Below are 56108 nucleotides of genomic sequence, written 5' to 3'. Positions count from 1 at the left end.
TGTGCCAATTGAATATTTCAGATAGACTTCCTCTTAGCTGATTAAAGTACTTTTTCATCTTTCGCAAATAATGAATATATAAGGCTTTAATCAGTCCTTTCAATATTTTTTATCGTGTACAGAGATAATTTCTAGTGTATTATTCTATTTACTGATCTAAAGTTGTATAATTCATCGGACTATCTATACAATAATTTTTTTCTATAAATGAGTAACTATATTTTTATAGTTTCTGCGCCTTCTGGTGCTGGCAAAAGCTCCTTATTAAAAGCTTTTTTAGAAACTGAAATTGGCAAAGAAAATTTTGCTGTTGCAACATCACATACAACTAGAGATCCTCGGATAGGTGAAACTAATGGTAAAGAATATCATTTCGTTTCAATTATAGAGTTTGAAAAGATGCTAGACGCTAATGGCTTTATTGAATATGCTAAAGTTTTCAAAAATTACTATGGGACATCTAAGTCTGAAATAGATAAATTACTTGCGCAAGGCAAAAATATAATTCTTGAGATTGATTGGCAAGGTGCCCAACAAACAAGATCTATATATGGAAACAAGGCAAAGAGTATATTTATTTTACCTCCATCTATGGATGAGTTGAGAAAGCGTCTAGAAACTAGAAATACAGACTCTAAAGACATTATAGACTATCGAATGAGTCAAGCAGAGTCTGAAATCTCTCATGCAGATGAATATGATTATCAACTCGTAAATGATGATTTTAGTCAATCATTAGAGCAACTATGTAAATATTTCGAAGAAAATATCCAAAGCTAATAACTAAGGAGACATTTGGATGTTAAATCAAAAACTTATAAAAGACAAAATATCACAAGCTAGACAAGAGTTACCTAGTTTGAAAATAAAAGATACTGAAAAGCAACAATATATGCATGAAATACAAGAGCTATTGAAGCAGAATAATGCTTGCTTGGTAGCACATTATTATGTTGATGCAGAAATACAAGAGTTAGCAGAAAAAACTGGTGGATTTGTTGGAGACTCTCTGGCTATGGCAAAGTTTGGTCTTGAAAGTGAATGCGATACTCTCGTGGTTGCGGGTGTTAGATTTATGGGCGATTCTGCTAAGATCCTCAGTCCTGAGAAAAAAATTCTTATGCCAACTTTAGAAGCTGAGTGTTCGCTAGATTTAAGCTGTAGTAATGATGAGTTTAAAAAGTTTATAGAAGCTAATCCTGATAGGGAGGTTGTTGTATATGTTAATACATCTGCGGAGATTAAAGCTCTAGCTGACTGGACCGTGACATCATCAAATGCTTTGGAAATATGTTCACATCTGCATAAGCAAGGTAAAAAATTACTTTGGGGACCTGATAGATTTCTTGGAGATTGGATTATAAAACAAACTGGAGCTGATATGCTACTATATGATGGTAGTTGTATAGTACATGAAGAGTTTAAGGCACAAGCGCTTGATGATCTGATGCTTGAATATCCAGATGCTGCGGTTTTGGTACATCCAGAGTCACCTGCTGAGATTATAAAAAGAGCCGATGCAGTAGGATCAACTTCTCAATTAATAGCTGCAAGTAAAGAGATGGACAATGATAAGTTTATCGTAGCAACTGATACAGGTGTGTTTTATAAGATGAAACAGTTATCACCGCATAAACAATTTATTCCAGCACCTACAGCAGGTCGTGGTGCAACATGTCAATCATGTGCAAAATGTCCATGGATGAAGCTAAATCAACTTAAGAATCTAAAAGATTGTTTGATTAATAAAGATAATGAGATATTCGTAGAAGAAATAGTGCGCCAAAAAGCTCTTATTCCTCTAAACAGAATGATAAATTTCTAAGGAAGTATTATGTCTGAAATAATGTTAAATACTAATCAGATTACTAGTGTTCCAGAGAATGTTATTAAAAAATTAGTAGCGGAGTCTTTAGTCGAAGATATTGCAGATGGTGATATTACTGCGCAGCTTGCCGAAAATGTAGATACGACAGCATTTTGTATTACACGTGAAGATATGGTTTTATGTGGCCAAGAGTTTGCTAATGAAGTTATAAATCAAGTGGATAAAAATATCCAGATAATATGGTTTTATGATGATGCAGACAAAATATCTGCTGGTGAGAAGATTTTTGAGCTTAGGGGTAATGCTAGGAGTATTTTAACAGCAGAGAGAGCAATGCTTAATTTTATTCAGATGCTCTCTGCTACAGCAACAGCAACAAATAATTTAGTTAAATTGATTGCTGATTATAAGACAAAGCTTCTTGATACGCGTAAAACTGTTCCATGTTTTCGTATGGCTCAAAAATATGCTGTTACATGTGGTGGAGGATTTAATCATCGCATAGGCTTATTTGACGCATATTTGATTAAAGAGAATCACATCCGCTCAGCTGGCGGCATTACAAAGGCTGTTTCAAAAGCTGCTCGTTTACAACCTACAAAAACTATAGAAGTTGAAGTGACTAACCTTGATGAGTTAAATCAAGCGATTCAAGCTGGTGCTAATATCATTATGCTAGATAATTTCTCGATCGAGGATATAAACAAAGCAGTCGAGATTGCTAAAGGTAAAGTAGCGCTTGAGGTATCAGGTAATATAGATAGTAACTCTATAGTGAAGATGGCTAAAACGGGTGTGGATTTTATATCTGTTGGGGCAATTACTAAACATATTACGGCGATAGATTTATCTATGCAGGTTCAATTATAACAATGATTACTAGAAAGCATGATGTAGTTATAGTTGGTGGAGGATTAGCTGGTATAGTAGCCACTATTGAGTTAGCTGAGCATGGATTAAATGTGGCTTTGATTTTTGATCAAAAATTAAGTCATAGCGCAAGCTCGTATGCTCAAGGTGGAATCGCAGCAATAGTTTCTGAGGAAGATACTATACAATCACATGTAAACGATACATATATAGCTAGTGGTAAGATTGCAAATCTTGAGAGTATTACACAAGTAGTGACAGAATCTAACTCCGCAATATCGTGGTTAGAAGAGCATGGCGTAGAGTTTGATAGGAAGTCAGATGGTGAATATAGCTTACATTTGGAGGGAGGACATTCCTTAGCAAGAATTTTGCATATCAAAGACTATACTGGTCGAGCTGTTATTACTAAGTTGTACGAAAATCTTGATAGATTAAAGAATATCACTATATATTCTGAACATAATGTTATTGAATTGATTAAAAAAGATAATAAATGTATAGGTTTATATACTCATAACGAAAGTCATAATGTGACTAAGTTTATTGCAAAAAAAGTGATATTAGCATCGGGTGGAGCTTCAGGACTGTACAAATATGTAACTAATGCAACAGCCGGCACTGGAAGCTCTATGATAATGGCTTATGATATTGGTTGTGAGCTTGAGAATTTAGAGTTTACACAGTTTCATCCAACGTGTTTTTTTGCTCGAAATGGAGATCCTGTATTAATATCAGAAGCTATTCGTGGTAGTGGAGCAGTTCTAGAAACTGAGAAGGGCTTACGAATAATGAAGTCAGTCCATAAAAGACAAGATCTAGCTCCTAGAGATATTGTTGCACGACAAATATATATAAATATGCAAGCTGGAAGAGATATTTACCTAAATGCTACTCATTTGAGCTCTAGTCAATGGCAAGAAAATTTTCCGTACATATATCAGAAGTTATTAGATAATAATATTGATCCTACAAATGATAGAATCCCAATATCTCCGGCAGCGCATTATAGCTGTGGGGGGATTAGTGTAGATAAATACTCCCAAACAAATATCGATGGACTTTATGCAGTTGGTGAGGTTTCTTGTACTGGTCTTCACGGAGCAAATAGGCTTGCGAGTAATTCTCTACTAGAGTGTATTGTGTATGCACTTGCAGCGAGTAAACATATTTTAATAAATACAAAAGATACTTATCTAGAGGACAATCAACAGTTAAAATTAGTTGAATCTCATTGTGATTATACAAAACAAATCACTCATATACGCCAGTTAATGTGGGATAGTGTTGGATTAGTTAGAAAGCAAAATGAGTTAATAAATGTCTATAAAGAGCTAGAAGTATTAGAAAAATCTATTGCCCATAATCATGATTTAGAAAATTACGATTTAAAATTAGAGGCTTATCGTAAAGTAATCAAGTTAGCTAAACTCTCTGTAAAACAAGCAGTAAGTAGAAAATATAGTGTAGGAAGTCACTTTCTTAGGTCTTAATTTTTAAATATTAATTGTTTTATTCTAATCACAGTTACTCCAATTAACATTGCATATATAAAATTGATGAAAATAGGAATAACATAGCCAAAAGAATACATAAACACACCATCAAGAAAGACTAAAGTTTGCTCTGGAGTTTTATCAAAATATATAGCAAACCATTGTATAAAATTTTCACTAAAGAATAACTGATTTGCTACATGAATTTTTGTAGTAAAGATAATATTGCAAAGAGCTCCAACAAATATTCCAGGATCAGTTAGTAAGTGCCTATAATCTATACTACTAATTTTTATGGTTTTTGTATGAACAATTTGTAAATGATTATATTCACATAAAACAAAAACTATCAGAAAAATAATAATGTAGATTTTAAAATTAGTGGGAGGTAGTTTGTTTAACAAATATAGCTTGATTATTAAAGTTACTAGAATGCAAAATATAAAAGAGAAAATATATATTTGTGCACTTAAGTAAGAGGCTAGTATTAAAATAAACGAACAGAATATCAACCAGTTAAATAATCTAAGTAATTTTGGTTTGATAATATTTGCATGATCTTCTATGTTATCAGAGCTTTCAGGCTCTGAAGAATCAGTAGAAATTTTACTTTTAAAAAACATAAGGCAATTAATTAATTTTTTACATATTATGGGCTTTTAAAAGTTTTTGTAAACCATTATAGTATCTTTACTATATTAGGAGTTTTATTATATATGAAAAAGTATCTATTAATGTTGGTGAGTATATCAATATTTGGTATGTCATTTGCAATGACACCAAGTAGCTTTATAGCTAAACCTACGCCAAGCAAATATGAGTCTGAAATTATGCACGCCGATGAGCAAATTATAAAGAGTATAGCTGAGCGACAGGAGTTAAGAAGTAAGATGTTGGATTTACAAAAAGAGCAAAACTTACCAGATTCAGATCCGTTCCAAGATAAGGACTTAGAAGCTACGCGTACAAATTTTGCAATAGAGTATAATGTTAATCCTAAACTTGTGGATGAGATTTTTAGTATTTTGAACTCTCCGGATCAGAATACACCAAAGTAGTTTTTAAATAATGTATATAAGAGGTGATGGAATGTCGATTTACGACTTTAAACTAACTAAAAACGATGGTTCGGAATATTATTTACCGAAAGATAAAGTCCTTTTGATAGTTAATGTTGCAAGTAAGTGTGGTTTTACTAAACAATACAGGGGACTTCAACATTTGCATAAAATACATCCGGATTTAGAGATAGTAGCTTTCCCTTGTAACTCATTCGGGGGGCAAGAACCTGGTAGTGATGAAGAGATTAAAAACTTTTGTGAAACTAACTATGATGTTACTTTCCCAATAATGAAAAAGACAAAAGTAAATGGTAAAGATGCTGAACCTATATTTGAATATCTCAAGGATAAGGCAAGAGGCGTACTAGGTACAGAACGTATAAAATGGAATTTTACAAAATTTTTAGTATCAAAAGATGGTGAGACTGTCATTAGATATGCGCCTAAAACAATTCCTGAAGATCTAATATCTGATATCGAGAATTTTCTTAAAGATTAAGTTCAAAAATCTGTATAATTTATTTATCTCTGTTTTAAATTCTAAAATATGATTTCAACTTCATTATCTTATATATCATCTTTATTACTTATCTGTAGTCTTATAGTTTTGTTATCAAGTAAATCAAAATCAAAATTATTTGAATATTTTCCAGCGATTGTAATTATTTATTTTGTCATAGTAGTACTTTCAGCTATGGGATTTTGGGATTCAAAATCTTCAGAAATTATTCAAACAAGATTACAGCTTCAAGACTTAATATTGCCTGTGATGTTATTTTTGATGCTTATTCGCTGTGATATTAGAGTAGTTATAAAGCTAGGTAGAAAATTACTTATAGCATTTTTTGGAGCTACAGTAAGTATCATGATAGCTTTTATTATAATGTACTTGACTGTCGGTAGGTACATATCATTAGATGCTTGGAAAGGGTTCTCAGCTTTATCAGCAAGTTGGATGGGTGGTACTGGTAATATGATCGCTGTTAAGCAAGCTCTAGGTACTCCTGATAATCAGATGGGCTATATACTATTGACAGATTCTATTAGTTATTCTATTTGGTTTGCTTTTCTGTTTGCGCTTATTTCTCGAGCAAATATATTTGATAAATGGACTAAAGCAGGTTGTATTGAAGAGCATATAAGTAAAGTTGATATCAATAACCCTTATGATGTCAAAGGCGATATTAACTTTGTTGGAATATTTGTACTAATTGCAATGGCATTTACTGCTACTGATATAGCAAAGATTTTATCAAGTTATTTACCAGCAACAGATTTAATATCTGCTAAGACTTGGACAATACTGCTAGTAACACTATTTGGGTTTGTAGGTGCTATGACTCCATTAGCCAAAATTAGAAGTGATAGTATTATTGCAAGTATCTTCTTATATTTTTTGGTCGCACTTATAGCATCAGGCTCAAGTTTTAAAGGGTTTTCTCAAGCATCGATATACATAGTTTGTGGACTTATGGTTCTTGTTATTCATGCTATACTTATGATAATAATTGCCAAGATATTTAGGCTAAACTTAGCAATGTGCTCTATTGCCTCTTTAGCAAATATTGGTGGAATAGCAGGAGCACCTATATTAGCAAGTGCATATACAAGAAGTTTGGTATCTATCGCAGTTGTTATGGCTTTACTTGGGTTTTTGATTGGTACCCAAGGTGGATTAATTGTAGCTAAGATACTTTCAGGATTTGCAATATGAGTAAGATAATTGATATAAAAACATCTATCATCAAAATACCTCTTAAAAGAACATTTATAACAGCTGTACGAAGTACAAACCATATTGATTCCTTAGCAGTTGAGCTAACTTTAGATAATGGAGTTAAAGGTTATGGTGTATCTCCAGCAACCACAGCGATTACTGGAGATACGTTGCAGGGTATGCAATATATTATTCGTGAGATATTTGCTCCAGTGATACTTGGCTCAGATTTATCTGATTACAAACAAACTTTAGAACTAGCTTTTAAAAAAGTGATGTTTAACTCTGCTGCCAAAATGGCTATAGATTTGGCGTATCATGATTTATTAGCCAAAGAGCAAAATATATCTGTTGCTAAATTACTTGGTGCAAAAAACAATATCATTGAAACTGATGTTTCTATAAGTTGTGGTAGCATTGCAGAAACTATACAAAATATTCAAAATGGTGTCGAAGCTAATTTTACGGCTATTAAGGTTAAAACAGGTGCTGATTTTAATAGAGATATCCAGTTGCTTAAAGCTCTTGATAATGAGTTTAGTAAAAACATTAAATTTAGGTTTGATGCTAATCAAGGTTGGAATCTAGCACAAACAAAGCAGTTTATCGAGGAGATAAACAAATATAGTTTAAATGTAGAGATAATCGAGCAACCTGTTAAATATTACGATATAAAAGCAATGGCAGAGATTACTAAATTTAGTAATATTCCTGTAGTTGCAGATGAGTCAGTATTTGATGCCAAAGATGCAGAGCGAGTTATAGATAAACAAGCGTGTAACATGATTAATATTAAACTTGCAAAAACAGGTGGTATTTTAGAAGCTCAAAAAATCAAGAAACTAGCAGACATTGCAGGTATATCATGTATGGTGGGTTGTATGATGGAGTCACCAGCAGGTATTTTAGCTATAGCTAGTTTTGCATTAGCAGAAGATATTACAGTAGCTGATCTTGATCCTTTAGACTGGGTAGCTAAAGATTTGTATAGTGATTATATTACATTTAATGAGCCTAATATTATTCTAAAAGATAATCTAAAGGGTTTTGGTTTTAATCTGTAAGTAATACATATAACGATGAATAAAGATAAAGTTGTAATTTTGGTACATGGTTTTATTAAAAATAGTAAAGACATGTCATCTTTAGCTAATTTTTTGAAAGATGGTTATGATGAGGTTATAGCAGTTGACTTACCAACAACATTTGTAAGTATTGATATAGCAGTTAATAAACTATGTCAAATTATAGAAAATATTCCATCATCAAAGTCGTTGATATTTGTAGCTCATAGTATGGGTGGGATAATATCATGTATGACTATTGATAAGTTACAGCTTACGAATGTTGAAAAGTGTGTATTTATAGCTTCGCCATTTGCTGGGTCAAGAGTCGCAAATTTCGGTGACAGGATTCCATTTTATTCCAGAGTGCTAAAACCAAATAAAGATCTCAAAGTAACTAATAAATATTTAGAAATTTGTAATCGAGTAGCAGACAAAGTATCAGTAGGTCTTATTGCTGGTAATAAGTATTCAAAACTTAATCTCTTAGCAAGATTATGTCTGAGAAGTGAGCATGATGGTTTGGTAGAGGTATCATCAGTGTTTTCTATAAACAGTATTGACAGAATTACTCTAAATAAAAATCATAGTGAAATTCATCATGATGAGGAAACTCTTACTAAAGTATCATTTTTTTTGAAGACAGGTAACTTTTATCTTAAAAGTTAAGTTTCTAGAATTAAGAACGAGGCTTGCACGCGAGATTCATTTCAGGCTCTGAGAATGAATTGTGACCCACCTCATGAGCATATCTACAATTTTTACTATTAAGCTGGGTAGCTTCAAAGAATTTGTTATCATTAGTGTGTATTGAGAATCCTTGATTAAACAAGATTATAGATGTGATCAATAGAGCTATTTTTTTCATTTTTTTTCCATCAAGTTTTAATTTTATTGGTATTATGGCAGGTAAATCATATATGTAAAACTAATGATTTTTATATTTCATATTAGTTTAGCTTATAAATGGATATTGATTTAGAGATCTTTTATCTGATCATATATCATGCTGGATACTAGATAGATAATAGATAGTCATTAATATACAATGATTTAGTCGTAAAAATACAAGGAGATGTATATGGATAAAAAGAAAGTTCTTTGTATAGGATGGGAGCCAAATTCTGTTGATTACTCCAAATATCCTGGTATGGATCCCGAAAGGCTTCGTAGTGTACTTGAAGTAGATTTACAAAAGTTAAATGATATTGGTTATGATGCTCAAATGGGATATATAACTAGTGAAGAATCTGCAGTTAAAGAGGTTGTTGATCTACTTTCCAATAGAAGGTTTGATATTGTTCTAATAGGTGCAGGTGTACGTAAAGATGATGATTGTTTTTATCTATTTGAAAAATTAGTGAACGTAGTTCATCAATATGCAACTACTGCAAAAATTTGTTTTAATACAGGACCAACGGATAGTGTACAAGCGGTTCAGCGCTGGGATTTATAACTTACTCTAAAAGGTATTTTATGATATCAAAAGTTTTATCTTTCACTTATTATATTTATAGACTTAGTAATTTTTAGGATTTTTAAAAGTGTATTTCTTAACAGAAAAACAAAACCGTGAAATTGAAGAGTATGCTATTTCTCAAGGATTAAATCTAATCGAAAATGCTTCAGATGAAATTGTTAAATTGATTAGTGCTAAGTTTGATAAACAAAGTAAAGTCTTAGTAATAGCGGGTTCTGGCAATAATGGTAGTGATGGAGTTGCAGCTGCGATCAAGCTTTTAAATAATGGCTATAGTGTTGATGTTTATAGAGTTTTTGCTAAGGGAAATCAAGACAACCGAAACTATTATCAAAAGTTTTCAAAGTTAAAGGCTCCTTTAGATAAATTGCTGGATATTAATAATTATGATGTCGTAATAGATGGAATATTTGGCATAGGGCTAGATAGAGATTTACAAGGAGATATTTTAGAACTTGTTAAAGTTATAAATCAAAATTCAAAATACACATTAGCTATAGATGTACCAAGTGGATTAGGTGCTTTTAATGCCAAAGTATATGGTGATGCTATCCAAGCTAATGAAACAATTACATTTTTAGCTGATAAGCAAGGGCTACATACTGGCGATGGTTTAGATTATGCTGGTCAGGTAACTGTCAAAGAGCTGATTGATAATCAAAATATCAAGATTACTCAATTAGAGTATCAAGTCTCTAAAAATCATATTCAAGATATAAATCTTGATAATATCCTTAGAAAAAAGAAAAATACCAATAAAGGTACTTATGGCGATCTAGCTATAATAGGTGGTAATATCGGTATGAATGGAGCTTTGCAATTAGCTGGTAGAAGCTCGCTATATAGTGGCTGTGGTAAGGTCTCGATGATATCTTTAGATAAAGACTTTCGTGCCAATATGTCTATACCTGAGCTAATGACAAAATCTCTAGAAGATATTCCTAAAAATCTAAATACTTTCTCAGCTTTGGTAGTAGGTGTTGGTTTTGACACAACAGATGACTCTCAACAAGTTTTACAGTTAATAATTGATAATTTAACTCAACCAGCAATTTTTGATGCAGATGCCCTAAATATAATCTCAACTAATCAACAAATTAGAGAAAAATTTATCCAATTAGAAAATAAAATAATAACACCACATCCTGCAGAAGCAGCAAGACTACTTGGCTGTACTACTAAAGAAGTCCAAGATGATAGATTTGTAGCAGTTAGAGCATTAGCTAAAAAGTATAACGCTACAGTAGTACTAAAAGGAGCTGGAAGCCTAATTTGTAAATCTGATGAAATCTATATAAATGCTACAGGCAATCAAGGTATGGCAGTGGCAGGGCAAGGAGATGTATTATCTGGGATTATTGGAGCGTTCTTAGCTCAAGGTTTGGATACGCTATCAGCAAGTAGATTAGCTGTATATGTTCATGGTCTAGCTGGAGATAATATCGTTAAAAAACTAGGTGGATATGTTGGAATATTTCCTAGTAGAGTAGCTGAGGAGATTAGTATTATTTTGAATAATTATTAGTTGTCAATAAGTCATTTTTAAAACTCTTATCCAAAATCGTCAATACATCATCATGAAATCTCTCTCTTTTTTGCTGTGTGGATCTACCACAGAACAACTCAGCAAATCTACTAGTTGGCGATTCAGCATCGACATGGACAGCTCCACTAACTTTGATAAGAGTATTATCTTTTAGACTTGTTATGAAGTCTTTGTAGTTATTATTTGCATTACATGCGCTTGCTGGGGCAGCTATTATATAGGTTGGGCAATTTATATTCTTGGCGGCTTGAGAGCCAAGATTACCTACATCTACAGGGTCTAATCCTATCCAAAGTTTGACCTTAGTACTCTCTGATGTCGCTATCAAAGTAGCTAATCCTCCAGCGGAGAAACCAACCAAAGCAAGATTATTATTTATAATGTCTAGGAAATTCCCCCAACCAGACATATTATCTTTTGATCTTGAGAAACCATGTACGACTATAACTACTGGTAAATTTCGATTAGATTTTTGATAAAAAATATCGTAGTTGGAACTCGCAATATTTAGAGAAATATTAGCCGTTTCTTTGATGATTTTAGATGAGTTTTTGCTATCTTGAGCATTTAACATACTAAAAGTAAAAAATATAGAAAATAAAATAAAACTAAGAGAAAACTTAGTTTTTAGCATGAGATTTAATTAAGAATCAATTTCTATATCGCTAAATTGGATATCCATAACATTATTTTGAGCATCAACTACTTCTACATAAGTTATAGTTTCACCACCTTTTAGGGTTACTTCTTTAAGAGCTTTTGATAGTAATTCAGTCTTAGGAGTTAGTATTAATGTCCAATCATCTGTAGTACTGCTGAATTTAGTATTGAAATTATCGTAGATTACTTTTGAGTCACCCTCTAATACAGACAAGAATACTTTAGAGAATGAGAATACCATTGGGCTATCTTCTTCACCAAATACAGATTTTGGACTATCTGCAGTCTTAATTGTAATAGTATCTTTTGTTGCTTTTAGAGAAGATTTAAACGGTTTCTCTTGGTTCCACTCTAAACCATCTTTCTTAGATAGCTCAAATTCACCAGATGCAAGAATAGGCTTGTCCAAACCTTGAATTTTGCGTGATTGGATGAAGTGACCAGAGTAGTTATCATTTTTAACTAGCTGTTCTTCTACTTTAGCAAAGTCTGCTGAAGGGGCAGCATAAACTAATCCACTAACTAATATACTTGTAGCAATCGCGACTTTCTTTAACATTTCATTTCTCCTGTATAATTTTCATAAATTTAGTTTTAAACTAAGTATTATTAATATTACATACATAACCTTAATATACTAGACTTATAGATAAGTAAATTATAAAAATTAACAAATATTAATAATCTTATTCATATCTGAATAGATGCTAATAGTAATTCTCAGCTTAAATTAAAAAGGTGTAATATCGTGGAAAACATCATCTACAATTTGAAAAGGAAGCTTCAATATACAGCTATTTAAACTGATGCAACAGATAGCAATTGAGCAAGCAAATAAGACTTTTTTTAATTTCATAACTTATGATTAATATATTAAATTTTCTATATATATTATAGGACTAAAAATTACTTTTCTAGAGATGTCTTTTATTTGTTATAATATTTCATAATACCTAGATAGGCAACTATAGTGAAACATCAACTTAAATGGATGGCATGGGAGACAACTAGGCGTTGTAATCTTAAATGCGTGCATTGTCGTTCATCTTCAGAATGTGAAGTAGTAGGACATCCAGATTTCTCTACTGAGGAAGGCTTTAGAATCATTGATAATATAGTCGAATTTGCTAACCCTGTCTTGGTATTATCAGGAGGCGAACCACTTTTACGAGCAGATATTTTTGAGCTAGCAGAATACGGTGCTAGTAAAGGTCTACGTATGGCTTTAGCTACTAATGGCTCATTAGTTACAGATGAGATTTGTAAGAGGATCAAAAACTCAATTATAAGTATAGTATCTTTAAGCATAGATGGTGCTACAGCTGAGACACATGATGATTTTAGAAGCCAAAAAGGCGCCTTTGAAGCAACTGTAAGAGCTGCGAAACTATTCAAAAAGCATGGTATACCATTTTTGATAAACTCATCATTTACCAAACGTAATCAACATGAGATCAAAGATGTCTATAAACTAGCAAAATCCCTTGAGGCTACAGCATGGTATCTATTTATGATAGTGCCAACAGGGCGTGGTGAAGAGCTTATGCAAGAGTTGATAGATATTGATGATTATCAAGATATTTTAAATTGGCACTATGATATGGAAGCTGATGAGCAAGATATGCTTGTGCGTCCAACTTGTGCGCCACATTATTATCGTATTCGCTTTGAGCGTAATAAAGACGATGGAGCAAAGGTTCGATCACGAGCTCTTAGTTTTGGAACTGGTGGTGGTAAAGGGTGTATTGCTGGGCAAAGTATATGTCTACTAGATGTTGATGGTAATGTCTACCCATGTAGTTATCTGCCTGTTAGCGCTGGTAATGTCAAAGAGAAATCATTTGCAGATATTTGGCAACATAGTGATGTAATGCATGATATGCGTGATTTTAGTGCTTATGAAGGTAAATGTGGTTCATGCGAATTTATCAAAATATGTGGTGGCTGTAGAGCTAGAGCTTATAATATTCACGGTAGCTATCTTGCAGAAGAGCCATTTTGCAATCACATGCCTATTAAAATGAAGCAAAAAGAAGATTAAACCCTATATTTTATTGTCTTTGTAAACCAACAATAGCTGACATCTCAACAATTTGTTTGATATCTTCTTTTGGAGTAGTTTTTTTTCCTCTACCTTGTACTTGATGTGGTATATCTATGAAATTCATAGCTTTCAGATCATAAGTGACATAACCAGTATCTATACTCATAGCATAAACTCCTACAGGACCTGTACCTTGATATACAGCATTATCTTTATATGCTACAGTTAGATTCTTAAGGTCTTTAATAGTTGTCCATAGTGTCATAGATTTCTCATAAGGTGGTACAGAAGCATTGGCAATTATTGATGCTGCATGAAATATAGCTTCTCTATTAGATTTTGGCTCAAGCATCAGTTCAGACAATATATAAGATCTAACAAATCTTGCAGCTGCACTAAAATCTCCAGGTAGTCCAACTAATTGAGCTACTTCTGGACGAGAGCTTGAAATTGTATCAGCATAATTAATAACTCTATCACTAAATTTAGGATTACTATTATTTACTGATGGTTGTAGTAGTGATTTATATTCTTCAATATTGCTTAGATGCCATTCGTAAGTAGGTGCATTAGTTAAGACATTACCAGCATTTTTATGAATGTACATTTTACCATCAATAAACTCTATTACAGCACTGTTGCCATCAGCATCTCTTAAACACATGTGAAGAGGAATATTTTTTATATATATGCCGTCTTTTAACTTTACAGCACTATTCACTATCTGATGCTCAGATATTAATTTAAGAGCATCAGCTACATCTTTTGCCATAGCTAGCAAAAAATTACCTAACTCATACACCGCTAGTGCAGGCCTATTATCATTATCATCATAACTTGGATATACCGTACCATCTAAATACAAGATACTATATGAAAAACCTTGAGTGTTTAAACCATCTGTTACATAACTCTCAAATCCTAATCTACAAAAGTAACCATATTTTGAAGTCCACTTAGCGATTTTACTTTCAGGAATTTTATCAGCATCTATTACAACATCTGTTACATTTTCAATACCGACATAACCCCAACCATTTTTAAAGGCAATATTTATTGGAAAATCCATAGATCTTGCTTCGATTTTGTATTGATTTTTATTTATAAAAACATTAGTACACATAGTAATCTTACCTTTCAAATTTCATTGCTGGTGCTATACTTACAATATTAATACTACATTATTTTGGAATATAAGAGAATGACTCAACAATTTAATAAAATAATTTTATATCGCATGGTAACACCTGAGAAAACTTGCCCGTATGGTCTAAAAGCAAAAGCGTTATTTGAAGAAAAGGGTTGGTGTTTTGAAGACCATATTTTAAAAACTAGAGCTGAAACAGATGCTTTTAAACATAAGTATAATTTAGAAACTACACCTTTAATATTTATTGATGATAAACAGATTGGTGGATATAGCGATTTGCTTAAGTTCTTAGGTCAGAAATGAATCAGCAGTTAAAATACTTTGTTTTGTCAACTAAGGTATTACCTGAACATATCGATCCAAATAATCATCTTAATAATATTGTCTATCTTCAATGGATGCAGGATGTGGCTATTGAGCATGTCAAGGCTAATAAGGTTTTTGACTTAACGGAGTCTCAAGGACTTACATGGTTTGCTAAGAAGCATACTATAGAGTATCTATCGCAAGGATTTTTAGGTGATGATATCGCTGTAGTTACGTGGGTAGAGAGTATTACCAAGATTTCTACATTTAGAAAGTATCATATTTATAGAAAGTCAGATAAAGCTCTTCTGTGTAAAGCAGATACCCTTTGGGTAATGATAAATGCTCAGAAAGGCAGACCTGTAAAAATACCAGCAGAATTAGTTGAAATATTTGATAAATATAATGATTTTGAAATTGATGATGTAGCTACGTTGATTTAATTTTTATATTAATGATTTAAGGAGCCGTAGATATGAATATGGCAGATGAAATTATAGATCTTTTTTCTCAAAAGCATTATCCAAAAGTAACTAAAGTAAAAAATGGTAATCTTATAAAATATTATAATGATGGTATTGTTGCTATTTTTCCTACTGCTAAAACTTCACAAAAAGCTATGATAGTCTCAGTAGGTATACATGGTGATGAGACAGGGCCTGTGGAATTAGTTTATAAACTTTTTAATGATCTTATAAACGGCAATATTACTATTAACCGTCCATTAATGATTATAGTAGGTAACCTAGAAGCAATTAGACAAGGAAAACGTCAGATTGAAGTTAATTTAAATAGATGTTTTGATATTGATGAATTGAGCTTAAATAATTCTTTAGAGCATAAAAGAGCGTTAGATATTATTACAGTGATAGATCATTTTAAAAAAGAACTTGATGCTGAAAATAGTTCAATAGAGCTATTACTTGATTTACATAGCTATGTTTATCCAGATTATTTTTGTGAATATCAAGATGATAAAACACAGTTTGCAATTTGTGTCAAAGAACAACCGTATAATTTATCTCATGAGAAAATTTTATTTGCTTGTAATCTTGGTAAAGTTATAACTGATATTAATATGAAAGGAACTCTAGTTTCTTTTATAGTAAAGAAATATCCTTATATTACAAGTATGGTATTTGAACTTGGACATGCCCATAAGTTAGGTGATAATAATCCATTGGATTTGGAGAATATCTCTAACTATCTATATACTCAAGTATCTGAGAAGTATAACCAAAAGATACAAAGAAACTCTCAGCAAATTGAAAAATATAAATTTTGTCCACCAGTAATTAAAAATAATGAAACTTTTGAGCTAAATAATAATATTTGTCTAAAAAACTTTACTAAATATAAGAAAGGAACAGTCCTTGCTTATGAGAATGGAGAGGTTATATACAAAGTACCATCAGATAATCATACTGTACTTTTCCCATGGCCTACCAGACCAATTGGAGCGGCAGGTACATATATATTAGAGAAATTGTAAGGCTCTAATGGTTTTATAGAAGTCGGTGTTTAAAAATATTTATTAAGTTATAAAAAATCATCGTTTACAGAGGATTTTAGTTAAAGTTAAATATTTAAATTTTACTTTTTGTTGTTTTTCACTATTTCTACTGGACCATGATCATCGCAATGATCTCCATGAGGATGATGTAATCTACCATCAACAATATAGTCTATATGGTCCCCATGGGGTACTGCTTCATGTCCACAATCAGGACCATGAACATGATCACAACATTCATTCTTGATTGGTTTACACCCACCTGGATTATTAGCTGTGACATCTAGAGTATGCTCATCATAGTGACCATTGTGTTCATGATGAAGATGCCCATCGTGTATATAGTCATAGTGATCACCGTGTTTAATTTTAGTATGACCACAACCGTCCTTATGTTCATGATCGTGATTTTCGTGTACTTTACATTTACTCATAAACTTCTCCTATGTAGGTTTACACTGTTATTTTAACATTTTTTGTCTTAGACCCTCAAATAAATATATAGTGGCTGCTTGGGCTACATTAAGAGATTCAATATCACTTAATGTTGGTATCATCGTCTTTTGGCCTACTGAAAAGTCTTGGATACCATTAGCCTCTTCACCAAATACTAAGATACTATCATTTAATCTAAATTCTCTAGAATAGCAAGAAACTCCCTCATGTGGTGTTGTTAGCCAAATTTTTCGTTCTTTCAGTGCTGGATAGTTTCTTACAGCGCTTAGATTTTCAAAATATCTAAAATTAAGACTAAACTGTGCTCCCATACCAGCTCTTATAGCTTTGGGGTTAAAAGGATCTACAGTACCATTTATAAGCACTATCTCTGTTAAGCCAACTGCAATGGCTGTCCTTAATATTGTGCCAATATTTCCAGGGTCTTGTATTCTATCTAGTACTAGAATGAAATCATCCTTAAATTTAATGTCAGATGAGGTATCTCTTTTCTTAGCTAAGATTAGCACTCCTTGGGAGTTTTGTGTCTGTGTTAGTTGATGGAAATCTTTCTCTGGAAGAGTATGCTTTATATCAGTAGGGTAGTCATGACTATCGGAGCTTTCTGTTGTTAATAATGCGACTATGTCTTTCTTGGGTAGTCTTGTTAAAGCTTCATTACAGCATCTTAACCCTTCTATAACATAGTATATAGACTTTTTTCTACCTTGAGGTGAATGAAGTTTTTTGATTTCTCTGAGTAGTTTTTGACTTAGATTTTTCATTGAGTAAATATCTAAAATATTTTGGTTGATATTGTATGGGTTTTAATCATGAGATTAAATAGTTACGGTATGTATTTTTGATATAGATACATATAAATGTTATGGTAATATAAATTTTATTCAATATTGGGAATTATTATGCAACGAGAAAAAGGTGCCTATGCGCCAGTTTTTTATCCTGCAATTATTTTAGCTATCATTCTTTCTTTATCAGGGATTTTTTATCCAAATGAGTTTGCCAGTCATATTCAAAATCTACAAAATTTAATCTTGGAGAAATTCGGCTGGACATACATATTGGCAATGAGTGTATTTTTGTGTTTGTGTTTGATATTAATGTTCAGTCGCTTTGGAGATATCAAACTCGGTCAAGATCATGATTTACCAGAGTATTCAAATGTTTCATGGTTTGCTATGTTATTTGCAGCAGGTATGGGAATTGGTTTGATGTTTTATGGAGTTGCAGAGCCTTTGAAGCATTTTTTAGCGCCACCTAATATATCCTCAGACCAATTAGAGGTCGTTAAAGAAGCTATGAATACGACATTCTTTCACTGGGGAGTAGAAGCCTGGTCTGTATATGCTATTGTTGGTTTATCGCTAGCTTATTTCGCTTATAGACATGATTTACCATTATTACCTCGTTCAGTACTTTATCCAATTTTAGGTAAACATATATATGGTCCTATAGGTCACGCAATAGATGTATTTGCTGTTTTAGGGACTTTATTTGGTGTTGCTACATCTCTAGGTTTTGGTGCAATGCAAGTAAGTGCAGGGATGAGTTTTTTGACAGGTTTACCTGATACCATAAATATGCAAGTTATATATATTGTATTTATTGTAGCATTAGCGACTATATCTGTTGCATTAGGACTTGATAAAGGTATTAAAGCATTAAGTAACTTTAATATTGTATTAGCAGTAGTACTGTTGGTTTTTGTATTATTGTTAGGTAATACAGCAGGGTTGGTACGTGATTATATCCAAAATATTGGCTACTATTTGAGTACTATAGTGAATCAGACCTTCAATCTCTACGCATATAATCGAGAGAATCAAGAATGGTTACAAAACTGGACTCTATTTTATTGGGGATGGTGGATAGCTTGGTCTCCATTTGTTGGGATGTTTATTGCTAAAGTATCCAAAGGAAGAACAGTTCGTCAGTTTACTATTGGTGTACTATTTATACCTGTTGGTTTTACATTTTTGTGGATGACTGTTTTTGGAAATTCTGCTATTGAAATAGCTATGAATGGTAATGGTGAAGCTTTGATAGATGCCGCGAATAATAATATACCCGTAGCATTATTTGAATTTTTACAATACTTTCCATTTTCTACAGTATTATCAATATTAGCAGTATTTTTGATTGTAACATTCTTTGTCACATCTGCAGATAGTGGAGCCTTAGTTATAGATATCTTAGCCACAGGTAATGCCAAACAATCAATAACATTACAGCGTATTGCTTGGTCAGTACTTAGCGGCTTGCTTGCAATATCTTTAATATTAGCAGGTGGATTACAGGCTCTTCAGTCTGCAACTATAATTAGTGCGTTTCCGCTATTATTTATCTTACTCTTAATGTGTATTTCTTTAATTAAATCTTTAAGGTTGGATTATTTGAGGCTTAAAAGTATTGAGACACATTCAACTGTTGTTCAATTTGCAAAAGCAAACACATCTTGGCAAAAAAGATTAGAAGCAATTGCTCATAAGCCATCGAAAGATCAGGCCATAGAGTTTTTACAAAAAGATGTCACAACAGCTATAATCGAAGTTGCAGATGAAATGGAAAAAAATGGTATTAATACAGAAGTGACTAGAGACCATGATCATATACAATTAACAATTTCAATAGAGGGTAATGAAGATTTTATATATAGTGTTATGTTAAGAGCATATCAGTCAAAGTTGGATAATTATAATAGGGTTGAGGTGCTTTTGAGTCATGGTGGACAGTACTATGATATTATGGGATATTCAAAAGATCAGGTTATTGCAGATATAGTCAATCAATATGATAAACATTTGCATTACTTACATTTAGCTGTTGCTGATAAAGATATTCTTAATTAAGCATTGCGTAGTTGAGATTAAGTATCCACGCAAAACCTACCCATAAAAGATATGGTATAAGCAAGTACCCAGCAATTTTGTTTATATCTAGAAATACTTTTAGGTTCCATGCTATAAGCACCCATAAGATAGACATCTCAATAAGAGCTAAATCAATATTGTGCCAGCAAAAAAATATGAAGCTCCACAAAAAGTTTAAGCCTAACTGAATTGCGTAAATAATAAAATTTTTTTCTCTTAGAGCCTTTTGTTTGAGTACTATCCATCCAGATATTGCAATCATAATATATAAAACTGTCCAAACTGGCGCAAATAACCAGTTAGGTGGTGCAAAAAAAGGATGTTCAAGTTTTACAAACCATGTTGGAATGTTTGTTGATGTTAGGGTGCCGACACACATGCCTATTCCTAAAATAACTATTATAAAGAAAGTTAAAGAGATATAGTCTTTACCTTTTATATTACAAGTCAATTTGCTTTCTCCTTAATCGTGCTGAAAAATAGCTTTTAATATCATATAAATATTGTAGATTAGAATATACATTTTTTTGAGTTTATATGATAATTATTAACAATATTTAATAGCTAGAGGTCTTATAATGTTAAAAACTAAAAGTTTAACACCAGAACAATATGAAATTATAATTAATAAAGCTACGGAGCATCCTTTCACAGGAAGGTACAATGATTTAGATCTAGCAGGTACGTACATCTGTCGTAATTGTGGTACACCATTATTCAAGGCTGATAGTAAATTTATTTCAACATGTGGGTGGCCTAGTTATGATATACATATTGATAATAATGTAAAAGAGTTACCAGATGCTGATGGCAGAAGGACAGAAATTCTGTGTAATAAATGTGATGGCCACCTGGGACATATATTTCATGGAGAAGGATATACTAAACTAAATACGCGTTACTGTGTCAACTCAGCATCTGTAGATTTTGTTGCAGCAGAAAATTTAGGTGAAACTGAAGAAATTATCGTAGCAGCAGGCTGTTTTTGGGGTGTGGAATATTACATGAAAAAACTCAAAGGCGTTGTATTTGCTGAATCAGGATATTGTGGTGGAGACCAGCCAAACCCAGATTATAAAAAAGTTTGTGCAGGAAATACTGGATATTTAGAAGTTGTCAGAATAATTTTTGAGAAAGAAAAAATATCACTAGAAGAAGTTCTAAAATATTTTTTTGAAATACATGATTTTGAGCAAGCTGATGGTCAAGGTCCAGATATTGGGGAGCAATATAAATCAGCAATATTTTACTATAATGAGGAGCAGAAAGAGATAGCTGAAAGCATAAAGTCTGAGCTTATTGATAAAGGATATAAGGTTGTTACAGATGTTAGAGAAGCTAAGCCGTATTATGTGGCTGAAGAATATCATCTAGACTATTATATGAAGCAAGGTTCTCTTCCATACTGTCATGCACGCAAAAAAATATTTTAAATAAAAGATTTTTCTTCTGGAAAAAGTCTGTTTTTAATGCTCATAAAGATAATAATTGAAATTACAATAAATGCGAGTTGTTGAGCTGGGATACCAATCATTAGTTTTGATATTGATATAAAGCTTAAGAAAAACCCTGCTAAGGCAGCAACCATAAATTTTACTAGTCTAATTATCGCATTGCCGGCAGCATAACCTTCTTTAAGAATATCAAGAGCTTTTGATGTAGTAATAATATTTACTAAAGCAAAGCATCCTGTTGCTAAAGCATTTAATATGATAAATATATAGATATTATTAAATAAGTATGAGTTTAATATGTTAAGCGATATTACTGTTATGGCTAAATAATATCCAGTTACAATAAGATTTTTTTGATTATGTATTGTCTGTTTTCTCTTGATAAAGCTGCCTGCAAATATTATGCCAAACATATTTAATGCAAATAATATGCAATATTGAGTATACCCAAGGTGATAATATTCAATTATCAAATTTGATGATGTGCTAATAAAGCTAAATAATGCGCCAAAACATAAAGCTCCTGTCAGAGCTCCGACAACAAATGGTAAGTTAGCCATGTGAATGATATATACTTTAAAACTTCTAGCTAAACTCTTAGAGCGCTTATGTGTAGGGAGTGTTTCTGGCATAATCAATGTTATAACTAATAAAACAACACCATAGATAGTTAGGAAGTGGAAGATATCTTGCCATCTTCCAGTTGTATAAATGATAATACTACCTATTATAGGAGCAACTATTGGAGCAATCATAAATATCATCACCATTGTTGCTACAGTCTTGACTAGTTTTTGACCTCTATAACAGTCTTTTAATATTGCCATAGCTGCAACAGATGCTGGAGAATCTCCAAGACCTTGTAAAAATCTCATGAATATCAAAGTATCAAAACTATGTGTAAATGAGCATAAGATAGTACTTGCAATGTAGATAATCATACCGATAATAAGTATCTTCTTACGACCAAAGCTATCTGATAACGCGCCCCAGAAAAACATACCTACACCAAAACCTATAAAGTATGTAGAGATGGTAATAGCAAGTTTATTTACATCAACATTAAAGAAGTTACCTATATTACCAAAAGCTGGGATATAAGCATCTATGGCAAAGGGCGGTAGAGCCACAAAGATTACGACAAAGAAAACAAGATACTTACTACCTTTTCTAATTTTTAACATAAGAATTATTTTTACTAATTTTGATGATATATCTTATCAGATAAATTAGGCAATATTTAGTAATTAAGTGCCATGAATAATAAAGAAATGATTAGAGTAAGTATAGATACTAATTAAGCTTCAACATTATCATCTGAACTGCTAGGTTGATTGGCTGCAACAGAACTGCCTGAATCTGTAACAGGAGCTTCAGTTAGGCTTGGTTGAGTAGTATTTGTATCACTACTAGTTGTAGCCGTGCTAGGAGCCGATGTATTGTCTGTGACCGTCGCATTAGTAGTTGTTGATTTTGCTTTGTCAATCGCTGACTGAATATCGCTAGCACCTGTGTAGCCACCTATCACAGTTGTATTATCAGCATTAGCATTAGTTGCTGGAGCGATTACTAAGAATGGAGTTCCTTGAATACCAAGATCCTCAAAACCTAATTTCAAAGTATCTTTTAGATGATCTGCAATCTTATCATCTTTGATTGCTTTTTTGACTTTAGCAAGATCAGCACCTGACTGAGTAGCTACTTTGTCTACAGTAGAGTTTTTGAGTTTACCTTCATCCTCACCTGTAGCGAAGATACCGTTATGGTATTTCACATAAGCATCAGCACCATACAGTTTATATATAGCAGTACCTACTTCGGCAGCGTATTCAGAAGCTGGAGCTCTTTCACCAAATATTGGGAATTCTGCAAAAACGATTTGTACATTGCTATTATCTTGCATTATTTTTTCTATTTGTGGAGCAAGTTTCGAACAATACATACACTGATAGTCAAAGAACTCATATACAACCACTTTCGGATTTTTAACATCAGATTTCGGTGTAAGATCAGATCCATAAATACTATCTCTAACCTTTAAGAAGCTAGAAACTCTTTCTTCACTCATTTTTTGCTGTACTTTGTTACGTAGAGTTTCCATATTTTTTGCTATTTCTTCAGGAGAGATAGCAGGTTTTTTCGCATTTAGAGCATCAGAGAAGCCCTCAACAATTTTGTCATCGTTAAGGTTGTATGATTTTACATTTTTATCAGCTTCTACAGTAGCACCCATACCATATCCGATAGTATAACTAGCATTTTTAGTAATAGTGTCTGTATTCTGTGTTGCAACGTCAGCAGTCGGAGTAGCAACTGAAGATCCAGAGTTTGTAGCAGCATCAGTAGTAGACTTATCTTTACTTGAGCTATCAGAACATGCAACTAAGCTTGTTGCTATTGCAGCTACAGCTAAAGCTTTTAATAGTTTCTTTTTAGTCATTATAATTAACTCCCTTAATTATTTCTTCTGAGCAGCAACGGCTTGTTGTTGGAATTGCAACATTGCATTTTGCATTTGATCTGGAGTAAGCTTAGATTTACCTCCAGAAATACCATCTTTTAGACCACTAACAACTTCTTGGTTGTCAGTAGTAATATTGTTTTGGTCCATTTGAGTTTTCAATGCTTGGCCCATAGTGTAGCCAACTGAGTAGCTAAGATCATCCTGATTATCTGCAGCTGCAAAAGCGCCACCAATAAGTGAACCAGCAACTAATGGTGCTATAAGTAGAGTTTTAGTTAATTTCATTATTTAGTTTCTCCTGTAGTTTTGGAAATGTCTATCCTAAGTTATTCTAACAAACCGGTTGTAAATCACAATCTTTTATCTATTTTACTTAGCTTAATTTGTTTATTTAATGCCCACTCAATATGTTCTAAAATGATTTTATTGTCTATAAATTCATTTTTCTTATTTTCTAATGATAGTATATTTTCTTGCTTATATGGTGAATTTCCAATACCAACTGCTATATTCCTTATCCAAGCATCATAACCAATTCTTCTAATTGCCGAACCTTGTGTATATTTATCAAAATCTTTTTTAGACCATGAGAATAGTTCAAGAAGTGGCTTGTTTATTAAAAAATCTCGCTGTTGGAAGTCTTTTTCTGTAGTTACTGGAGCATTATTGTTAAAAGGGCAGACTAATTGGCAGTCATCGCAACCGTATATTCTTGTGCCAATTTTATCTCGAAGCTCTAGAGGTATAGGCCCTTTGTTTTCTATTGTTAGATATGAGATACACTTTCGTGAATCAATCATTTTACCATGCTGAATTGCTCCAGTTGGACATAATTTGATACATGCTTGGCATTTGCCACAAGAATCTTGATGCTTTGGTAAGTTAGGTAAGTCTGACAGATCAAGATTACTATAAATAACACCGATGAAAAAAAATGAACCTTGTAACTTATTCATGAGCATAGAACTCTTGCCTTGCCAGCCCAAACCTGCTTTTTCGGCTAGTGGGCGTTCTAAGACTGGGGCACTATCTGTAAAAACTCTAAATTGATGGCCACCTGTAAGATCGTCTATATATTCTCCGAGTTTTTGAAGTTTTTTTTTCATTACTTTATGATAATCTCTACCATGAGCATATATCGAGATTTCTGCAATGTTAGTTTGTGATCTTAGTCTTTTGACTTCATTTTTAATAGTTACGGGTCTATTGAGGTAGTTTAATGTAGCAACAATTACACTATTAGTTCCAGGGACTAGTTCATCTGGTACAAATCTTTTTGAACCATGTTTGGTCATATATTCAAGATCGGCCTGATAGTTGTTTTCTATCCATTTATTATAATGAGGAATATATTCAGATAAGTCGCAATCAGATTTAGAAATGGATGATAAACCAAGATTTGTAGTAGCAAATTTTTGTACTTGTTGCCACTGCTCTAGAGAAAGCTTTAGCTTCATTATTAGTCTTCTTTACGCTGAATATCCCAAAGCTTTTCTAGTGCATATAATTCTCTAGTTTCTTCAAGCATTACATGTACAACAATATCGCCAATATCGACCAAAACCCAGTCAGATTTATTGTCGCCTTCAACACCTAGTATTGATACTTTATTGTTTTTAAGTTCTTGTTCTAGATTTCTTGCAAGTGATTTGGCGTGAGTCGTTGATGATGCTGTAGCGATCACTATTTTATCCATCATGTCAGTAAGGTGCTCTACATCAATTGCTTGAATGTTTTGGCCTTTTAAATCATCTAGAGCATCTAGAATAATCTGTAGTCTTTGATCAGTAGTCATGAATTTGATTTAATTATTGTTTATAAATTTAGCCTAAGATTATACCATAAGTTAGTTTAAATAATGATATCATTATATAAACAAATAGTTTCAGAGGATCAAAGATGAAGAAAAAGAATTTATTTCTATTCATACTTTTAGTAATTTTGACTGTAATAGTTTTGGTTTTATTCTATAGATTTGCTCAATGGTATGAACAAAAGTTAGGAACAATATTTTCATATATTGTAATGATAGGAATTACTCTGTTTGTATTTACACCTTTTAAGTTTATTAAAGATAACAAAGCAAAAGTAAATATAATCAATTACTTTAAATATTTAGGAGTAAGTATTCTAAAAGTAGCTCAAATAGTTGTCACTATTATTAAAGAAGCTAGTTTAACCATAATGTATCTTGTTACACGATTATTTGCTAAAGACTCATCAGAAAGTAAGTAAGACTAAATTCATAAATGAAATATACAGCTGAACAACAAAAAATCATTACCCATGATTTGAATAAGCATGCCTTAGTCTCTGCAGTCGCAGGCAGTGGAAAGACTCAAACCTTAATAGCCAGGATTGAGTATCTGATTAGTAATAATGTTCCACCTAACAGGATATTGGTTCTAATGTATAACAAATCAGCTCAACTTGATTTTGCAGAGAGACTTAGAAAAGTCATTAAAGCTGATATTGCAAGATTAATTAATGTCAGAACAATGCATTCTTTGGGAAATAGTTTTTTACAAGCTTTCGCAAAAGCAGGGTATGTCAAAGTAAATAAAATCCTCAAAGAATATGAGGTTGATACAATAATTCTAAAGTTACTTAAACTGCACCAAAAAGAATTTAAAATAACTAAAGAAGTTGATAGTGAGAGAGTAGAGGTATTTAAAGAGTATATTTCATTATTGAAATCAGATTTATCTCTCAGCAATAAGAAAATCAATGATCTTAATGCTAAAGAGAAGAAACTTTTAGATAAGGTGTTCTCAGAATTTCTTAAAGAGTGTGAGATTCAGCAAGCCATAACTTATGATGATATGATATATCTTCCAGCTAAGCTGTTTGAAAAAGATAAAAATAGTGTTACTCAGGCTAGTAGTTTATACTCTCACATAATTATAGATGAGTATCAGGATATTAATCAGGCTCAACAGTTTTTTTTAAAGTGTTTGGTTGGGCAGAATACCTATATTATGGCTGTAGGAGATGTTGATCAGACTATATATCAGTGGCGAGGCTCTACTCCGTATTATATGTTAGAGGGTTTCAAAAAAGATTTTAAGGATGTAAAGCAGTATAGTCTTTCATATACGTTTAGATATGGGGATTTAGTATCTTTGATGGCAAATAATATTATAACTAATAATAAAAAACGTCATGATAATTTATGTATAACATATCCAAAACTATATAAAACAACTGATATTAGTATTCTTGATAGTAGTGATAAAGTTGTCCTTAAACTTAAAGCATTGATTGATAGTGGTGTTAAAGCTAGCGATATAGCAATTCTTGTGCGTAAATATAACTCAACAACAGTGTTTGAATTAAGTTGTCTTTATCATGATCTAGCTTACAATGTCATTGCGGATAAAAATATTTTTAGTGAAAACCTATTTAAAGCCATATATGGTTATTTGATGTTATTTAACAAAGCTAAAGGATTTGCAAAGCATAGTGTTGAGCAAAGAGTCGATTTTATTAAATCTATGCTTGACTATCCATCACTATATCTCAAAAAAGATGCTAAACAAAATTTAGCAAATAAAATAGCACAAGATATTTCAGCTAGCATGAATATAATTTCAGAACTCACCAAAACAGTTGATAAACCATTTAAAGAGAAAAATATATTAGCAGTATCAGCTAGTTGGAGAGCTATTTTTAATAATACTCGGATTAAAAAGTCTGAGAGAGCTATAAATTTTATATTAGAAACTCTAGATCTCGAAAAACAAATTTCTAAAGTTTCTGGAGAGACGCACTCAAGCAAATCTAAATTACAAATTATAGATGGAATGAGTAGTTTTGCTAAAGGTAAGAAAAGTTCATTGTCAGAATTTATTGAACTTTTATATGAGCTATACATAAAATCAAATCAGCAGGGCGAAAATGATCCGAATCAGATCCAGATCATGTCAATGCATAGAGCCAAAGGTTTAGAGTGGGATTATGTTGTTGTTCATGATGCTACAGAAGGAGGTTTTTTTGGAGAAAAGAACTCTAAAATTAGTGATGAGACAATTGAAGAAGAACGAAGATTGTTCTATGTGGCAATTACACGAGTTAAAAAACACCTCTTTATAGTATCCTCTGATGATATTAGTCGTTTGTCATCGTGGTATGAAATCAAAAAAAATACATACCCAAAGGATTTGAAATGTAAAAATAGCTTGAGATTTCTATATGAAGGTAATCTGAAAGACTGTCAATTACATTTAGAAAATATAAATGATAATGAAAGAAAGTCTTCTAACAAGATCTTCAGACGATACTATGAAAAACTATCAAAAGAGAATTAATTAGATTTATCTTGTAAAGATTCATTTGGAGTGTCAACTTTCGGTGCTAAATCATCTTTAGATTCAAAAGGTTGGTCTGAGAAATACATAGCTGGATGAGCTATGATTTTGTTGTCATCTATCTTGTTACACCACTGGCCATTCTTATCAATGCTAGCCGAAAAGCCATCAAGAATTTGAATATATTTCTTCCAACACTGTGCTTTAAACATTGCTTTTTTACCTGTGGTAACATTAGTTTTGTGCCAGGTTTTACCGTTATCAGATGACTCTAAATATGTTATCAAGCAGTAATCATGTGGTTTTGGCATTTGAGCTTCTTTTTCTGCTTCAGCAGCTTTTTCCTCTAGCTCAGACTGATAGTGAAAATAATAAGTAATACCTGAAACAGCTATTATTAGACCTACTATTATTGTGAAGATAAATAACTTCTTTTTCATTTTAAAACTTACATGAAAATAACAACTTATTTACGATTATATACTTAATTATATCCAAATGCGATTGGTAGAGTTTATTTTGTTTACCAAAATAGTTTATAATACTAGCTGTTTTGAATTTAATTTAAATATCTGTAGGCGCTATCTACTGGAAGGTAAACTATGATTTCTACTAAAGAATTACGTACTAAATTTATCAACTATTTTGAGTCTAAGAATCACTCACATCAGCCAAGCTCATCTTTAATACCATTTGGGGATGATACGTTGTTATTTACAAATGCAGGTATGGTGCAATTTAAAGATGTATTTTTGGGGTTAGAAAAGAGAGATTTTTCTCGAGCTGTAACAGTTCAGAAATGTCTCAGAGCTGGTGGTAAACATAATGATTTAGATAATGTTGGTTATACAGCTAGACATCATACTTTTTTTGAGATGCTTGGTAATTTTAGTTTTGGTGATTATTTTAAAAAAGATGCTATTAGTTTTGCTTGGGAGTTTCTAACTAAAGAAATTAAACTACCTGCGGAAAAACTATGGGTGACTATATATGTTACAGATGATGAAGCATTTGATGTGTGGCATAATCATATTGGTTTACCAAAAGAAAGAATCATACGAATAGACTCAAATGATAATTTTTGGTCTATGGGAGATACAGGCCCGTGTGGTCCTTGTACTGAAATCTTCTATGATCATGGTGAAGATGTAGCAGGAGGCTTACCTGGTACACCTGAAGAAGATGGAGATAGATATATTGAAATCTGGAATATAGTGTTTATGCAATATAATCGCCATGCTGATGGTACAGCTACTGATTTACCTAAACCATCTGTCGATACTGGTATGGGGTTAGAGAGGATCGCAGCAGTACTACAAGATGTTCATAGTAATTACGACATAGATTTATTTCAGGCGCTAATTAAAAAAGCCCAAGAAGTTACTAATGCGTGTGATACAAGTTCACCATCCTTAAAAGTGGTTGCAGATCATATACGTTCATGTGCTTTTTTAATTGCAGATGGTGTTTTACCATCAAATGAAGGTAGAGGATATGTTTTAAGAAGAATTATTCGTAGAGCAATTCGTCATGGTAATAAGCTTGGCGCTAAGGATATATTCTTTTACAAGTTAGTGGCAGAGCTTATTAATCAAATGGGTGAGGCATATCCTCAGCTAATAGATAAGAGAGAGCTTATTGAAAAGACTCTTATCAAAGAAGAAGAACTATTTTTAAAAACAATTGAAAATGGTATTAAAATTTTTGATGCAGAAGTATCTGGATTAAAAGGGGATATTATTTCTGGTGAAATAGCATTTAAGCTCTATGATACTTATGGTTTCCCTTTTGACTTGACTGCAGATATGGCAAGGGAAAAAGGTTTGAAAGTTGATGAAGAAGCATTTAAAAAGCAAATGCAACAACAAAAACAAAGGTCAAAAGAGGCTGGTAAATTTAATATTGATTATAATAATACTATTAATTCACAAGTAAAATCAGAGTTTAAAGGTTATTCAACGTTATTTGAAGATGCTAAAGTGCTAGAGATATTCCAAGATGGACAACAGGTAAATACTATTAGTAATGGATCTTCGGCAGTTATTGTCCTTGATAAAACACCTTTTTACGCTGAAGCAGGTGGACAGGTTGGTGATAAAGGCATATTAGAGGGTGTAGGTGTTGAATTTATAGTTGATGATGTCCAAAAGTCTGGTGAAGCAGTTCTACACATCGGTAAATTGGCTAAAGGAGTTTTAAACACTAGTGATGAAGTTTCTGCAAGAGTTAATGATTTGAGACGGCTTGCAACTGCTGCTAATCATAGTGCGACACATCTGCTGCATAAGGCTTTAAAAGTTGTTCTAGGTGATCATGCTGAACAAAAAGGCTCACTTGTTGACGATGGTAAGTTAAGGTTTGATTTTACTCATGATAAGGCCATATCTCGTGCTGAAATTGAACAAATTGAAATTTTAGTTAATCAGCAAATTAGAGCGAACTATCCTGTGGCTACTATTGAGACATCACAAGAAAAAGCTAAATCACTAGGAGCAGAGGCTCTGTTTGGTGAGAAATATGGAGATATAGTAAGAGTAATTTCAATGGGAGATTTTTCTATTGAGCTTTGTGGAGGAACTCATGTTGCATATACTGGAGATATTGGATTATTCAAAATAGTGTCAGAAAGTGGTATTGCATCTGGTATTAGAAGAATAGAGGCTATTACCGCAGATAAGGCTATAAAACATACATTTACTTATGAAAATAAGTTGACAGCTGTGAAAGAAGCTATCAAATCAAATGATGCTAACTTATTAGAAAAGCTACAATCATTGTTAGAGCAGTTAAAAAAACAAGAAAAAGAAATCACAAAGCTTAAAAAAGACCTACTATCTGGAACAAGTAATGATATTAAAGAATCTATAATTGGTGACATTAAAGTTGTAGTAGCTAATTTGAAAGAAGTAGATATTAAGACTTTGAGAGAAAAGATTGATGATTATAAATCTAAAAATGATAAGATAGTTTCAGTGTTGAGTACTATAAATGCTGATAAAGTGCAATTTGTGATCGGAGTGAGTAAATCTATTACATCATTAATCAAGGCTGGAGATATAGCTAAGGAGTTTAGTGGGTATATAGATGGTAAAGGCGGTGGTCGTCCAGATATGGCTCAAGGTGGAGGGAACAACTCTGCTAACATTGATGAGGCTCTAAGTAACTTAGAACAATATATCATAAATAATATAAGACAGTAGAGTTTGGTTTTGAAAAGGCTGTATAGACACTTATTAATATCTTTTGGAATATTTGGCTTTTGTGTTAGTTCTGTAGCTAATACTATTGCTGATTATACAGATACAGTAAAACAATCTATACAAAATTCACCACAATACAAGTTTATTGGCTTTCAGTTAAACTCCAGGCAGATGGATCCAGCGATTCAACTAGGTAGATTATTACCTAGGATAGATATTGGAGGATCTATTAAAGCAACAAACATTATAGATCAAGAAACTATGGCAGATGGGGATATTGCTGGTGGGCGTTTCGATTCTATCCAGGGAAATATTTCACTAACTCAGCCATTATATGATTACGGAGCTTATAAGGATCTTCAATCAGCACAAGAAACAGCACAGTTTGCTCAACAGGATTATAGAACTAATTATCAGCAGTTCTTATATGATACAAGTTATGCTTATTTTAATTTAGCCAAAACAATAAAAAATGTTGAGTATACTTCGTATAACTTAAAATCAAATAAACAAAGCTTAAATGAATTAGAAAGTAAATTTAAAGCGGGTACAGCCGATATTGCTGATTATGAAACAGTAAAAGCGAACTACTATATTGCTGAAGCTACTTATGCAGCAGCTAAACGAGAAGAAAAAGTTGCCCGAGCAGAGTTGCGTAAGTTTACTAATAATGATGATGATGTTGTTTTATATAGTAATGACTTTAAGATTAAGGATCCGTCACCTAATACTGAAGAAGGTTGGGAAGAGCTTACAATGCGAAGTAGCCCATCATATTTAGGCTCTGTACATACAAAAGAGAGTAATTACTATAACTATCAATCTGCGACAAGCTCATTTATGCCTAAAGTTAATTTTGAAGTTAAATACTCTCCGGGTTTTAATGATGTTAGTTCGCTGGGTAACCCCGTATTCGATAAATTCCTATCATCAAAAGGTACAGTAAATGCTTTTTATTTTGGGATTAATCTTACTTGGAGTATTTTTTCTGGTGGTACAGATTATGCTCTACTTAAAAAGGCTGCATATAATTATCAGTCCTCTGAGTTTGATATGATCCAGACAGGAAGGGTTGCTCAGAATGATGCGATGTATGCTTTTAGGTTTGTTCAGCTTAAAAAGAAAGAAATCGAATCTCTGCGTAAATCTGTTGCAGCTGCAAAAATAGCTTATGAAAAGTATAAAGAAAGATATAATCAAGGTACGACAACTATTACTCAGTACTTTATACTTTTAAATAATTATTATCAATTTCTTATCCAGTTAAATAATACTGAGTTTGATTATATTATGGGCTTTTTGAGCTTGTATAAAACTGCAGGTATTTTAACTTCTAATACCGTTCAGGATTTTAATAACTGGTTAATACTAAATCAAGATGTGGAGTTATGATTATGTATATTTCAACTAAACTACAGTGTTTTTTATATCAGCAAGAAAGTGACTCTAAGCCTGTTTACCTAATTAAAAAATCAAATTTCTCAGATTGGCTTTGCAAGCAAGATAGTTTAACTCAAAATTTTGTAAAACTGTTTGAAAGCAAAAAAACAGTTCTAGCTATTCCTGGTAATAACGGCAATATCGAGAAAATAGTATGTATAGTTACAAAAGATATGTACAGTTTAGCTGCACTAACTAGTGAATTACCTAGAGGTAATTATCATATAGAGTATTCTGAGGTTGGGGATTTATCCCTCTACTATATTGGCTTTGCATTGGCTAGCTATAAGTTTGAAAAATATAAATCTAAATCACAGCCGATTAATGTTAAATTATTCTTACCAGAGAATTATATTCACCTTTTAACAACAGTTGAGGCAAATTATATAGTTAGAGATATGATTACGACTCCTGCTGAAGATATGGGTCCTGAAGATATTTCTAATATTATCAAAAATGTTGCTAAAGAGTTTGGGGCTACAATTGAAGAAGTTGTTGGTGAAGAGCTTAAAGAACAAGGGTATATGGGAATTTATACTGTTGGTAAGGCTAGTCATAGACCTCCAAGATTAGTTAAATTAAATTGGGGTAATGATAATCATCCTAAAATTTCTATAGTTGGTAAAGGTGTGGCTTTTGATACAGGTGGCCTTGATGTAAAAGCAGCTCAGTTTATGTTGCTGATGCATAAAGATATGGGTGGTGCTGCAAATGCTATAGGTCTTGCTTATATGGTTATGAAACATAATCTTCCAGTAAGATTGACTTTATCAATACCGACAGTTGAAAACGCTATAGATGCGAAGTCATATCGCCCTAGTGATATCATTAAGATGAAAAATGGAACAACAGTTCAAGTTACTAATACTGATGCTGAAGGAAGATTGATTTTAGCTGAACCACTACATGAAGAGGCTACTAAAAATCCTGAATATCTAATAGACTTTTCAACTCTAACAGGAGCTGCAAGAGTCGCAGTGGGTGATAAAATTTCAGCATTTTTCTGTAATAATGATGATGTTGCAAAAGATGTTTACAATTATGGAGAAATCGAGCAAGATCAGACTTGGAGACTCCCGTTAGCTGATTGTTATAGAAAAAATCTTGATACTGAGTTTGCAGATATATCACACTGTGAGCTGTCAACTTTTGCAGGAGCTGTAAAGGCAGCTCTTTTTATCGAGCACTTTGTGGGTGTTGAGAATGCTCCTACTTGGATTCATTTTGACATAATGGCTTGGAATGTTGCTAACTCTCCAGGTAAGCCAAAAGGTGGAGAAATGATGGGTGTTAGAACAATGTTTAAAGTGTTGGAAGAAAAATACAGCAAATAAATTTTAAATAATTAATATTTACTTTATTTACTAATATTTTCGAAGTTGTATACTTTATTAATGAATTATAAAAATCTTATTATATAACTATGCAAAAATCGTTATTAGAACAGCTTAAAGAAGTAACTATGGTAGTCGCTGATACAGGTGATTTTGAGTTAATTGAAAAATTCAAACCAGTTGATGCTACTACAAATCCTAGTTTGATTTTAAAAGCTGTTAAAGATCCAAAATATTCTAAGTTAGTTACAGATACTATAGATAAATTTAAGCAAAATAATCCTGAGCTGAAAAAAGATGATCTTCTTAAAGAAGTTGCTATTGAGATATTAGTATCTTTTGGAATAAAAATATTGGATGTAATTGATGGGAAGGTGTCTAGTGAAGTAGATGCAAGAGTATCTTTTAACTCTGCAGAAACAATTGATTATGCTAGAAAAATAATTAAAAAATATGAGTCTTACGGAGTTTCAAAAGATCGGGTTTTGATAAAAATAGCAGCTACCTGGGAAGGTATAAAGGCTGCTAAATTATTACAAAAAGAAGGTATTAATTGTAATTTAACACTTATTTTTGACCAGGTTCAAGCTCAGGCATGCGCTGAGGCTGGAGTTTACTTAGTATCACCATTTGTTGGAAGAATCACAGATTGGCAAATGCAACAGAGCAAGCTTGATGATTTTCCTGCTGTAGTTGATGATGATGGTATAAACTCTGTTAGAGCTATATACCAATTGTATAAAGATTGTGGTTTTAAAACTATTGTGATGGGAGCAAGCTTTAGAAGTGCTAAGCAGGTGGTAGCATTAGCAGGTTGTGATGCTTTGACTATATCACCGGCATTGCTTGAAGAGCTTGAAAATAGTTTTGAAAGCTTAGAAGTTAAATTAAAACGTTCTAATGACGTTAGTACCCAAGTGCCACAAGTTACAGAATCTGATTTTCGTTGGCAAATGAATGAGAATTCTATGGCAACTACAAAATTAGCTGAAGGAATTAGACAATTTGCAAAAGACACCGTTGAATTGGAAAACATAATAACAAAACATTTATAAATAAGAGGTTAATATGAAAAAAACTTTATTAGTATCGGCATTGAGTTCTATTTTTATGGCTCCGTTTGTTTCTTTTGCTAATGATGATCAAGAATACTTGAATCCTAGAAGTGACACACAATTGCATTCTCAGCGTCAGATGATCAACCAGAGAAATAGTCAAGCTTCACAAATGCCTAAGAAACATCAATTAGGTATTACAGAAGAAGATATGAGAGTTCCCGGCGAATCAAGTAGTAAATCTCGTAATATGAGTACTAAAAAGGGCTGGGGAAGTGCTAATGAACAAGAAAAAAAGTCAAAGAGTAATGAAGACTCGGATGATGAAAACCCTAACTTATCTGATTTAGCTAATCCTGCGCCTAAAAATATTCATAGTAATTTATCAATAAGTGATGAAGATAGAGCATTAAATAGGCAGATGATGTTATCTGGCCCTAAAGGTGGTTTTCAAAATAATCAGCCAAGAGGTATTGGTGGCTCGAGTGCTAACCTATAGTCAAAACATAATTGCTTACATTATTCAAATATACTAAAATCTATTAGTTTAAATAATTTAATTCGCTTAGGTCTTTAAATGAACTTTCAGTATAATAATTTTAAAATTTTAGAAATAAATGGGTTAGATACCATAAAGTTTCTTCAAGGTTTAGCAACATCAGATTTAAGCCAACTATCTAATGATAATAACTTATTGATGACTGCTTTTGCCAACTTAAAAGGACGAATAATTTCCTTATGTTTTGTGAAGTATATTTCTAGCGAAAAGCTATTGCTTTCAGTTGAACAGAGCATCGTTGATAATTTACTTACTTGGTTAAAAAAGTATGGAATGTTTTCTAAAATTAGTTTTGCAGTTAATGAGGATTATGCATTATTTTTTACTAAAGAAGGATTTTTAAATCATAATATTTTAGTTAAGAATACTCTAAATTCTGATACTACATACGAGCAAATACAAAAAACTAATATTTTGAATAAACTTGCTGTCATCAATCAAAATAATATTGAGAAGTTTCTTCCAGCAGAGTTAGATCTTGATAACGTAGAAAAAGTTATTAGTTATACTAAAGGTTGCTATATGGGACAAGAAGTAATAGCTAGGATGCATTATAAAGCTAAGTTAAAAAAAGAGCTTACAGTCGTAAAAGCAGACAAAGATATTGCAGCTTTGGACTTGAAGACTTATGATAGTAAACCTCTAGCAAATGTTGTAAGTAAAGTCTATGTAGAGGATGTATGCTATATGCTGGTGGTGTTTCATAAAGAAGCAACAGAGGTTGAGTATCAGCTAGAAAATGAAATAATTATAACTAAATGCTAAATAATCTTAATCAGCAGCAACAGCAAGCTGTAAAATATACTAGTACCCCCTTACTAGTACTAGCTGGAGCTGGTAGTGGCAAAACTAGTGTAATTATTGAAAAAATTTCTTATTTAATAGAACAACTTTTGTATCCCGCTAAGAGTGTTTTAGCTGTTACATTTACGAATAAAGCAGCTAGAGAGATGCAAGAGCGCGTTAAATCTCGGCTTGATAAAGAAAAATCAAAGGGGTTGATGATTTCAACGTTTCATTCACTTGGTTTAACAATTTTAAAAAAACACTTTTTAGATTTGGGGTATAAGAAAAACTTTACACTTTTTGATAGTCACGACTCACTTGCGTTAATATACGATATTGCATACGAGGAATATCAGTTACCTAAACAAAATGCTGGGTTTATTCAATCAAAAATATCATTTTGGAAATCAGCGTTACTAACACCTAATGAAATACAACCTAAGGACGATCTTGAAGAGCAAGCAGCTTTTATATATAAAGAATATCAGAAATATCTAAAATCTTATAACTCTTTTGACTTTGATGATCTTATATTTCAACCGATACAGTTATTTAAAAATTACTCAAATATTCAGAAATTATGGTCAGACAAGTTTAGATATATTCTCATTGATGAGTATCAAGATACCAATGAGTCGCAATATCAGCTTTTAAAGTATTTGACTCAGGGTAAAAATAAATTCACAGTTGTAGGAGACGATGATCAGTCTATATATGCATGGAGAGGTTCTCGACCTGAAAATTTACGCCATTTGCAAGAAGATTTCAAAGACCTAAAAGTTATTAAGCTGGAACAAAATTATCGCTCTACAGGCAGAATACTTAATGTTGCAAATAAGCTTATTGAAAATAACAGCCATATTTTTGACAAAAAACTTTGGTCAAATAAAGATTATGGTGAGCAAATTAAGGTTATTAGTCTTACAAACGATGAGGATGAGGCACAATTTATAACTAGTGATATTTTTTTTGATAGGGTAAAAACAAAATCTAAAAACTCTGATTACGCCATACTAATTAGAAGTAATTACCAAGCATACTTACTTGAAAGATATATGCAAATGCACAAAATCCCTTATACAATTAGCGGCGGAAGTTCATTTTTTTCCAAATCAGAAATCAAAGATATCATTTCGTATTTAAGGTTAATAGTTAATCCGGATGATGATAGAGCATTTTTACGTGTTGTAAATACTCCCAAACGTGAGGTTGGAAGTGCTACTATTCATAAATTAGGAGAGTACGCAAGTTATCATCACTGTAGCTTTTTTCATACTTTATATAACTTAGAAGAGTTTGAAATACGTGATTTTACCAAAAAAAACTTATCATCTTTTAAAGATTTGATACTGAATACACAGCAAGAAATAAATTCAAGTATATCTGCTCAAGAGTTAAAAAATATAATTAATAATTTTATTGATAATATTTCATACCGACAGTGGCTTATAGATTCTAGTTCTTCAGAGAAACAAGCAGAGTTTAGATATGCGAATGTTATTGAGGTTGTTAAATGGATTGTTAACCAGCTTGAAGGCGAATCATATAATGCTCTTGAGTCACTTGCTTTAGTTTTAAATAAAATGCTTTTGATCGATATCTTAGATAGAGATAATGAGGATAAAAATGATAATCAGGTTCAAATCATAACTATGCACGCCTCCAAAGGTTTGGAGTTTAAAAAAGTTTATATAATGGGAATGGAAGAAGGAATTTTGCCACATCAGCAAAGTATTGAGGAAGATTCCATAGAGGATGAGCGCCGATTAGCTTATGTTGCGATCACTAGAGCTAGAGAAAATTTGACTATAACAATGACAAAGCATCGTAAAAAATTTGGTGAAAAACAGATTTCTATTCCAAGTAGATTTATTGATGAATTGCCAGAATCCGATCTATATTGGGTAGGTACAGAAAAAGAGTGTGCAGAAACGCGTCAGCAAAATTCTAAGCAGAATATATTAGCACTTAAAGATATGTTTAGCTAGATTAATATTTTTTCTTAGAAATTATAATTATTCCTCGTGACTTGTTGGTCGAAGAGTCTTTGGACTGGATTGCTTGATATAAATCAATAGTTCTTATCCAAGCTGAAGGGTATTTATATCTGGCGACGTCCATAAGCAACCACATATCTTCTTTAGGGTTGTATGCTGCTAGTGGTGAAAAATGTCCTCCTCCTTGAGCTCCCATATCACTACGTTTATAATTTATAATTATATAATCTCCTTTTTTCATTGATGATAGCATTGTATTAAGGAACTGTTCTTGATTTTTAAATTCGCTCGCGTGAATTACTTTTGCATAAGCCTTAGGGCCTATCGTATTTTGTTTGTTGATTAGCTCAGCAGTTTGCTCAATAGATAACCCTTTTGCATATACCCATTGAGGAGTTATACCAGATTTAATTAAAGCTTTATTATAGAAAATATTATTTTGATCAAATATTGAATATTGCATGTGAGCTGGTGATAGACTTGGCTCAATTTTTAGAGCATTTAATACCATGACAGCGGAGGCTGGACCACAGAACGTAGTGCCTTTCTCAGTGGTAAAATATTCTGCAAGTTGCCAATATTGTTGTGAGTATTTTTCTGGTGCTGATTTTAATAAATACTGTCCTTGTAAGCTAGAGAAAGCAATTGTATTTTTAGGTAGGAGTAGTTGTTTTGCAAAACAACAGTTGATTAAAACTACTAAAAAGATAACTATATTAAAAGCTTTTTTCATATTATTTTAGAAATTTTAATTTGAAGAGTGTAATTAGACTATAAAAGAAAAAGCTTATAGATAAAAGGTTTTATATACTAATATAATAATCTTAAATAAGAGGTGTTGTCCTTAATACAATATCAAAAATTTATTAATTGTTTTTATCTGTGATAATATAGAAATGTTTTAAGTAAATGGTATATATTTTGATTTTAATAGGAAAATATTCTAGATTAAAGATTCTTGAAAAAACTTCGAATTGGCTGGTTCTAGATGCTTTGGAGCTTGGTACAGCAAACATTGCTAGTTCGGAATTCTGTGATACAGTAAGCGTTGGTGAAAGTGTAGAAGTTTTTTTGTATCATAACTCAAAGGCTGAGCTTATCGCGACTACAAAAAGAGTTCCAACCGTAGATCAAGTATCTTATTTGAGAGTCAAAAATATTACAAGTATAGGAGCTTTTTTAGACTGGGGACTTGATAAGGATCTTTTTGTACCATTAGCCGAGCAACATAGACCATTTGAAATTGGAAAGTCGTATATTGTCTATTTATATCTTGATAAGATTAATGGGCGTATAACAGCTTCTTCGAAGATCAATAAGTTCATAAAAGATTACGCAGGTAATGATATAGCTCAAAATCAAGAAGTGGATCTTATAATCGCGAATTCTACAGACATAGGTTATAAAGCAATAATTAATAACAGTTATTGGGGAATCATTTATTCTTCAGAGGTGTTTAAGAGATTAAGTTTTGGCCAATCTGTTAAGGGATATATAAAAAATATTCGAGATGATGGGCGTATAGATCTGTCGTTACAGCTAGTGCACAAAGATTTAGATAGAAATGCTGATTTGGTAGAAAAGTATCTTGTAGAGCATAATGGTTCTGCTCCTTTTAATGATAAATCTAACCCTAATGATATAGCGCGCGAGTTTGGAATTAGTAAGGCTGCTTTTAAGCGAGCTATAGGAACTTTGTTAAAAAGAAAAAAAATAGTAATTAGAGAAGGCAGTATTCATTTAAATGGATAATATTCTGTAAATATTATATTGTTATTAAGAGTTTATATTAGTATAATAATGTCTTGCTCTTTGCTATGCAAAATAATTTTGTATAGCTTATCAGTAAAAAACTAACAATGATAAACCGGAAGGAGTTTACAAAATGAAACATTATGAAATCGTGTTAATGATTCATCCAGATCAATCTGAGCAGCTTGATGCTATGCTTGGTAAATATCGTGGAATCATTGAAGAAAAAGGCGGAAAAATCCATAGATTCGAAGATTGGGGACGTCGTCAATTAGCTTATCCTATCGAGAAACTTCATAAAGCACATTATGTGTTATTCAATGTTGAGTGTGACGTTGAGTCTCTAGAGAAGCTTCAAGAAAACTTAAAGTATAACGATGCAGTTTTACGTCGTTTAGTAATTTCTAAGAAAGAAGCTGTTACAGAGCCATCAATCATGATGGAAACTAATGAAAAAGAAGTAATTTAATAGAGGGATTTTAAGATGAGTCGTCGTAAAGTTTGCCGTTTCACTGTTGATGGTGTAAAAGAAATTGATTATAAAGATGTGAATAAGTTAAAAGCTTATATTACTGAAACAGGTAAGATCGTACCTAGTCGTGTAACTGGTACATCAGCTAAGTATCAAAGACAGCTTGCTACAGCTATTAAAAGAGCTAGATTCTTGGCGTTATTACCATACTGTGATCGTCACTTTAACTAATACTGGAGGTTGATTACAATGCAAGTTATTTTAAAAGAAAAAGTTGAAAACCTTGGTGTATTAGGTGATATAGTTAATGTTAAGCCTGGTTATGCTAGAAATTTCCTTATCCCTTTTGGTAAGGCTGTTCAAGCTACTAAAGCTAACATCGAAACTTTTGAAGCTCAAAAGGCTGAGTTAGAAAAAGCAGAAAAAGCAAGATTTGATGCTGCAGTTGTAACTGCAGATGCTATCAAAGATAAAGTTTACACTGTTGCAGCTCAAGCTGGAGAAGGTGGTAAACTATTTGGATCTGTTGGTACTGCTGAAGTTGCTGAAGCAGTATCTCAAGCTTCTGGTAAAGAAATTGAAAAGAGCCAAGTTCGTATGCCGGAAGGAGTTATTAGAACTACTGGAGAGTTCGAACTTACTGTTCATGTATATACAGATGTAGATGCAGATATCAAAGTAAATGTTGTAGCTGCAGAAGCTTAGTTTTATAATATATAAACTAACACAATATCTTAATTAATATAAAAACCATGTGTTAGGCATGGTTTTTTTGTATATGAAATAAGGATTTTGATGTCAATGGATTATCAATTTAAAGTTGCTGAAACTGCATATTCAGTTGATGCGGAAAAGGCAATACTAGGCAATATTCTTCTCAACAATGATAATATAGAGCTAGTTGAAGATTTTCTTCTAATTGATGATTTTTTTGATAAGAGACATAAAATTATCTATAAGCAGATAGCTGTTTTAAATCAGTCAAATACTCCATTTGATGTTCTAATTTTGAGTGAATATTTAGCAACTGAAGGTTTACTAAATGATGCTGGAGGCGAATCATATATTATTGATTTGGCAACTAATACGCCAACAGTTTCAAATATAAAAACATATGCAAATATTGTAAAAGATAAAGCTAAGCTGAGAAGTCTACAAACAAGTGTTAATGATATAGTTCAAAAAATATATTCAGCAGACTCTAAGAATCCTGACGATGTTATTGATTATGCCGAAAGCCGGATTCTTGATGTGGCTAAGGAAAGAGAGACTTTAGTTAAGGGCCCTGAATCAATTAAATCAGTTATTCCTAAATTAGTTGATAGGATGAGTGCAATAGTCGATGCAGGTAGTGGATTGACAGGGGTTTCTACAGGCTTTATTGATCTTGATAAAATGACCTCTGGCTTACAACGAGCTAATATGGGTATTATTGCAGCTCGTCCATCAATGGGTAAAACCGTACTAGGAATAAACATAGCTCAAAATGTTGCTAAAATTGCAGATAAACCAGTTTTAGTTTTTAGTTTAGAGATGCCGTCAGAGGATATTGTCACAAGGATGCTAGCTTCACAGGCTCGTGTAGAGATGAATTTGCTTAAAGAGTGTAATCGGCTTAATGATGCTCACTGGGTTAAGATTACAAGTGCAATGAAATCATTGAGTGATATGCCTTTATATATAGATGATACATCAAGCTTAACCCCAGCTGAGATGCGCTCAAGAGCTCGAAGACTATATAATGAGCACGGTGGTCTATCAATGATATTAATAGACTATCTACAGCTTATGAAAATACCTGGTTATGAAAATAATAGAACCCTAGAGGTATCAGAGATATCTAGATCATTAAAAGCACTTGCAAAAGAGTTAGATATTCCCGTTATAGCATTATCGCAGTTAAGTAGAGATCTTGAAAAACGTCAAGATAAGCGTCCGATAATGTCTGACTTGAGAGAATCTGGAGCAATAGAGCAAGATGCTGACTTGATAATGTTTATTTATCGCGATGAGGTTTATAATAAAGAAAAAGAAGATAATAAAAATCTTGGTGAAATTATAATTGGTAAACAACGTAATGGTCCTATTGGCACAGTTCATGTTCGTTTTGATGGGCAGTTTGCAAGCTTTGCTAATTTGACATATGAGAATGACAATATTTTACCTGGTGATATAGGTTATAATGAATAATTTTATAAGAATGAAAGAGAAATTCTATGCAACAAGATAAAGTGAATTTACTTGGGTTAAATCAAAAAGCTATGGAAGAGTTTTTTGTTTCTATAAATGAAAAAAAATTTCATGCAAGACAAGTTTTTAAGTGGATACATAAGAAAGGGGTCATTGATTTTGATAAGATGACAGACCTTGGTAAAAATTTGCGTAATAAACTACAGGAAACTTCAGAAATATTTATTCCAAAAGTAGTTTTTAGTAAAGCATCGAAAGATGGTACGCATAAATGGCTAATTGATGTCGGTGGAAGTGCTGTTGAAACAGTTTTTATTCCAGAAGATGGTAGAGGCACCCTCTGTGTATCTTCACAAGTTGGATGCACTTTGAATTGTAGTTTTTGCTCTACTGGTAAACAAGGGTTTAATAGAAATCTTTCATCTGCCGAAGTTATTTCTCAGCTTTGGATAGCTGCTAGAACCTTATCAAAAAACAATGGCGAACATGATTTTAGTGTTACAAATATAGTTATGATGGGTATGGGTGAGCCATTGATGAATTTTGAGAATGTGGTTCCAGCTATGGATATTATGATGGATGATTTAGCATATGGGCTATCTCGACGTAAAGTGACTCTTAGTACATCTGGTGTTGTTCCTAGAATATATGATTTACTTGAGCAATCAGGAGTATCTTTAGCAGTATCATTACATGCAGCGACTGATTCTTTACGTAATGAGATAGTACCGATCAATAAAAAGTATAATATTGACGAACTTCTTGAAGCATGTAAACTTTATGCTGAGAAAGGTCCTCATAAGCACATAACATTTGAGTATACATTGATGGAAGAAGTTAATGATAATTTATCAGATGCTGAAGGGTTAGTTGAATTGTTACGCTCTCGAAATGTTCCAGCTAAAATAAATCTTATTCCATTTAATCCATATCCAGGAACACCATATAGGAAGCCTAGTAATAATCGTATCCATAGATTTAAAGAGTATTTACAACATAATGGTTTTGTCACTACAGTAAGAAAAACTAGAGGTGATGATATTGATGCTGCATGTGGACAGTTAGCTGGTGATGTTATGGATAAAACAAGTAGAAAACAAAGATATTTAAAGAAGCTTGGTGATAAGAATGCAGGCTAGTTTTAAAAGAGCTTTAGTTACTATAATATGTTTTGGGATGCTAACTTCGTGTTCAACTCCTAATAGTTCAAACAGTAGTTCAAGCCCTCAAGTTCAAAAGGATAATAGAAATCAAAATGTAGAAGAGGTCAATTACTCTTTTGATAATAGCTCTTTCCCCAAAGCTAACTATAAAGAAGCAACGAGAATTAATTCTGAATTAGCTATAATATATTCTACGGAAGGGTATCTTGAAAGGGCTAAGACTAAGCTTATAAAAGCACAAGAGTTAGCAAAAGAACACAATAATAATTTGGCAATTGTAGATTATGCAGGTGGATATTATTATCAAAGCATAGGAGCGAATACAATTGCTGAAAAATACTACAAAAGAGCTCTTGATAATCATCCTAAAGACTATGAAGCTATGAATTTTTATGCTCAGTTTTTATGCATGCAAGAAAGTGACTATAGTCGCGCTCAAGAACTCTTTGAAGAATCATTGTTTATGTCAAATAATAATGATATGGCTCAAACATTATTTTTATACTCTCAATGTATGTATAAACAAGGTAAAAAAGATGATGCTCTAGCGTATATGAAAAGAGCAGATAAGTTTAGAGATGACTATAAGGCAGCCAAATTAAGATTAGCCCAAATGTATTTTGAACGAGGTGAGTACAAAGAATGTTATAAGGTTATTTATGGCATGAAGAATGACACAGCGTTTTTTAATAATAAGCTTATTCTAGATATGAGGTTAAAGTTGGCAGAGTATGCGAATAATAAAAATGAAGCTGCGGCTGTAAGACTAGTTTTATCTTCTAATAACTATAATGATGAGGATATTGAAAAGTTCTTTTCAGCGGCAGATCAAAAGGATATAGATGAAAATGCGTAGAATTAATCAAATGAGTGAAAGTACTCCAGAAAGATTACAGAAATTACTAGCAAAATATGGCATAGGTTCGCGTAGAAAGATAGAGGAATTTATCCAACAGGGAAGGGTACGTGTAAATGGTAAAGTAGCGACTCTAGGAGATAAAGCTACAGATAAAGATAAAATTAGTTTTGATGGAAAAGCCTTACATTTATATGGTCAACCTATGACTAGACCAAGAGTCATTATTTACCACAAAAGAGAAGGTGAAGTCTGTACTAGTAAAGATGAGAAAGATAGAAAGACTGTTTTCGATTCGCTACCTAAATTAGCTAAGTCACGTTGGATAATGGTAGGACGATTAGATATAAATACTACAGGATTATTACTTTTTACGACAGATGGGGATTTAGCTAATAGGATGATGCATCCATCTTATGAAATCGAAAGAGAATATGCTGTAAGAGTTTTTGGTCAACAATTATCAGATGAAACTTTAAGTAAGTTTAAAGAGGGAATACAACTAGAAGATGGCTTAGCTAAGTTTAACAGCATAAAATTTTCTGGTGGTGAAGGAGCAAACCTTTGGTATTATGTAACTTTATCCGAAGGGCGTAATAGAGAGGTTAGAAGAATGTTTGAGGCTGTAGGTGTTACAGTTAGTAGACTTACTAGAGTTAGATTTGGAGATATTGTTCTTCCTAAGTTTGTTGCAAGAGGAAAAACACTAGAACTTAATCCTTCAGAAGTTAATAAACTGAGAAAATCTGTTAAGTTAAAAGAATATAAGTTTCCTAAAAAACTAGTTGAAAGATTAGAGAAAAAATAATGGATTTTGTGCGTCAAGTAGAAGATGTTTTTGATATTGATATCTGGGAGTTGAAGCCAGCATATAGTTTTATAAAACAAACTCAAAGTGAAATCATAGATGAAAATTCTCACGATGCAACAAAAAAAGAGCTGGAAATTATCTACACTAATATGATAGATAGTTCTAAAATTATAAACATACTTTTAAGTGATAAATTAGATATTGGTTTTTTAAAACAAGTTGCTAATAGTTTATTTTTTAAGTCTAGTGTATATATATATAAATCTAATGATATCAAAGATTTCAATGATTTAAAGGGGATTAATCTTTCAGAAAAAGACTTTATCTGTGATAATTGTGAGTTATTAAAGATTCAGAATAAAAAAGCAATATTATCAAATTTATACAAGTATGCAGATTTTAGAGCTTGATATTACATTTCTAACAAAAACCATTCAGCTAGTAAGAGCTACTGATAAAGATTTTAGCTGGTCAGATAAACAAATCGAAGATTCATTAACTAATGACACCGTTTTAGGTTTTATGATTGATAGTGAGCTTGCTGCTATTGCTATTTTTAACTATATATTTGAAACAGCAGAACTTTTGTATATATGTGTTGATACGTCTACGCAAGGTAGAGGAGTTGCATATAAGCTTTTGAAATATTCAATTAATCATCTTGCCAGGAAAGAAGTTAAAGAAATATTATTAGAAGTCGATATCAATAATACTAAAGCTATATCTTTATATAAAAAAGTCAATTTTATTGAGGTATCATTGCGCAAAAACTATTATAAAAAAGCTAATGGTTATTTCAGTGATGCTTTGATTTACCGATTAAATATATCAAATTAATTTTGCCTATGCTATATTAACGCCTAAAGACAACAGGGGTGCTATCTTACTCGAATAAGATGGCTGAGAAAATAACCCTTTGTACCTGATCTAATTAGTATTAGCGTAGGGAGTTTGTTTGATTATTTTCTATAAATATCATTCAAATTCTTATTATTTAACTTAGAAATAATAGGAGATTAACCGTGGAATATTTAGGTTATATAACTTTAAACATATCATTAGTAATATATTTTATTCATTTTTTACCACAAACCATCCATAATCAGTTCAAGCATAAGACATTTGAAATTAGTCTCTGGACTCATTCGTTAATGATATTTGCGAATTCTCTAGATCTTATATATGCGATAGGGTTTAATATGCAATGGCAATATATCTTAGTTGATATTATTCTTTTAAGCTTTTTAACAGTCCAGCAACTTCAAATCTTAAATGACAGAAGGCAGAGAAATATATTTATACATACTGTGTTTATTTTGTTATTCTTACTGATTGTTATTTATATAGTCAAATTTATATCGCTGAGCCAACAGACTTTGTTATGGAGTGGCTCAATTAGTGGGGTAATATATAATGTATATTGGTTACCTCAGATATATAAAAATTTTCGCCAAAAACAAGCAGAAGGGTTTAGTATATTCTATTTAGGACTTTCTGTACTTAGCCTTATGTGTGATATAAATAGTGCTATATTTTTAGGATGGCCTATTGTATCAATAATAGTTTCTAGTTGCCTATTTATTTTGGTATCTATACAAATTATTCAATATTTCTATTATAAAGGAATGCTTTCAAAGCAAATATTAAATACTTCTATAAACTAGAGTTATAGAACACCACGTGTTTTATGTTAAAATTAGTGATCAGTATTTTTAGAAAAAATTAAAGTATGAAAAAAATTATTAAATTTTTAGTGTGTATATTATCTTTAGGTGCTTGCTCTCTAGTATTTGCATTGGATAATACCTCAAAAACATATACAGCTTATTCAATTGGTGATGCACTGGGTAAAGCTTCACATAAAAGTTTTAGTGCTATGAATCAAGAAATTATTAAAAAAGACTTCATTTCTGGTTTTGATGATACTATTTTAGATCATAAACCTGATATAAACAAAATTTCAGATAAAGATTCTTATGAAGTAGGAATGATTATTGCAACTCAATACAAGTCAAAACTAAAAAAAATGCTTGTCATAAACAAACAAAATTGTGAAGAGTTTATTAAAGGTTTTGATGATGGGGCTAATAGTAAAGATCAATCTTTAACCTTAGAAGATAAAGAGATATTAAAACATTTCAGAATTTCAAAAGATGAAGACAACTAGATAATATCAACTAAATATGGTTGATAAATATATTCTGCTACTTTATTCTTAAATCTAACTAACTCAAAGTCTTAAAATATATAAATAAAATGCAAAGCTTAAAAGATATTCAGAAGTTAATTAAACAAGATATTGAAAATAACAATGAGTTTATAATCAACTCTCTTTCATCAGATGTTGTTCTTATCAATCAAATTAGTCACTATATCATAAATAGTGGTGGCAAAAGACTTAGGCCTTTGTTAGTGATGCTATTTTCTAGAGCTCTAAATTATACTGGCAAAGATCATCTAGCATGTGCTGCAATTATAGAGTTTATTCATACAGCAACTCTTCTACATGATGATGTAGTTGATGATTCGCACCTACGTCGAGGCAAAGAGACAGCTAATAATGTTTTTGGCAATGCTGCAAGTGTATTAACCGGAGATTTTCTATACTCTAGAGCTTTTCAGATGATGGTAGGTTTAGATAATATGCAAATTATGCAAATATTAGCAGATGCTACTAATAAAATATCGGAAGGTGAAGTGCTTCAACTATTAAACGCTAGAAACATTGATTTGACAGAGGAAGATTACACTAATGTCATATATTGTAAAACCGCTAAATTATTTGAAGCATCATGTGAGTTAGCTGGTGTAATTAGCCTTGATAGGCAAAGTTATAGTAAATTTCAAAATAGTATTAAAAACTATGGTGTCTATTTGGGGAATGCTTTTCAGATAGCTGATGATGTATTAGACTATGTTTCTGATGCGGAAAGTCTGGGTAAAAATATTGGTGATGATCTAGATGAAGGTAAAATGACGCTACCAACGATTTATGCGTTAGCAAATACTTCAAATCAAGAACAACAGAAAATAAAAGAAGCCATTGAAAAAGGAAACTATGACATAAACGAAATTATAGCTATAGTTAAAAATAGTGGTGCTGTTGAATACTCTTATCAAGTTGCATGTCAATATGCTGAAAAAGCAAAAGAATCGATAAGTTTCTTACCAGAATCAGAATATAAGCAAGCTATGATCTTACTGTGTGATTTAGCTGTGAAGAGAAAAAATTAGTTATTATTTAAAATCTTTAAGTGTAATTTCGAAAGCTAACGCTTGATTAGGTCCTATTGTAGCAGGAGCTCTAGTCCCATAAGCTTTGTTGGGAGCACAGTATAATATAAAAGTAGAACCATTAGGCATCTTAGGGATAGCGTCTTTCCAACATTCTATTAGGTTTCTAAGAGGAAAGGTTGCGTTTTCACTTGAGTCAAAACTTGGTCCTATGAGTTTACCTTCTTTTACATCATTAAGCTTTGATTTGTCGTCTTCATAAGCTATTACTGGTGTTGTTCCTTTGTAAGCAATAGTTACTGTGCTATCTGCAGAAGGTTTTTTACCATCACCTTGTTTAACCATTTGGTAGTAAACACCATCATTTACTTCAACAGCATTATCCATTTTAGCAATTTGCGACATGAACTCATCTGATTTGACTTTATTTAGCTTAGCTATGTCTAACTGCTTTTTAATCATCCTATCTTTTAGAGTTTCCATATTTCTTCTAATTTGACTTTCAGAAATTCTAGGCTTCTCATTGTTGAGAGCATCAGCAAAACCTGCGACTGTTTGTTTGTCATATAGCCCAAAATCTTGTCTAGCAATTCCAGACCCAACCTGGTATCCGACTACATAACTTGCATCAGATCCCATTTTTAAACTGTTATTAATTGAAGTATCCTTTGTTTGAGTTTGAGTACTAGTAGCTATAGCTTGAGTTTTAGTCTCACTAGTTGTTTCTTTTGTTGAGCATGAACCAATTGCTACTCCTAGGACAGTACATGACATTATCGCAACTATTTTTTTTAGTTTCATCTTATCTCCTTATTTATCTTTGAATATCATCTTTTGTGATATTAAAAAAGTCAAAAAGCTCTTTATCTAACATTTGAGATGGAGAAATATTTGATAGAGCTTTGAATATAACGTTTTTTCTTTCAGGGTTGTTATTCTCCCATCTATTAAGCATATCTTTTATAAATACTCTTTGCAAATTATCTTGTGAACCACATAGGTTACAAGGAATTATCGGGAAATTTTTTAGTTCAGAATATTCTAGTGTTTCCTTTTCACTTACAAAAGCAAGAGGACGAATTACAATATTACGTTTATCATCACTTAATAACTTTGCAGGCATTGATTTGATAGTGCCGTTATAAAAGAGATTTAAAAAAAATGTCTCTATGATATCATCACGATGGTGTCCTAGAGCAATTTTTGTAATATTGTTCTCCTCAGCAAAATCATACAGAATGCCACGCCTCATTCTCGAGCATAATCCACATGTAGTTTTACCATCTGGTATAACTCTTTTAACAACACTATAAGTATCTCTTTCAATGATATTAAATTCTATATCTTTAGTTTTAAGATAATTAGGTAAAATCTCTTCAGGAAATCCTGGTTGCTTCTGATCCAAGTTTACAGCTATGATATCAAATTTTATAGGAGCTTTCTTTTGGAGTAATAAAAGCATTTCAAGCAAACAGTATGAGTCTTTACCGCCAGATAGGCACACCATTATTTTATCGCCATCTTCAATCATGTTGTATTGATTAATTGCTTGGGCTGTTTTTCTAAGTATTTGTTTTTCTAGCTTTTTTAAAGGTTGTTTATTAGTTTCTGTCATTTTTTTCAAAAATCATCTTTTTTAGTTCATTAGGTATTTTTTGTAATCTTCCTGTCTTTGTATTGTAACAAGCAAGTTTAGCACTTGCTTTTGTAATAACTTGTTCATTATTAATTAAGCGTATCTCATAATCAAATTCGATGCTTACTGCACCAATTTTAGTAATATGTTGAGTTACTTCAATCTTATTAGGGTGTAGTAGTGGTAAGATGTATTTACAGGTTTGTTCTGTAATTACAAGTTGGATAGAGTTTTGAGTGGCCCAAGACATTAATCCACTATTTTCATATGCCCATGTTGTTCTAGCTTCTTCAAAATAGTTAAAGTAGGTACAGTTATTTACATGTCCATATTTATCAGTGTCAGCAAAGCGAATATTTACAGTATGCTTAAAAATATTTGATTTCATAACTTACCTTTAGAAAATATATGACAGTAGGGGTTTGCGAGGTACTTCACAGTTTTGTAATTGTATAGCATATTTTTGAGCTACATCAGCGGTTTTACGGGCATAGTTTTTTAAGAATGAATTATTTCTATGGCTGCCTCTTCTATATCCTCCAATACCCTCATGGTATGCAAGATATAAATCATAAGTATTTGTTTTACTTATACCTGTTTTATTATGGACATTGTTTAAATACCAACCTATAAAATCTACGGCATCAGCATAATCAGAACGTGAGACAAAAGATTGTTTAGTTTCTTTCTTATAATGCTCCCATGTGCCATCTAGAGCCTGTGCATAACCATAAGCGCTGGATGCTCTACCTTTTGGAATAAAGCCAAAATAATATTGCATAGAAGGTTGTGCATCAGCCCTGAATGAAGATTCTTGACGTACGAATGCCATTTGTATATTTAGAGGTATCCCCCAACGATCGTAGGAGTCTATCATGTCGTAGTACCAGTCAGGATATTGGTGGATTATACTACACGCATTGTTTATATTTTTTGGAGGTTCTGTTGAGCAAGAACTCAAGAGTAATATGACTGTGGTAATCAGTATTAGTTTTACTATCTTTTTCATTATAAATTCCTATAAAAAACATCCACAACTTTATCTTGGAATCTACGAGCATTGTAACGATCAGAATACTTGAGATCATTTAGCATGATCGAAAATGAGATGCGATGATTTTTTGCAGTTAAAACATAGCCTGATAGTGTTGATACTCCAGATAATGTACCTGTTTTTGCATGTACTCGACCAAGCAGTTTGCCTCCCATTCTATATGCGATGGTACCACTTATTCCAGATGAAGGTAGGTAATTATAGAATTGTTTACCAACTTTACTGTTAAAAGTTTTAGTCAAGAAATCAACCATAAATTCAGGACTAACTCTATCCAGATGTGATAATCCAGATCCGTCATACATAGTCAAAGCAGACGTGTCTAATCCTAGTTTTGAATATAAGATGCTTTGAACAGCTTCAGTACCCGCTTTAGTTGAGCCAATTCCTTTTTCTTGTAAACCAATAGTATTTAGTATAGTTTCTGCATATAAATTGTCAGAGTGTTTAAGAGTTTGGTCAAAGAAGTGTCCAATTGTTGCTGATCTTGTTGTTATTTGTGATTCATAACCAGCTGGAATATCACTAGCAATAAGTACCTTACCATGTTTTACTCCACTAGAACTTAAAAAATCATTAACAGTATCTACTGTCTTTAAAGCAGGGTTTCTAATTGCCAGTTTAAACATTTTTTCAGCTGTTCTAGATAAATATCCACTTATATATACCACGTTATCATCATTCATTGATAAAATCGTAGCCTTTGTTGCACTTGTATATTTAGCTGAATTTTTTATGTCAATGTTGCTAGCATTGCTAAGCTCTACAACTCTAGTAGTTAAACTATTTGGATTTTTAACTAGTTTTATAACAGTACAGTTTCTATTTAATGTAAAGCTAGAAGCCGGTGCACCATAGCATAATGTTTTATCTTCTTTAGACCAACCCCTAGGGATATATGGTCCTGAAAATACACCAACAAGATATACATCGCCTGTAATTTTAGATATTCCTTTTTCTGTTTTTATTTTTCTTATCAATGATGATAACTGACTACCAGTAAGGGCTGGATTACCAGTAAATTTTATATACATATCACCATAGAGAGTATGGTTTGATATTCTATTAGATGGATACATAACAGTAGTTGTAAATCTAAAGTTACTAGGAATAGCAAATAATCCTGAGACGATTGTAAATACCTTATTATTACTTGCAGGTTTCATTGATCTGTTTTCAGCATAGGCATACAGATCAGCACCTGTCATAGTTCTTTGGGCTGCTACAGCAATTTTAGCATTAGATAAGTTATACTTTTTTACAAGAGATTGTATTTCGCTACGAGTAGATGCGTAAGATAGGTTTGCGCTTGCTACAAATATAGATATAGCTACTAAAAGCTTAGTTCTTTTTATCAAAGTGATAAACCTATATATGTTTCTAATTTCTTAATTTGGAATAATAGCATTTTATACACTATAAATATAGTGGGGGTACTGTGTAATATATAGATAGGTTTTGGGTTAGTGTAAATAAGTTGTAGCTATGTTGCATTTATATTGTTATATGGTAGAATGATAGCCTGTAAATTTGTCTATCAGCTTTGGGTAAAGAGCTGTAGTTTTGTTAAATTTAAATTAAACTGGCATTTAAGTGAGGTGAGAGGGTATGCCAAGCGTTAGAGTTAAAGAAAGAGAACCTTTTGATGTTGCTCTTAGAAGATTTAAGAGATCTTGTGAGAAGGCTGGAATAGTATCTGAACTACGTCGTAGAGAGTACTTTGAAAAGCCAACTTGGGCACGTAAAAGAAAGAAAGCTGCTGCTGTCAAAAGAGCTTACAAGAGCAATATGATGGCTAGAAGGTAGTATATTATTTAATTCACCGTTGAGAGTTTAACTCTCCCTTTCACTAGGAATTCTTTTTTAAAATGTCACAAATTTTTGATCAATTGACTCTTGATATGAAAGAGTCAATGAAAAATAAAGATAAAAATAGATTAACTACTATTCGTATGGCTATGTCGGCCATTAAGCAAAAACAAATTGATGAGAAAATTGATATTACAGATGATATTGTTACAGCTGTAATAACAAAAATGATCAAGCAAAGACAAGACTCTTATAATCAATACATACAAGCAGAAAGAGCTGAGCTTGCAGAGGGTGAAAAAAAAGAGATTGAAATCTTGACTAAATATATGCCCAAACAGCTTAGTGATGAAGAGGTTGTGACTATTGTTCAAAAAGCAATAGAATCTGTTGGAGCTACCTCAATGAAAGAAATGGGTAAAATAATGGCTAGTGTAAAAAAAGAGCTTGCTGGTAGAACAGATATGAGTAAAGTAAGTGCTATAGTAAAGTCAAACTTATCTTAACTTTCAGATTTTATCAGTATGGCAAAAAAGATTTCAAATAGTTTTATAAAAGAGCTTGTTGCAAGTGCTGATATTGCAGATGTTGTGTCTAGATATGTCAATCTCAAGAAATCTGGAAAAAATTATAAAGCATGTTGTCCATTTCATAATGAAAAAACGCCTTCATTTTATGTTAATACTCAAAAGAAATTTTTTCATTGCTTCGGGTGTGGTGTATCTGGAGATGCCTTAACTTTCGTTAAAAAAATAAATAATTTAGACTTCGTAGAAGCAGTTAATAATTTAGCAGATATTGTGGGGAAACCCATTGAATATGAGAATTATTCACAAGAAGATTTGCAAAGAGAACATCTTTTTAATAAGTGCATTGGTTTTTTAGCGATAGCTCAAAAATATTATCGTTGGAATCTTGGTAATTCAGTATCAAAAGAAAAAGCTATAGAGTATCTTAAGAAAAGAGGAATCGATAGTGGATTAGCTAAAGTGTTTGGTATTGGATATGCATCAGAAGGTTGGAATAATATTACCCAGCTTGCTAAATCTGTTAATGTATCTGAAGATATATTAATTGATACAGGTCTTTCAATAAAGAATGATAAAGGAAATGTTTATGACCGTTTTCGCAATAGAATAATGTTTCCTATCAGAAATATTCAAGGAAGCGTTATTGGTTATGGCGGTAGGGTGATTGATGATTCTGATACAGTTAAATACTTGAACTCACCAGAAACTATAGTTTTTCAAAAAAATAATATTTTGTATGGATTATATGAATATAGAGAGAGAAAAAAACAACACCCTGAGTTGGCAAATCAAAGTCTTATTGTTGTAGAAGGGTATATGGATGTTGTTGGGTTGGCTCAATATGGTTTTTACTCTGCTGTGGCAACGTTAGGAACAGCATTTTCACAAAATCATGCAAAAATACTATTCCGTGAGAGTAACTCAGTGATACTTTGCTTTGATGGGGATAGCGCTGGACAAAACGCTGCTATCCGAAGTATTAAAATAATTTTACCTATTTTAGATGGTAATAAAAAACTTAGAATACTTACTCTAAAGGGAGGAAAGGATCCTGACGATTATATCAAAGAACATGGGTTGATAAGTTTCCAGAGTGAACTAGATAACTCTTTGTTGGTTTCAGATTTTATAATAAAACATATAATAGGCAATAGAGATATTTCTAAAGCTGAGTGTAAAGCAGAAATTTTGGAGAATTTAAAAGATTTTTTATCTGATGTTGATGAAAATATTTATTCAGAGAGTATTGTATCAACCGTTTCAGAGAAAATAAATATTAGTTCTGATCAAGTAAAAAGATTAATCAAGCTAGGAAAGCAAAAATTTAATATTGATAATATGAATAAGAGTAGTAATCATATGATTAAGCAAAAAAGGCTTTCAAAAAATATTTTACTTGAAGAGGTAGTGTTAGCTGAAATTTTTGTTAATATTGATGATTTTCGCATTCTACTAAAAGAAAATGACTTTGAAATATTTTCTACTTCAAAAAATCTTGATATTCTTGTAAAAAGCTTGAAAATTTTAAAAGAAGACTCATCTAATCAAATAGAAACTGTGGTATTGATACAGTTTTTGGCAGAGGACTATCCTGACTATAGAGAGTATTTCTTTGAGTTATTGAGTTATGGCATTAACAAGGCTAGAAAAAAATCTGATGGCGAAAAGTATTGCAGTCAGATATTAAATGACTTAAAAAGGATTGAAGCTAATAGTGTAAAAGAGCAGCTTAATCATTTAGGGTCTCTACCTTTTAGGACAGATGTTCAAGAGATGGAACGTAAGTATTTAGTAGCAAAATTAGGTAATAAAATATAAAAAATTCTATTGGAGTATTAATAGATGACAAGAGAAGATTTACTTTCTGATCTAAAAGATTTGATAGTTGATGGTAAAGAAAGAGGTTATTTAACTAGAGCAGATATTCTGGATGCATTACCAGGA

General features: G+C 32.1%; 63 protein-coding genes and 1 riboswitch (1 of these 64 only partly in view). Of the genes, 43 read left to right on the top strand and 20 right to left on the bottom strand.

The genetic code is table 11. From position 1 onward, the window contains the following. Positions 1-207 precede the first annotated feature (207 nt). From gmk to nadB, 4 genes are read left to right on the top strand one after another with little or no spacing between them, the layout of a single operon-like run. Positions 208-780, top strand: a complete 573-nt coding sequence (gene gmk, locus F3D57_RS03340) for a guanylate kinase (RefSeq protein WP_042518566.1) — start codon at positions 208-210, stop codon at positions 778-780. Positions 781-799: 19 nt separating this feature from the next. Then, a complete protein-coding gene (gene nadA / locus F3D57_RS03335; protein ID WP_150465188.1) occupies positions 800-1825 on the top strand; it encodes a quinolinate synthase NadA in 1026 nt (341 codons plus the stop codon). 9 nt (positions 1826-1834) lie between these two features. Beyond that, positions 1835-2698, top strand: a complete 864-nt coding sequence (nadC, locus tag F3D57_RS03330; protein WP_150465187.1) for a carboxylating nicotinate-nucleotide diphosphorylase — start codon at positions 1835-1837, stop codon at positions 2696-2698. Between the two features lie 2 nt (positions 2699-2700). Then, positions 2701-4191 (top strand): L-aspartate oxidase, encoded by a 1491-nt coding sequence (nadB, locus tag F3D57_RS03325; protein WP_150465186.1) that lies wholly within the window; start codon positions 2701-2703, stop codon positions 4189-4191. Here the strand turns inward: nadB and F3D57_RS03320 are convergent. Continuing rightward, positions 4188-4817 carry a hypothetical protein gene (locus F3D57_RS03320; protein ID WP_150465185.1) on the bottom strand — a complete coding sequence of 210 codons (630 nt, stop codon included), beginning with the start codon at positions 4815-4817 and terminating at the stop codon, positions 4188-4190. The two genes, nadB and F3D57_RS03320, sit on opposite strands and share 4 nt — an antisense overlap. A 93-nt stretch (positions 4818-4910) precedes the next feature. On the opposite strand from F3D57_RS03320, the gene F3D57_RS03315 reads away from it, so the two are divergent. Genes F3D57_RS03315 through F3D57_RS03295 form a run of 5 tightly spaced genes read left to right on the top strand, consistent with a single transcriptional unit; the run spans position 4911 to position 8705 of the window. Continuing rightward, entirely contained in the window at positions 4911-5252 is a 342-nt protein-coding gene (locus F3D57_RS03315) for a chorismate mutase (protein ID WP_146421288.1), read from the top strand. Between the two features lie 31 nt (positions 5253-5283). Beyond that, on the top strand, positions 5284-5754 hold the full coding sequence (locus tag F3D57_RS03310) for a glutathione peroxidase (protein WP_146421480.1): 471 nt from the start codon (positions 5284-5286) through the stop codon (positions 5752-5754). A 48-nt stretch (positions 5755-5802) separates the two neighbouring features. Further along, positions 5803-6969 (top strand): DUF819 domain-containing protein, encoded by a 1167-nt coding sequence (locus F3D57_RS03305; protein WP_150465184.1) that lies wholly within the window; start codon positions 5803-5805, stop codon positions 6967-6969. Further along, positions 6966-8036, top strand: a complete 1071-nt coding sequence (locus F3D57_RS03300; protein WP_150465183.1) for a dipeptide epimerase — start codon at positions 6966-6968, stop codon at positions 8034-8036. The genes F3D57_RS03305 and F3D57_RS03300 overlap by 4 nt, the downstream gene beginning before the upstream one ends. A 15-nt stretch (positions 8037-8051) precedes the next feature. Continuing rightward, positions 8052-8705 carry an alpha/beta fold hydrolase gene (locus F3D57_RS03295; RefSeq protein WP_150465182.1) on the top strand — a complete coding sequence of 218 codons (654 nt, stop codon included), beginning with the start codon at positions 8052-8054 and terminating at the stop codon, positions 8703-8705. A 10-nt stretch (positions 8706-8715) separates the two neighbouring features. Here F3D57_RS03295 and F3D57_RS03290 read toward each other — a convergent pair whose 3' ends face one another. Further along, positions 8716-8904, bottom strand: a complete 189-nt coding sequence (locus F3D57_RS03290) for a hypothetical protein (protein ID WP_146421292.1) — start codon at positions 8902-8904, stop codon at positions 8716-8718. Between the two features lie 213 nt (positions 8905-9117). On the opposite strand from F3D57_RS03290, the gene F3D57_RS03285 reads away from it, so the two are divergent. Both F3D57_RS03285 and F3D57_RS03280 read left to right on the top strand, forming a co-directional pair. Then, positions 9118-9492, top strand: coding sequence for a hypothetical protein (locus F3D57_RS03285; RefSeq protein ID WP_013923232.1), 375 nt, complete (start codon positions 9118-9120; stop codon positions 9490-9492). Positions 9493-9580: 88 nt separating this feature from the next. Further along, positions 9581-11041 (top strand): NAD(P)H-hydrate dehydratase, encoded by a 1461-nt coding sequence (locus tag F3D57_RS03280; protein ID WP_150465181.1) that lies wholly within the window; start codon positions 9581-9583, stop codon positions 11039-11041. On the opposite strand, the gene F3D57_RS03275 is transcribed toward F3D57_RS03280, so the two are convergent. Both F3D57_RS03275 and F3D57_RS03270 read right to left on the bottom strand, forming a co-directional pair. Beyond that, a complete protein-coding gene (locus F3D57_RS03275; protein WP_224728145.1) occupies positions 11022-11636 on the bottom strand; it encodes an alpha/beta hydrolase in 615 nt (204 codons plus the stop codon). The two genes, F3D57_RS03280 and F3D57_RS03275, sit on opposite strands and share 20 nt — an antisense overlap. 69 nt (positions 11637-11705) lie before the next feature. Next, entirely contained in the window at positions 11706-12281 is a 576-nt protein-coding gene (locus tag F3D57_RS03270; protein WP_150465179.1) for a LolA family protein, read from the bottom strand. Positions 12282-12692: 411 nt separating this feature from the next. Here F3D57_RS03270 and F3D57_RS03265 point away from each other — a divergent pair, with 411 nt between their 5' ends. Continuing rightward, positions 12693-13763 (top strand): radical SAM/SPASM domain-containing protein, encoded by a 1071-nt coding sequence (locus tag F3D57_RS03265; protein WP_150465178.1) that lies wholly within the window; start codon positions 12693-12695, stop codon positions 13761-13763. Positions 13764-13773: 10 nt separating this feature from the next. On the opposite strand, the gene F3D57_RS03260 is transcribed toward F3D57_RS03265, so the two are convergent. Then, positions 13774-14889, bottom strand: a complete 1116-nt coding sequence (locus F3D57_RS03260; protein WP_150465177.1) for a linear amide C-N hydrolase — start codon at positions 14887-14889, stop codon at positions 13774-13776. A gap of 78 nt (positions 14890-14967) precedes the next feature. Here F3D57_RS03260 and F3D57_RS03255 point away from each other — a divergent pair, with 78 nt between their 5' ends. The 3 genes from F3D57_RS03255 to F3D57_RS03245 are packed head-to-tail and all read left to right on the top strand — an operon-like array spanning position 14968 to position 16714. Continuing rightward, complete coding sequence (locus tag F3D57_RS03255) at positions 14968-15219, top strand: glutaredoxin domain-containing protein (RefSeq protein ID WP_150465176.1); 252 nt, start codon at positions 14968-14970, stop codon at positions 15217-15219. Further along, complete coding sequence (locus tag F3D57_RS03250) at positions 15216-15665, top strand: acyl-CoA thioesterase (RefSeq protein WP_013923225.1); 450 nt, start codon at positions 15216-15218, stop codon at positions 15663-15665. The genes F3D57_RS03255 and F3D57_RS03250 overlap by 4 nt, the downstream gene beginning before the upstream one ends. A 32-nt stretch (positions 15666-15697) precedes the next feature. Then, a complete protein-coding gene (locus tag F3D57_RS03245) occupies positions 15698-16714 on the top strand; it encodes a succinylglutamate desuccinylase (protein ID WP_150465175.1) in 1017 nt (338 codons plus the stop codon). Between the two features lie 101 nt (positions 16715-16815). Here F3D57_RS03245 and F3D57_RS03240 read toward each other — a convergent pair whose 3' ends face one another. Both F3D57_RS03240 and F3D57_RS03235 read right to left on the bottom strand, forming a co-directional pair. After that, positions 16816-17169 (bottom strand): hypothetical protein, encoded by a 354-nt coding sequence (locus F3D57_RS03240; RefSeq protein WP_150465174.1) that lies wholly within the window; start codon positions 17167-17169, stop codon positions 16816-16818. Between the two features lie 27 nt (positions 17170-17196). Continuing rightward, on the bottom strand, positions 17197-17955 hold the full coding sequence (locus tag F3D57_RS03235) for a TrmH family RNA methyltransferase (RefSeq protein ID WP_150465173.1): 759 nt from the start codon (positions 17953-17955) through the stop codon (positions 17197-17199). Positions 17956-18093: 138 nt separating this feature from the next. Here F3D57_RS03235 and F3D57_RS03230 point away from each other — a divergent pair, with 138 nt between their 5' ends. After that, the gene (locus F3D57_RS03230; RefSeq protein ID WP_150465172.1) at positions 18094-20040 is read left to right on the top strand and encodes a BCCT family transporter; all 1947 of its coding nucleotides are present in this window, start codon (positions 18094-18096) and stop codon (positions 20038-20040) included. Here the strand turns inward: F3D57_RS03230 and F3D57_RS03225 are convergent. Beyond that, entirely contained in the window at positions 20033-20512 is a 480-nt protein-coding gene (locus tag F3D57_RS03225; protein WP_150465171.1) for a TspO/MBR family protein, read from the bottom strand. The genes F3D57_RS03230 and F3D57_RS03225 overlap by 8 nt on opposite strands. A 127-nt stretch (positions 20513-20639) precedes the next feature. Between F3D57_RS03225 and F3D57_RS03220 the strand changes: the two genes are divergently transcribed. After that, positions 20640-21494: a bifunctional methionine sulfoxide reductase B/A protein gene (locus F3D57_RS03220; protein ID WP_150465170.1), complete on the top strand. Its 855-nt coding sequence runs from the start codon at positions 20640-20642 to the stop codon at positions 21492-21494. On the opposite strand, the gene F3D57_RS03215 is transcribed toward F3D57_RS03220, so the two are convergent. From F3D57_RS03215 to rsfS, 5 genes are all read right to left on the bottom strand, one after another. After that, on the bottom strand, positions 21491-22699 hold the full coding sequence (locus F3D57_RS03215) for a multidrug effflux MFS transporter (protein WP_150465169.1): 1209 nt from the start codon (positions 22697-22699) through the stop codon (positions 21491-21493). The two genes, F3D57_RS03220 and F3D57_RS03215, sit on opposite strands and share 4 nt — an antisense overlap. Positions 22700-22812: 113 nt before the next feature. Further along, positions 22813-23955 (bottom strand): DsbA family protein, encoded by a 1143-nt coding sequence (locus tag F3D57_RS03210; protein WP_150465168.1) that lies wholly within the window; start codon positions 23953-23955, stop codon positions 22813-22815. Positions 23956-23973: 18 nt separating this feature from the next. Continuing rightward, entirely contained in the window at positions 23974-24264 is a 291-nt protein-coding gene (locus F3D57_RS03205) for an FKBP-type peptidyl-prolyl cis-trans isomerase N-terminal domain-containing protein (protein WP_149368185.1), read from the bottom strand. A gap of 65 nt (positions 24265-24329) precedes the next feature. Further along, positions 24330-25436 carry a tRNA epoxyqueuosine(34) reductase QueG gene (queG, locus tag F3D57_RS03200; RefSeq protein ID WP_150465167.1) on the bottom strand — a complete coding sequence of 369 codons (1107 nt, stop codon included), beginning with the start codon at positions 25434-25436 and terminating at the stop codon, positions 24330-24332. A gap of 2 nt (positions 25437-25438) precedes the next feature. Further along, the gene (rsfS, locus tag F3D57_RS03195; protein ID WP_146421309.1) at positions 25439-25774 is read right to left on the bottom strand and encodes a ribosome silencing factor; all 336 of its coding nucleotides are present in this window, start codon (positions 25772-25774) and stop codon (positions 25439-25441) included. Positions 25775-25878: 104 nt separating this feature from the next. On the opposite strand from rsfS, the gene F3D57_RS03190 reads away from it, so the two are divergent. After that, on the top strand, positions 25879-26214 hold the full coding sequence (locus F3D57_RS03190; RefSeq protein ID WP_013923212.1) for a hypothetical protein: 336 nt from the start codon (positions 25879-25881) through the stop codon (positions 26212-26214). Positions 26215-26228: 14 nt separating this feature from the next. After that, the gene (locus F3D57_RS03185) at positions 26229-28286 is read left to right on the top strand and encodes an ATP-dependent helicase (protein ID WP_150465166.1); all 2058 of its coding nucleotides are present in this window, start codon (positions 26229-26231) and stop codon (positions 28284-28286) included. Here F3D57_RS03185 and F3D57_RS03180 read toward each other — a convergent pair. Beyond that, on the bottom strand, positions 28283-28726 hold the full coding sequence (locus F3D57_RS03180; protein ID WP_013923210.1) for a hypothetical protein: 444 nt from the start codon (positions 28724-28726) through the stop codon (positions 28283-28285). The two genes, F3D57_RS03185 and F3D57_RS03180, sit on opposite strands and share 4 nt — an antisense overlap. Positions 28727-28888: 162 nt before the next feature. On the opposite strand from F3D57_RS03180, the gene alaS reads away from it, so the two are divergent. The 7 genes from alaS (at position 28889) to F3D57_RS03145 (ending at position 38648) form a co-directional block, all read left to right on the top strand. Beyond that, positions 28889-31486, top strand: a complete 2598-nt coding sequence (gene alaS, locus F3D57_RS03175; RefSeq protein WP_150465165.1) for an alanine--tRNA ligase — start codon at positions 28889-28891, stop codon at positions 31484-31486. Between the two features lie 9 nt (positions 31487-31495). Beyond that, the gene (locus F3D57_RS03170) at positions 31496-32878 is read left to right on the top strand and encodes a TolC family protein (protein WP_150465164.1); all 1383 of its coding nucleotides are present in this window, start codon (positions 31496-31498) and stop codon (positions 32876-32878) included. A gap of 2 nt (positions 32879-32880) precedes the next feature. After that, positions 32881-34260: a M17 family metallopeptidase gene (locus F3D57_RS03165; RefSeq protein ID WP_150465192.1), complete on the top strand. Its 1380-nt coding sequence runs from the start codon at positions 32881-32883 to the stop codon at positions 34258-34260. Between the two features lie 89 nt (positions 34261-34349). Continuing rightward, entirely contained in the window at positions 34350-35315 is a 966-nt protein-coding gene (gene tal / locus F3D57_RS03160) for a transaldolase (protein WP_150465163.1), read from the top strand. Positions 35316-35328: 13 nt separating this feature from the next. Further along, on the top strand, positions 35329-35814 hold the full coding sequence (locus F3D57_RS03155; RefSeq protein ID WP_146421315.1) for a hypothetical protein: 486 nt from the start codon (positions 35329-35331) through the stop codon (positions 35812-35814). Positions 35815-35892: 78 nt separating this feature from the next. After that, positions 35893-36639, top strand: coding sequence for a YgfZ/GcvT domain-containing protein (locus tag F3D57_RS03150; protein ID WP_150465162.1), 747 nt, complete (start codon positions 35893-35895; stop codon positions 36637-36639). Continuing rightward, complete coding sequence (locus F3D57_RS03145; protein WP_150465161.1) at positions 36633-38648, top strand: UvrD-helicase domain-containing protein; 2016 nt, start codon at positions 36633-36635, stop codon at positions 38646-38648. The genes F3D57_RS03150 and F3D57_RS03145 overlap by 7 nt, the downstream gene beginning before the upstream one ends. A gap of 1 nt (position 38649) precedes the next feature. Here F3D57_RS03145 and F3D57_RS03140 read toward each other — a convergent pair whose 3' ends face one another. After that, on the bottom strand, positions 38650-39390 hold the full coding sequence (locus F3D57_RS03140; protein ID WP_150465160.1) for a phytochelatin synthase family protein: 741 nt from the start codon (positions 39388-39390) through the stop codon (positions 38650-38652). A gap of 188 nt (positions 39391-39578) precedes the next feature. On the opposite strand from F3D57_RS03140, the gene F3D57_RS03135 reads away from it, so the two are divergent. The 13 genes from F3D57_RS03135 (at position 39579) to F3D57_RS03075 (ending at position 49135) form a co-directional block, all read left to right on the top strand. Beyond that, positions 39579-40409 (top strand): S1 RNA-binding domain-containing protein, encoded by an 831-nt coding sequence (locus tag F3D57_RS03135; RefSeq protein ID WP_150465159.1) that lies wholly within the window; start codon positions 39579-39581, stop codon positions 40407-40409. Positions 40410-40542: 133 nt separating this feature from the next. Next, on the top strand, positions 40543-40878 hold the full coding sequence (rpsF, locus tag F3D57_RS03130) for a 30S ribosomal protein S6 (RefSeq protein WP_013923199.1): 336 nt from the start codon (positions 40543-40545) through the stop codon (positions 40876-40878). A gap of 15 nt (positions 40879-40893) precedes the next feature. Then, a complete protein-coding gene (gene rpsR, locus F3D57_RS03125) occupies positions 40894-41112 on the top strand; it encodes a 30S ribosomal protein S18 (protein ID WP_004287690.1) in 219 nt (72 codons plus the stop codon). 18 nt (positions 41113-41130) lie between these two features. After that, positions 41131-41586: a 50S ribosomal protein L9 gene (rplI, locus tag F3D57_RS03120; protein ID WP_013923198.1), complete on the top strand. Its 456-nt coding sequence runs from the start codon at positions 41131-41133 to the stop codon at positions 41584-41586. Between the two features lie 90 nt (positions 41587-41676). Then, on the top strand, positions 41677-43071 hold the full coding sequence (gene dnaB, locus F3D57_RS03115; RefSeq protein WP_041263756.1) for a replicative DNA helicase: 1395 nt from the start codon (positions 41677-41679) through the stop codon (positions 43069-43071). Between the two features lie 26 nt (positions 43072-43097). Next, positions 43098-44210: a bifunctional tRNA (adenosine(37)-C2)-methyltransferase TrmG/ribosomal RNA large subunit methyltransferase RlmN gene (locus tag F3D57_RS03110; RefSeq protein WP_013923196.1), complete on the top strand. Its 1113-nt coding sequence runs from the start codon at positions 43098-43100 to the stop codon at positions 44208-44210. Continuing rightward, positions 44200-45090: a CDC27 family protein gene (locus F3D57_RS03105; protein ID WP_150465157.1), complete on the top strand. Its 891-nt coding sequence runs from the start codon at positions 44200-44202 to the stop codon at positions 45088-45090. Before F3D57_RS03110 ends, F3D57_RS03105 begins: the two co-directional genes overlap by 11 nt. Next, positions 45083-45898 carry a 23S rRNA pseudouridine(2605) synthase RluB gene (gene rluB, locus F3D57_RS03100; protein WP_013923194.1) on the top strand — a complete coding sequence of 272 codons (816 nt, stop codon included), beginning with the start codon at positions 45083-45085 and terminating at the stop codon, positions 45896-45898. Before F3D57_RS03105 ends, rluB begins: the two co-directional genes overlap by 8 nt. Beyond that, complete coding sequence (locus F3D57_RS03095; RefSeq protein ID WP_150465156.1) at positions 45898-46311, top strand: chloroquine resistance protein; 414 nt, start codon at positions 45898-45900, stop codon at positions 46309-46311. The genes rluB and F3D57_RS03095 overlap by 1 nt, the downstream gene beginning before the upstream one ends. Continuing rightward, positions 46292-46738: a GNAT family N-acetyltransferase gene (locus F3D57_RS03090; protein ID WP_150465155.1), complete on the top strand. Its 447-nt coding sequence runs from the start codon at positions 46292-46294 to the stop codon at positions 46736-46738. The genes F3D57_RS03095 and F3D57_RS03090 overlap by 20 nt, the downstream gene beginning before the upstream one ends. Positions 46739-46762: 24 nt before the next feature. Then, a riboswitch (TPP riboswitch) is annotated at positions 46763-46868 on the top strand. Between the two features lie 55 nt (positions 46869-46923). After that, positions 46924-47565 carry a PQ-loop repeat-containing protein gene (locus tag F3D57_RS03085; RefSeq protein ID WP_149368201.1) on the top strand — a complete coding sequence of 214 codons (642 nt, stop codon included), beginning with the start codon at positions 46924-46926 and terminating at the stop codon, positions 47563-47565. A 65-nt stretch (positions 47566-47630) separates the two neighbouring features. After that, positions 47631-48068, top strand: a complete 438-nt coding sequence (locus F3D57_RS03080) for a hypothetical protein (RefSeq protein ID WP_150465154.1) — start codon at positions 47631-47633, stop codon at positions 48066-48068. A gap of 89 nt (positions 48069-48157) precedes the next feature. After that, complete coding sequence (locus F3D57_RS03075; protein WP_150465153.1) at positions 48158-49135, top strand: polyprenyl synthetase family protein; 978 nt, start codon at positions 48158-48160, stop codon at positions 49133-49135. Between the two features lie 3 nt (positions 49136-49138). Here the strand turns inward: F3D57_RS03075 and F3D57_RS03070 are convergent, their stop codons facing one another. Genes F3D57_RS03070 through dacB form a run of 5 tightly spaced genes read right to left on the bottom strand, consistent with a single transcriptional unit; the run spans position 49139 to position 53183 of the window. Beyond that, on the bottom strand, positions 49139-49936 hold the full coding sequence (locus tag F3D57_RS03070; RefSeq protein ID WP_150465152.1) for an FKBP-type peptidyl-prolyl cis-trans isomerase N-terminal domain-containing protein: 798 nt from the start codon (positions 49934-49936) through the stop codon (positions 49139-49141). A 13-nt stretch (positions 49937-49949) separates the two neighbouring features. Further along, entirely contained in the window at positions 49950-50750 is an 801-nt protein-coding gene (gene ttcA, locus F3D57_RS03065; RefSeq protein WP_013923187.1) for a tRNA 2-thiocytidine(32) synthetase TtcA, read from the bottom strand. Continuing rightward, positions 50737-51159, bottom strand: coding sequence for an acyl-CoA thioesterase (locus F3D57_RS03060; RefSeq protein ID WP_013923186.1), 423 nt, complete (start codon positions 51157-51159; stop codon positions 50737-50739). The genes ttcA and F3D57_RS03060 overlap by 14 nt, the downstream gene beginning before the upstream one ends. Before the next feature lie 9 nt (positions 51160-51168). Next, on the bottom strand, positions 51169-51780 hold the full coding sequence (locus tag F3D57_RS03055) for a transglycosylase SLT domain-containing protein (RefSeq protein WP_013923185.1): 612 nt from the start codon (positions 51778-51780) through the stop codon (positions 51169-51171). Beyond that, positions 51780-53183 carry a D-alanyl-D-alanine carboxypeptidase/D-alanyl-D-alanine-endopeptidase gene (gene dacB / locus F3D57_RS03050; protein ID WP_013923184.1) on the bottom strand — a complete coding sequence of 468 codons (1404 nt, stop codon included), beginning with the start codon at positions 53181-53183 and terminating at the stop codon, positions 51780-51782. Before dacB ends, F3D57_RS03055 begins: the two co-directional genes overlap by 1 nt. 250 nt (positions 53184-53433) lie before the next feature. Here dacB and rpsU point away from each other — a divergent pair, with 250 nt between their 5' ends. The 4 genes from rpsU to rpoD all read left to right on the top strand — a co-directional run. Beyond that, entirely contained in the window at positions 53434-53631 is a 198-nt protein-coding gene (gene rpsU, locus F3D57_RS03045) for a 30S ribosomal protein S21 (protein ID WP_013923183.1), read from the top strand. Between the two features lie 62 nt (positions 53632-53693). Next, on the top strand, positions 53694-54140 hold the full coding sequence (locus tag F3D57_RS03040) for a GatB/YqeY domain-containing protein (RefSeq protein WP_149368207.1): 447 nt from the start codon (positions 53694-53696) through the stop codon (positions 54138-54140). An 18-nt stretch (positions 54141-54158) separates the two neighbouring features. After that, entirely contained in the window at positions 54159-55982 is a 1824-nt protein-coding gene (gene dnaG, locus F3D57_RS03035; protein ID WP_150465151.1) for a DNA primase, read from the top strand. A 24-nt stretch (positions 55983-56006) separates the two neighbouring features. Then, positions 56007-56108, top strand: partial view of an RNA polymerase sigma factor RpoD gene (rpoD, locus tag F3D57_RS03030; RefSeq protein ID WP_013923180.1) — the beginning only. It continues 1632 nt past the right edge of the window; only the first 102 of its 1734 coding nucleotides appear in the window; it begins with the start codon at positions 56007-56009; the stop codon falls past the right edge of the window.

This window comes from Francisella sp. SYW-2, from assembly GCF_008711475.1.
GTDB lineage: Bacteria > Pseudomonadota > Gammaproteobacteria > Francisellales > Francisellaceae > Francisella > Francisella salimarina.
This window is presented reverse-complemented; position numbering and strand designations above follow the sequence as displayed.

Bases quoted from the DNA above. Each gene is read 5' to 3' on its own strand.
- F3D57_RS03230 (WP_150465172.1), top strand. From the start codon at position 18,094: ATGCAACGAGAAAAAGGTGCCTATGCGCCAGTTTTTTATCCTGCAATT.
- ttcA (WP_013923187.1), bottom strand. From the start codon at position 50,750: ATGACAGAAACTAATAAACAACCTTTAAAAAAGCTAGAAAAACAAATA.
- F3D57_RS03145 (WP_150465161.1), top strand. From the start codon at position 36,633: ATGCTAAATAATCTTAATCAGCAGCAACAGCAAGCTGTAAAATATACT.
- rpsR (WP_004287690.1), top strand. From the start codon at position 40,894: ATGAGTCGTCGTAAAGTTTGCCGTTTCACTGTTGATGGTGTAAAAGAA.
- F3D57_RS03220 (WP_150465170.1), top strand. From the start codon at position 20,640: ATGTTAAAAACTAAAAGTTTAACACCAGAACAATATGAAATTATAATT.
- nadA (WP_150465188.1), top strand. From the start codon at position 800: ATGTTAAATCAAAAACTTATAAAAGACAAAATATCACAAGCTAGACAA.
- F3D57_RS03215 (WP_150465169.1), bottom strand. From the start codon at position 22,699: ATGTTAAAAATTAGAAAAGGTAGTAAGTATCTTGTTTTCTTTGTCGTA.
- F3D57_RS03315 (WP_146421288.1), top strand. From the start codon at position 4,911: ATGAAAAAGTATCTATTAATGTTGGTGAGTATATCAATATTTGGTATG.
- F3D57_RS03275 (WP_224728145.1), bottom strand. From the start codon at position 11,636: ATGTTAAATGCTCAAGATAGCAAAAACTCATCTAAAATCATCAAAGAA.
- F3D57_RS03150 (WP_150465162.1), top strand. From the start codon at position 35,893: ATGAACTTTCAGTATAATAATTTTAAAATTTTAGAAATAAATGGGTTA.
- rluB (WP_013923194.1), top strand. From the start codon at position 45,083: ATGCGTAGAATTAATCAAATGAGTGAAAGTACTCCAGAAAGATTACAG.
- F3D57_RS03245 (WP_150465175.1), top strand. From the start codon at position 15,698: ATGAATATGGCAGATGAAATTATAGATCTTTTTTCTCAAAAGCATTAT.
- F3D57_RS03205 (WP_149368185.1), bottom strand. From the start codon at position 24,264: ATGAAATTAACTAAAACTCTACTTATAGCACCATTAGTTGCTGGTTCA.
- F3D57_RS03055 (WP_013923185.1), bottom strand. From the start codon at position 51,780: ATGAAAAAGATAGTAAAACTAATACTGATTACCACAGTCATATTACTC.
- F3D57_RS03070 (WP_150465152.1), bottom strand. From the start codon at position 49,936: ATGAAACTAAAAAAAATAGTTGCGATAATGTCATGTACTGTCCTAGGA.
- F3D57_RS03060 (WP_013923186.1), bottom strand. From the start codon at position 51,159: ATGAAATCAAATATTTTTAAGCATACTGTAAATATTCGCTTTGCTGAC.
- F3D57_RS03155 (WP_146421315.1), top strand. From the start codon at position 35,329: ATGAAAAAAACTTTATTAGTATCGGCATTGAGTTCTATTTTTATGGCT.
- F3D57_RS03140 (WP_150465160.1), bottom strand. From the start codon at position 39,390: ATGAAAAAAGCTTTTAATATAGTTATCTTTTTAGTAGTTTTAATCAAC.
- F3D57_RS03310 (WP_146421480.1), top strand. From the start codon at position 5,284: ATGTCGATTTACGACTTTAAACTAACTAAAAACGATGGTTCGGAATAT.
- queG (WP_150465167.1), bottom strand. From the start codon at position 25,436: ATGAAGCTAAAGCTTTCTCTAGAGCAGTGGCAACAAGTACAAAAATTT.
- F3D57_RS03260 (WP_150465177.1), bottom strand. From the start codon at position 14,889: ATGTGTACTAATGTTTTTATAAATAAAAATCAATACAAAATCGAAGCA.
- rpsF (WP_013923199.1), top strand. From the start codon at position 40,543: ATGAAACATTATGAAATCGTGTTAATGATTCATCCAGATCAATCTGAG.
- F3D57_RS03240 (WP_150465174.1), bottom strand. From the start codon at position 17,169: ATGAGTAAATGTAAAGTACACGAAAATCACGATCATGAACATAAGGAC.
- F3D57_RS03095 (WP_150465156.1), top strand. From the start codon at position 45,898: ATGGATTTTGTGCGTCAAGTAGAAGATGTTTTTGATATTGATATCTGG.
- F3D57_RS03290 (WP_146421292.1), bottom strand. From the start codon at position 8,904: ATGAAAAAAATAGCTCTATTGATCACATCTATAATCTTGTTTAATCAA.
- F3D57_RS03190 (WP_013923212.1), top strand. From the start codon at position 25,879: ATGAAGAAAAAGAATTTATTTCTATTCATACTTTTAGTAATTTTGACT.
- F3D57_RS03305 (WP_150465184.1), top strand. From the start codon at position 5,803: ATGATTTCAACTTCATTATCTTATATATCATCTTTATTACTTATCTGT.
- tal (WP_150465163.1), top strand. From the start codon at position 34,350: ATGCAAAAATCGTTATTAGAACAGCTTAAAGAAGTAACTATGGTAGTC.
- F3D57_RS03185 (WP_150465166.1), top strand. From the start codon at position 26,229: ATGAAATATACAGCTGAACAACAAAAAATCATTACCCATGATTTGAAT.
- F3D57_RS03250 (WP_013923225.1), top strand. From the start codon at position 15,216: ATGAATCAGCAGTTAAAATACTTTGTTTTGTCAACTAAGGTATTACCT.
- alaS (WP_150465165.1), top strand. From the start codon at position 28,889: ATGATTTCTACTAAAGAATTACGTACTAAATTTATCAACTATTTTGAG.
- F3D57_RS03080 (WP_150465154.1), top strand. From the start codon at position 47,631: ATGAAAAAAATTATTAAATTTTTAGTGTGTATATTATCTTTAGGTGCT.
- gmk (WP_042518566.1), top strand. From the start codon at position 208: ATGAGTAACTATATTTTTATAGTTTCTGCGCCTTCTGGTGCTGGCAAA.
- dnaG (WP_150465151.1), top strand. From the start codon at position 54,159: ATGGCAAAAAAGATTTCAAATAGTTTTATAAAAGAGCTTGTTGCAAGT.
- F3D57_RS03110 (WP_013923196.1), top strand. From the start codon at position 43,098: ATGCAACAAGATAAAGTGAATTTACTTGGGTTAAATCAAAAAGCTATG.
- nadB (WP_150465186.1), top strand. From the start codon at position 2,701: ATGATTACTAGAAAGCATGATGTAGTTATAGTTGGTGGAGGATTAGCT.
- rplI (WP_013923198.1), top strand. From the start codon at position 41,131: ATGCAAGTTATTTTAAAAGAAAAAGTTGAAAACCTTGGTGTATTAGGT.
- F3D57_RS03090 (WP_150465155.1), top strand. From the start codon at position 46,292: ATGCAGATTTTAGAGCTTGATATTACATTTCTAACAAAAACCATTCAG.
- F3D57_RS03300 (WP_150465183.1), top strand. From the start codon at position 6,966: ATGAGTAAGATAATTGATATAAAAACATCTATCATCAAAATACCTCTT.
- F3D57_RS03235 (WP_150465173.1), bottom strand. From the start codon at position 17,955: ATGAAAAATCTAAGTCAAAAACTACTCAGAGAAATCAAAAAACTTCAT.
- F3D57_RS03210 (WP_150465168.1), bottom strand. From the start codon at position 23,955: ATGACTAAAAAGAAACTATTAAAAGCTTTAGCTGTAGCTGCAATAGCA.
- nadC (WP_150465187.1), top strand. From the start codon at position 1,835: ATGTCTGAAATAATGTTAAATACTAATCAGATTACTAGTGTTCCAGAG.
- F3D57_RS03105 (WP_150465157.1), top strand. From the start codon at position 44,200: ATGCAGGCTAGTTTTAAAAGAGCTTTAGTTACTATAATATGTTTTGGG.
- F3D57_RS03180 (WP_013923210.1), bottom strand. From the start codon at position 28,726: ATGAAAAAGAAGTTATTTATCTTCACAATAATAGTAGGTCTAATAATA.
- rsfS (WP_146421309.1), bottom strand. From the start codon at position 25,774: ATGACTACTGATCAAAGACTACAGATTATTCTAGATGCTCTAGATGAT.
- F3D57_RS03040 (WP_149368207.1), top strand. From the start codon at position 53,694: ATGTCACAAATTTTTGATCAATTGACTCTTGATATGAAAGAGTCAATG.
- F3D57_RS03270 (WP_150465179.1), bottom strand. From the start codon at position 12,281: ATGTTAAAGAAAGTCGCGATTGCTACAAGTATATTAGTTAGTGGATTA.
- dnaB (WP_041263756.1), top strand. From the start codon at position 41,677: ATGTCAATGGATTATCAATTTAAAGTTGCTGAAACTGCATATTCAGTT.
- F3D57_RS03285 (WP_013923232.1), top strand. From the start codon at position 9,118: ATGGATAAAAAGAAAGTTCTTTGTATAGGATGGGAGCCAAATTCTGTT.
- F3D57_RS03255 (WP_150465176.1), top strand. From the start codon at position 14,968: ATGACTCAACAATTTAATAAAATAATTTTATATCGCATGGTAACACCT.
- F3D57_RS03165 (WP_150465192.1), top strand. From the start codon at position 32,881: ATGTATATTTCAACTAAACTACAGTGTTTTTTATATCAGCAAGAAAGT.
- F3D57_RS03295 (WP_150465182.1), top strand. From the start codon at position 8,052: ATGAATAAAGATAAAGTTGTAATTTTGGTACATGGTTTTATTAAAAAT.
- rpsU (WP_013923183.1), top strand. From the start codon at position 53,434: ATGCCAAGCGTTAGAGTTAAAGAAAGAGAACCTTTTGATGTTGCTCTT.
- F3D57_RS03320 (WP_150465185.1), bottom strand. From the start codon at position 4,817: ATGTTTTTTAAAAGTAAAATTTCTACTGATTCTTCAGAGCCTGAAAGC.
- F3D57_RS03075 (WP_150465153.1), top strand. From the start codon at position 48,158: ATGCAAAGCTTAAAAGATATTCAGAAGTTAATTAAACAAGATATTGAA.